Below are 57377 nucleotides of genomic sequence, written 5' to 3'. Positions count from 1 at the left end.
TGACTTTGTATCCTCGGTGCCGCTGGGATTGATGTACGGGCTCTTGTACAGATGCTCGTTGACTACTCGTGCCGAGGTAAAAGGATTGCCTCCGTGCGACAAGCCCGTGCAGCTGGTGTAGTTGATAGACCAGCAACGCTCCTGGACTTGCACCTTGGCCCTGTCATCGTCCACGACGTCCACCTTGTTGCGCGTGCGCCCGGTCGTTTCCTTCAGCGCATTATCGACCCAGCTGAGCTTGTCGGTTCCCGTGAGTTTGTACTTGTCCTGGGCGTATACCTTGGTGCAATAGGGCTCTTTGTCGCCTGTTTCCCCCGCGGCTTCAAAGCCCCGCGCGTCTTGGACGAGACACATAGTGGTGCTGTCGGAGTGAGCCTTGATCTTGTCATCCCATTCGGTAAGGTTGAGGCCCCACGTATGGCCGCTTGCACTGTTGCCGGCGAGCCTAAATCGACGCAGCAGAACGATCTTTCCGCGCACCTCGCCCAGCGTGGGGACGTGGCTCGACGTGTAGAACAGGTTGGGGTTATCGGCCATAACCTTGGCGAAGGCCGTCGTTATGCTTTCGTCGGTAGCCTCATCGTTGCCGCGCGATACGAGCATGATGAGCGCTTCTGACAGGTTTTCGTTCAAAAACGTTTTGAAGTACCCGATGACATCGGAGAGATGCGGATAGTTCCCGTCTTTTTTGAGTAGGTAGAAAATCCCGTGGTCGATACCGGGGTCGTCGCCCTTTCCGAGTCGGATATCAAAATAGCGGATTCCCTCGAGCAACTGCGTGGGAATGTAATCCTGCTGGCATTTTACTTGCGAGGATTGGGGCTCAGTGTCGTTGTCCACGCTGCAGGTGCCCGAATCGTGCGTACCCGGGATGCTCAGCTCGTCGAGGAACTTGTTGTCGTCGACGTATTTCATCCAACATGGCCCATCGACGTAGCTGCTGTACGTGATCCAGTCGAGGCTGCTAACCGTGGCATCGTTCTTTTTCATGTCGTAACCGATAAGTTCGAGCTCCCACGGAATGCTCTTACTCTTATGGCAGATCTTATTGTTGTCCTGGTCTTTGCCGTTCGATTCTATTGCCAAGTACTTAATGTCTTTTTTCTCGGTTTCTTTCTCGACCGTGCGGTCTCGGATGATATAGGTTCCGTTTGATTGACGCTCGAACGCAAAAGCGCGGCTGGGCTTGTTGTCATACTCGCCGCCCCATACGTGGATGACCTTTCCGTCTTTGTCCGAGTCGTCGTCGACCGACCAAATGCTGTAGCCCGTCTTTTTATGCTCTTCGAAATTGAGCAAGGTGCGGATAGCATACCAGTTTGTATCGTCATTCTTGGTCGTTACGTTCTCAAGGATGAGCTTGTTGGACGTACCGTCATTAAACAGGTGGCAGACGTTGCCGCGAACGTTGCCGTCTTGGTTGACGCTTGCAGTACGAAAATAGCCCGCGGGGCGAAGGCGAATGACGAAATTACCGAGGTGCTCCGCCGGTTTGGGCGTGTCGTCTGCAAATGCCGCTCGCAGGGGAATGCCCGGTGCCGCGGTTTCTGGCAGGCTTGCAAGCGGCGACAGCGCCGCAAGACCTAAGCCCAGCGTAAATGCTCGGCGGCTGATGGCATGGTGTTCGGTCATAACTCCTCCATTCGCAGCGTGCGGTTATGCGATAGTTTTGGTCACTATACTGCCCAGATGTTTAAAGATGCTGGTTTAATTGTCTGCGCGGCGCAATAAATCGGTGGGCGGACGTGTTGAGGTGTTTGTCGTTTTCGTACTGTTGCCACATTTGGGGCGGTTCCGGCGTCCGGCACCCTCGCGTTCGCCGGCTACCGGCATAAGAAAGGGAGGGCCGGTTTACCGGCCCTCCCTGGGTACGAAGCGCTGGGGCACCGCCGCTTGTTAGCGCTGCGCCCGTGTTTCCCGTTGCGCTCGCCAGTCGCTTAGCGCTTGATCTCGATATCGTCGAGCTTGACGTCCATGGCCTCAGTCTTGGCCTTGGCGATGTCATCGGCAAATTCCAGGGACTTCATCATGGCTTCGACGGCGTCCTTGTGCTCCTCGACGTTGTCGATGCGCACGTAGACGCTGCCGCCCTCAACGTCGGTGAAGTACTCAGTCGTTACGCCGCCCGAGTGCGTGAAGTAAGCACTGCGCCAGGTCTTGCCGTTGTATTTAACGGGGTCGCTTTCGGTCCATCCGGAGTTGGCCTTCCACTTTGCCTCGTAGTCGAACAGCTCGTCGGCGTTCTTGTCGGGGTCGAAGACAGGAATGAAGCGGTCGCTCGCGTGCTCGCTTTCGGTGAACTTAAACTGGGCCCTGTCGGCCGTGTCGCCGGCAACGTCGGTAATCTCGACGCCCTCGGGGACCTCGACCTTAAACCAAATGAAGTCGGTCCTCATATCCACGGCTGACTTTTCTGCTCCGCCGCCACCGCTGCTGCCGGTAGCGCCACCGCTTCCGCCACAGCCCACCAGGGCAACCGCGGCAAAGAGGCTGATGCAGAGGGTGAGAATCGCTAAGGCCTTCTTTTTCATGGTCGTGTCCTCCTCGATCTGTAACCGCCCATGGATTACCTGCCTTTACTGTACGCGCGGGCGGCTCGCTAGGGTGGGCCATGTGTCCCATTCTGAGGGCCGGATTTGCGCCGTTAAGTGGGGCGCAAAAGAGGGGAGGGCCGGCCGATCCGATCCTCCCCTGGCTGGGCGTCCGATCATTTAATGACTGCGCATGCGATGCTGCGTGCGAGCCCCTAATGCTTGATCTCGATGCTCGAAATCTCGACTTCGCGCGCCTCGGAAACTGCCTCTGCCATGTCATCGGGGAACTCGATGGAGTTGAGGAGCGCCTCGGCTTCTTTCTTGTGCTGGTCGAAGTTCGAGATGAGGACGTAGACGCTTCCTGGTTCAACGTCGGTAAAAAGGATGGTTGAGATACCGCTGTTGTCTTCGTACGTTCCGACGAGCCACGTCCTGCCGTTATATTCGACGGACCCGCCATCCTTCCACTGGAACGTATCCCCCTTCTTTTCTGCCTGGTCGGCGTGGGACTCCTCGGCCGTCAGCGCTTTTTTCCAAACGGGGATAAAGCGATCGGCCGAGGCGTTCTCGTCTTCGGGGAAGGTGAGCTGAACCCTGTCGGCATTCTTGCCGGCGGAGTCGCTTACGCCGACACCCTCGGGCATCTCGACCTTAAACCAGATAAAGTCGGTCTTCTTGGCGACGGGGGCCTTTTCCTTGCTCTCGCTCTTGGCGGTGCTGCCGCCTCCGCCCGATGCGCTCCCGCCGCAGCCGACAAGGGCAAATGCGGCAAAGAGGGCGATGCAAAGGGAAAGGATCGATAGGGTCTTTTTCTTCATGGTGGCGTCCTCCTTGTCTGCCAGGGACATCGTGTGCCGCGGATCGCTGGGGCGGCGGTTACGCATGCACATGATGTCTTTGTTTACTGTGCGGTTATTCCTCCATTCGTCGTCCGGTGCCGTGATGAGCTTGCCCCAACATAGGGCTCCTTACCTATATGTATGCTCCAGTTGCCGCTGCCCGGAAGTCTCGAAAGGTGGGTCATGTGTCCCATGTTTGTGTCGCTGCCGCCTATCGTGTGCCATAGAAATCCGCGATGGCCAGGTGCGCTGACGCCCATGTGCTTATGGGCTAGACTTAGCACCATTATGTGATCGATGCGGTCGGTCGGCGGTTGCCACCCGACCGATGTATATGACTTGAAGGTGCATGCGTATGAGCCAAGAGATGATGGACAAGACCTGCCGCGGGTTTGCCGAGGCGCTTGCCGCGCGCGAGCCGGTGCCCGGCGGCGGCAGCGCGAGCGCCTTTGTGGGTGCGCTGGGCGCCTCGCTGTGCGGGATGGTCGCGCGCTACGGCGCGACCAACCCCGCGCTTGCCGATCGCGCGGATGACCTGACGCGCGCGTTTGCCCAGGCTGATGAGCTGGCCCAGGAGCTTGTCGAGTTGGTTGCCGAGGACGTTCGTGCCTATGGGCAGGTGTCCGCGGCGTACGGTATTCCGCGTGACGATCCGGCTCGAGCGACCGCGATTCAGGATGCGCTGCATGTGGCCGCTATGCCGCCGTATCGCATTATGGATGCCTGCGGGCGTGCGCTGGCGCTGCTCGAGGACATGGCCGACAAGGGTTCGCGTCAGCTGCTGTCCGATGTGGCGTGCGGCGCCGTGTTCTGCCGTTCCGCTATGCAGGGCGCGAGCTTGACGCTCTTTGCGAACACCACGTCTATGAAGGATCGCGCTCGTGCTGAGGAGCTCGAGACGGCGTGTGATGAGTTGCTCGACATGTGGTTGCCGCGCGCCGATGCGCTGGCGCGCCGCGCCGCCGACGCCGCAAGGAAGAGGGGATAGCCATGGCTGAACTGCTGAAGGGTGCCCCCGTTGCTCGCGCTTTGACTGAGGAACTTGCTGCTCGCTGCGTGGCTTTGCGCGAGCGCGGCGTTGTGCCGACGCTGGCTATCGTGCGCGTGGGTGAACGCGAGGACGACCTATCCTACGAGCGCGGTGCGCTCAAGCGCTGCGAAAAGGTTGGCATTGAGGCTCGCCGCGTTTTGCTTCCCGCCGATGTTTCGCAGGACGAGCTGTTGGCGGCCATCGAGGACATCAATACCGATTCGTCTGTTCATGGCTGCCTGATGTTCCGCCCGCTGCCCGCCGGCCTTGACGAGGACGCGGTTGCCGCGGCACTCGATCCTGCCAAGGACGTTGACTCCATGACGCCGACTTCGCTGCTCACCACGCTTTCGGGGCGCGGCGAGGGTTTTGCCCCCTGCACAGCCGAAGCCGTGCTTGCTTTGCTGGATCATTACGGCGTTGAGCTGGATGGGGCCAAGGTCGCGGTCGTTGGTCGGTCGCTGGTGATTGGCCGTCCCGTTGCCGCCATGCTTACGGCTCGCAATGCCACAGTGACGACGTGCCATACGCATACGCACGACCTTGCTGCCGAGTGCCGTGCTGCCGACATTGTGGTTGCCGCCGTTGGACGCGCGCGTACGATTGACGTGGATGCGGTTCGAGAGGGCCAGACGATCATTGATGTTGGCATTAATTGGGACGAGGCCGCTGGCAAGTTGGTGGGTGACGTCGATTCTGATGCTGCGGAGCCGGTCGTTAACGCCATCACGCCCGTGCCGGGCGGCGTGGGCGCTGTGACGACGGCGATCCTCGCCAAACACGTGATCGAGGCGGCCGAGCGCGCATCGAAATAGGCGTTTTGGGCTGTTTGAGGGGTTAGCTCTATACCCCGTGGACAAAAAATGCCAAATATGAGTACTGTTGCCAAGATAGTCACATATTCTTTAGGTCAAATAGGCTCTCTAACGATATTTATTATCGATAAAGAGCCTATTTTATTGGACCTATGAGGAATTACATCATCTAATTTTTGAACAAATGTAGACTTTTGGCACCCATACGTAGCAAAATTGATGTTACTAAATTGGTGACAGTACTCACATTTGGCATTTTTTGACCACAGGGGTTGCCAGCGCCGCGGTTTCGCCCTTTCTGCGCCGAAGCGATACACTGTTATCGTTTGATTTCTTCGCTCAAGGAGGATGCGCATGCCGTGCACAACGATTTTGGTTGGTAAGAACGCGAGCTACGACGGGTCGACGTTGGTTGCCCGCAACGAGGACTCGTCCAACGGGGTGTTTGAGCCCAAGCGTATGCGCGTGGTGCATCCCGACGAGCAGCCGCGCGTCTACACGAGCGTCCTGAGTCACCTGACCGTTGAGCTGCCCGATAATCCCATGCGCTACACGAGCGTCCCCGATGTTATTCCCGGTCACGGCATTTGGGCCGAGGCGGGCTTCAACGAGCTCAATGTGGGCATGTCCGCAACCGAGACGCTCACCACTAACGAGCGCGTTCGCGGCGCCGACCCGCTCGTGGACTACGTGCCCGCCAAGGGCAACGAGGGCGAGGACGGATACGTTCCGGCACAGCCCGGTGGCCTGGGCGAGGAGGACATGGTGACCCTGGTGCTGCCATATGCCAAATCTGCCCGCGACGGCGTACGCATTCTGGGTGACCTGCTCGAGCGTTATGGCACCTACGAGAACAACGGCATTGCCTTTAGCGACGTGGACGAGATCTGGTGGCTCGAGACCATCGGCGGCCACCACTGGATCGCCAAGCGCGTGCCCGATGACGCCTATGTGACCATGCCCAACCAGCTGGGTATCGACAGCTTTGACCTGGATGACGCCGAGAGCGCCCAGGCCGACCACATGTGCTCCGCCGACCTGCGTGCCTGGATGGCCGAGTGGCATCTGGACCTGACGCTGGGCGTCGATGGCGACGGCCCGGCTGCGATCTTTAACCCGCGCGAGGCCTTTGGCTCGCACAGCGACAGCGACCATGTCTACAACACGCCGCGCGCGTGGTACATGCAGCGCTGCCTTAACCCCAGCGATGTGTGGGACGGCCCCGACGCCGACTACACGCCCGAGAGCGATGGCATCCCCTGGAGCCGCGTGCCCGAGCGTAAGGTGACCATCGAGGACATCAAGTACGTGCTTTCGAGCCACTACCAGGGCACGGAGTACGACTGCTACGGCAGCAAGGGCACGCCCGCCACACGCGGCGCCTATCGCCCCATCGGTATCAACCGCAACAGCCAGCTCGCTGTGCTGCAGCTGCGCCCCTATGCGCATCCGGCCTACCGCGCCGTGCAGTGGATGGCCTTTGGCTCCAACTCGTTTAACGCGCTGGTTCCGCTGTACGCCAACGTCGAGACCATGCCCGAGTACTTTGCCGACACGCAGGCTCGCGTGACGTCCGAAAACTTCTACTGGGCCAACCGCCTGATCGGCGCGCTGGCCGACGTCCGCTTCCATGAGTGCGGCCGCGCAGTCGAGGATTATCAGGAGAAGGTCGGCGGCATGGGCCACAAGCAGATTCATGACGTCGACGCTGCCGTAGCCGCGCTGCCCGAGGCCGAGGTGCCTGCCGAGCTTGCACGCGCCAACGAGGAGTTTGCCGAGCTCGTGCGCGTGGAGACCGATGCCCTGTTGGGCAAGGTGCTCTACACCACGAGCTGCGCCATGAAGAACTCTTTCGCGATGAACGACAACGTGAGATAGGGATTTCCCGTCGATCGAATAGCGCTAAAACGCTTTGTCGCTTTCACTCAATCTTGGGTACAAGAACGCCAATGCAGTTGTTTGTGATTGGAGACAACCATGGTTATGAAACTCGATCAGCTTGTTAACGGCGCCATCAACGTGGGCTTTGGCGCTGCCGCCGTTGCTGTCGAAGGCGGCAAGAAGGTCCTCGACGACCTTAACACCAAAGGCGAGCAGGTCCGCAAGGACACCGCCACCCCCGATATCGCCCGCAGCGTGTCCGACATGTTCGAGCAGGCCGGCGGTACCATCTCCGATCTGACCGAGCGCTTGGGCATGCAGGGCGAGACCGCGGCCCAACGCGTGCTCGACGAGCTCATTCTGGCTCGCGTCCGCGTTATGACCGCGCCCGAGCGTACAGCCTTCCTGGCCCATGTGCGCGACATCGTCGATTCGGTCGAGGACAACGTGACCTCGGTGCCCGTCGAGTCCGTTGAGCCCGACGATGCGAAGGATACCGAAGAGGCCGAGTAGCAGCGCAGATGGCAGATTCCACCACCGATTACAACAATCTAGATCCCTTGGGTGACGAGGCGGCGGTTGTCGATGAGGTCGGCGCCGCCGTCTCGGGCGCTCGCAAGAAGCCGCGCGCTGTCGATATGGTGCCCGAGGAGCCCGAAGCGATGGCGCCGGACGAGGAATACCAGCTCACGCCGGCGGGTCGTCGCGAACGCATTGGGCAAATTGTTCGCCTGGTCAAAAAGTACCGCGTGTGGGATAACCTCACGCCGGTTCGTTTGCGCCGCCTGCTCGAGGAACTCGGCCCCATGTTCGTCAAGATGGGGCAGATTTTGGCTAACCGGTCCGAGATTCTGCCGCAACGCTTTTGCGACGAGCTGCGTCGTCTGCGCTCCGACGTGGAGCCGGTGCCGTACGAGGTCGTACTCAGTTGTCTGGAAGAAGAATACGGCCTGCGCCTGGGGGAGATGTTCGATGCGATCGACCCCAATCCGCTTGGTAGCGCATCGCTCGCGCAGGTGCACCGCGCTCGTCTGGTGACGGGCGAGGACGTGGCCGTCAAGGTGCAGCGCCCCGGTGCGCAGCAGGTTATGGCACAGGACATCGATATCATCCGCTCGGTGGTGCGTATCGTTTCCAAGTTCGTCAACACCGATCAATTTGTTGACCTGCACGGCGTAGCCGAGGAGTTGTGGACCTCGTTTCGCGAGGAGACCAACTTTTTGGCCGAGGCCAAAAACCTCAACGACTTCTACGAGTTCCATAAGAGCGTTCATGGCGTGACGTGTCCTAAATCCTATCTGGACCTGTGCACCGAGCACGTGGTGGTTATGGACTACGTCGACGGCATTTCGATCGCCGATCCTGAACGCTTGGTGGCCGAGGGCTATGACTTGGAAAAGATCGGTGCCGCAATCGTCGAGGATTACTCGACGCAGGTGCTCGATGACGGCTTTTTCCATGCCGACCCGCATGCGGGAAACATTATTCTCAAGGACGGCATCGTTTACTTTATCGACTTGGGCATGGTCGGACGCATGTCGAGTCACGATCGCGGTATCGTCAAGGACATGATTTTCGCCGTGGCCGAGGGTGACGTGCCCAAGCTCAAGGATTCGCTCATGCGCTTCGCCGTGACGCGTGGCGACTCGGCTGAGCTCGATCATTCGGCCTTTTTGTCCGATCTTGACTTTATCGTGGCTGACTTTGCGGGCCTTGACCTGAAGGATCTGGATATCGGCGAGTTTTTGACCTCGCTGTTAAACCTGGCGCGCAAAAACGACGTTGAGCTGCCGAGCGTGGTAACGATGTTCGCCCGCGGCATGGTGACGCTCGAGGGCCTGTTGACCGAGTACATGCCCAACGTCAACATGATCCAGATCATTCAGACGCATATCAAAAACGAAAAAAGCACTTATGCGCGCGTGCGCGACATGGGACGCGATCTTGCTGCGAGCAGCTATCGCGCGGCAAAAGGCTCGCTCGAGGCGGCCGAGTATCTGGGCTTGGCTTCGCGTATGCTCACGCGCGGCCAGCTTAAGGTGAACACGCAGATCATGAGCAGCGATAAGGCGCTGCGACAGCTGGGCGGAATTATCGACCGCATGTCGATGGCAATTGTGATCGCCGGCCTGTTTATCGGTTCGTCGGTGGTGTACTACGCACGCATCGAGCCGGTTGTGTTTGGTATCCCAGTCATTGGCTTTATGGGCTACGTGAGCGCGCTGGTGCTGGCGCTTATGCTGGGCCGCAATATCTGGCTCAACAGCCACGGCGGCAAGCACTAGAGGCTGCGGCCGTCACCGCATTTTCCTATCGCAAACAATAGCTTTTACCTTGGGCTTCGCCTGCGTGCGAGGCCCTTTTGCGTGATACCATTTTGACGGTAATAATCGATGGCCTAGATGGTGGTGCGGAGACGCACGAATGCGCGGTTTTCCTGCGCGTTTGGGAGAATCGGGGTGCAAGTCCCCGGCTGTACCAGTAACCGTAATTCCTCTTGGCTCGGGATGTTCGCGTCGCAGATCGGATGGCGCGCCCGAGTCGTTAAGGTTAAGTCGGATCGCCTCCCATCTTGCGTGCGGCTGCGGCGTATGCCGCCGGTGTGCATAGGGCTCTGGAGGGAAGGAGGACCCCGATGGGGGAACTCGAGCGCAACATGCGCGATGACGTGGGGCAGCCTCAAGGCAACGCTCCAAGTACAGACAATGGGGGACAAATGGATATGTTTGAGGACGAGCGTGTGTGCGCCTCGTTGCATCGCCGTGGCGCGATTGCACGCGGTATAGCCAAGCGCGGCCTGGTGGCATTCCTGGCCTTCGCGATGGCCTTTGGCACCACGCCGGCTCAGCTGTGGGCCGAGGGCGCCGAGGGCATTGCCGAGGCTGTGGCTCAGGCTGCGACGCCGGGCGAGGGCACGGGTGCCGCGGACGGTGCTGCCGACGGTGTCGTTTCTGAAACCGGCTCTAACGCGAGCGATGCGTCGGTTAACGATGGCGCTTCGGCGAATGCCGCAGATAGCAACGGCGTAGCGTCGGACGATTCTGCCGCAGTCGAGGCTTCTACTGCTTCGCCGGATTCATCCGAACAGAACGTCAAAAGTGTTGTAGCCGCTTCCGATGAGGCTGAATCTCAGCCTACCGAAGCCGCAAGCCAAGAGGTCGCGGCCACGTGCTCCGTCGTCGGCACCGACGCCAAGGGCGCCCAGCAGACCTGGGCCGCCGCGCAGCAGATCGCTCTGAAGGAGGGCTCGACCGCGGCCGACCTCTCCGAGCAGCTCTTCAGGCAGGCCGGCCTCAAGGCCGACTACGACCCCAACGGCTCCTGGGGCTGGGCGCTCAACTCGATCACGTCGCCCTTCGACGCGGGCCGCACGCTCGCCTACGACCCGGCGACCGGCGCGCACTGGCAGCTGTTCGTCAACGGCAGCGTCTCCGCGGTCGGCGCCGGCGGCTACACGCTCAAGGACGGCGACTCCGTCGTCTGGTGCTACTCGAAGTACGGTGACCCCGCGCCCGCCAATCAGATTTCCGTTAGCTGCACCGTTGTCGGCCAGGACGCCTCGGGCGCTCAGCAGACATGGGCGCAGCCCACGACAGCTTTGGTGGAAGAGGGCACGACCGCTGCTGATCTTTCCGAGCAGGCCTTTAAAAAGGCCGGCATTGGCGCCAAAACGGGAAAAGGCACGTACGGCTGGTATCTCGAGTCGCTGACTTCACCGTTCAACAAGACCGTGACGCTTTCGAGCGAGAAAGTTAACGAAAACACTTGGAAATTCTGGCAGTTCTTCGTTAACGGTCAGGCGGCCAATGTCGGCGCGGGCAATTACACACTCAAGGCCGGGGACAAGGTTACCTGGGTCTATGGCTTTGATGGAACCATGCCCGGCCAGGTTTCCGTTTCAATGGAGATCATCGGTAAGAAGGATGAGAAGGCGCAGCGCTGGACCGATCCTTCGACGCAGGTGTTTGTCGAGGGCACGACGATCAAGGACGCTTCCGCTGCCTACTTCGATGCCATTGGCATTGAGTCCAAGATGTACGACCAATTTGGTTATTGGGGTGTTCATAGTCTTGTCTCCCCGCTTGATGGCACCGAGCTGTCGGGTGCATGGTCGTTCTTTGTCAACGGCGTTCCCGGGCCTCAGCTCGATAGCGATTACGTGCTCAAGTCGGGCGACAAAATCGTCTGGGCTTACGCCCCTGGCGACACCGTTCCTAATCCCGATGAAGTCGTAGTCGATCCGAGCGCTTCGCGCCCGACCGATTGGAAAGCCGACTGGAGTGGCAATTCCAATGCGGTGGTCAAGAACGTGTCCACGCCTACGGGCGCGCTGGCAAGCTCTTGGACGTTCGATTGGAGGGCCTACTCGGGTGCCACGTATCCCAATGCGAGTGAGCCTATTGTCGTGAACGGCAACGTTTACCTTGCCGTGAACAAGCGTTTGCTTAAGATCGACGCCGAGTCGGGCAAGGTGCTTGCCGAGTCGAACCTTCAGACTGCGATTGGCTACACCACGCGTCCGATTTATACGAAAGGCTTGGTCATCGTCCCGCTCGACGGCGGTGCGGTCCAGGCTCTGACGGCCGATACGCTGACGACGGTTTGGGTCACTGACTCTGTGAGCAAATCTGCCCAGTCAAATTCCCAGCTGACGGTCGATGGCAACTATCTCTACGTTGGCACCGTTGATGTCGACTATGGAACGAGTACGTACAATAACGGTCACCTGACGCGTATTAATATACTGACCGGCGCTGTTTCTTGGCAGCATGTTAATGCTGATGAGGGCTACTACTGGACGAGCGCTACAGTGGGCGACGGCTATATTCTGGTTCCGACGAGTGCGGGTACCGTTGAGATGCTTAGCAAGTCGACGGGTGATGTGCTCGGCAGCGTTTCGGTTGGTGCCATCGTCAACTCCGGCTGTGTACTGTCCAAAGACGGCAAGCATGCCTATGTGATCTCGCGTGACGGCAAGCTCCATGTGCTGGCACTGTCGGACGCAAACGCAAGGGCCTCTTCGCGCATTTCCGAAGAACGCGTCATCGATCTTGGTCTTACGGGTTGTGCCTGCATGCCCACGCTGTATGGCAATAAGCTAATTGTCGGTGGCGAGGTTTCTGGCGGTTCGGCGCTGGCGATTGTCGACCTTGATAATGACTTTGCTACGACGTTGGTTTCGTCTGCCGATGGCTCCGTGCTTCCTGCCGGTGGCATCAAGGGCGCACCGCTCGTGAGTGTCCAGGCGGATGACGCGTACGTTTATTTCACTGTCAACTATGGTGCGACTTCCGACTATGTGAGCTACACCTCGGGCGGTGGCGTGTATCGCTACAAGATGGGTGACGCGCAGGCGACCGATGCGTTTAGCGCAGCGGGACACAACAATTACTGTGACTCGCCGATTGCCTGCGATGCCAAGGGTAACCTCTACTACATCAACGATTCCGGCACGCTTTTCAAGCTGAGTGGTGGCGTTAAGGTCTCGTTTGAGACTGGCGAGGGTTCTAAGGTCGACTCCCAGACTACGGCCGACGGCAAGTTGGTCAAGCCGGCCGATCCGACGCGCGATGGCTACACCTTCGCTGGCTGGTATACCGATGAGGCTTGCACGCAGGCGTATGACTTTAGCACGCCGGTGACGGCCGATCTGACGCTGTATGCCAAGTGGACCAAGAATGCTGTTAACCCTGGCGGCAATGGCGGTTCTGACACTAATGGTGGCAACGGTGGCGCTGGCAACGGTTCCGGTGCTGGCACGGGCACGGGTTCCGGCTCCGGCACGAAGGGCCAGCAGGTCGGCGGCGCTATCGCCCCGGGTCATAAGCCGACGACCAAGACGACGGTGTCGACCAAGACCGAGACCAAGGACAACAAGTCCGACAAGAAGGACGCCGATAAGTCCGATAAGAAGGACGAGAAGAAGTCTGACAAGAAGTCTGACAAGAAGGACAGCAAGTCCGACAAGAAGTCCGATTCCAAGTCCGATACGGGTGCTGTTTCCACGACCACTGCTAAGAAGTCCTCTAGTGCTTCCGAGCAGGAGACTGGCATCAACCCGCTCGCCATTGTTGGCGTTGCCGCCGGCGTCATCGGTCTCGCCATCGTCGGCGTGCTCGTGTTCACCAAACGTCGGTAGGTGAGGGCTGTGTCCAATAAATCCAAGGACGCTGACCCCAAGCAACCAGATTCCTCGTTCATTCAGTTCGACGATGCAAAGCACCAGGGCGCCGCTTCGGCGGCGTCCGCCCCTCGTCGCAAGGCGCTCCTTGGTGTTCTGACTGCCGTGTGCACCATTCTGATCGTCGTCTCGCTGGGTTTCGTCCATCCTTCCACAAGCGGTGCCTGGTCCATCGACTGGATCATTCAGACCGTGACGGGGGAGAGCGTCGTCACCAAGGACACCAAGGCGTCTGGCTCGACTACGACTTCGGTCGAGGCCAGTTCCAAGGATTCCAAGTCATCGAATGACGCAAAGGATGAGTCCAAGGACGATTCCGAGTCTTCAAACAAGGAATCGGATAAAAGCTCGGATAGCAAGAAGTCCGATGGTCGGGACGGCAAGAAGTCTGGAGATAAATCCGCTGCCCAGAATACGGGAGCCGGCGATACTTCCAATGTGTCTGGCGGTGCTTCTTCGGGCGGCGGTCAGTCGTCTGATGGAGCCTCCAGCTCTAATGGCGGAAGCGCTCCCTCGGGCGGTCAGGGCGGCTCGCAGGAGTCCAACTACGTAACGGTAACGGTTTCGGTCACATCGAGCGCCGTGGGCAATCCTGTGTCCTCTGGTGGCACCTTTACCTTTGACGAAGGTGCTACCGTCTACGATGCCCTGTGCGCGCTGGGCCTTTCTGTCAACGCACATGGCTCGTCGTACGGCACGTATGTCTCCGCGATTGGTGGTTTGGCCGAGAAACAGTACGGCGGCACGAGTGGCTGGATGTACTCCGTCAACGGCACAACGCCCATGACGGCCTGCAGCAACTACGTTCTCTCCAACGGCGACAACGTGGTCTGGTATTACGTTACAGGCTAGAGGCCTCGACATATCGCACCAAACGGGCGGTTCGGATAAGCATCCGGGCCGCCCGTTTTTCATGCGTAGAGGACTGGGTCGCCGGGGACCTCGACAAATAAAAAACCGGTTGGAATGGGAATTCCAGCCGGTTATACATTCAAGCAAGTAGTGAATCGACTACGACCGTGCGCCCTCGAGGAAGAAGCGGCGGCTGAAGTAGTTGTACCAGGTGACGAGGAACGTGGCGATGGCCTTCATGGCCTGGTAGCCGATGCTCAAAAACGTGACACCCACAAACATGTACAGGTCGTTGAGGCCCAGACCGATCACCGACAGGATGGTGAAGATCGTGAACTCGCGCTTGCGGCTCATGCCCTCGCGATGGTCGAACACGTACTTCATGCTGAGCCAGTAGTTGACCACGACGGACGTGATGAACGAAACCGTGGTGCTCATCAAAAAGTCGAGGTGAAACAGCTCGACGAGCGCAATGAGCATACCCCAGTCGATGCCAAAGGAGATAAGGCCCACGACAGCGAACTTGAGGAACTGCTTAGTATGAGGTTGTGCCAGTGCCTTGCGCACGTAATCACATCCAATGCGTTGATGAATCGAGCAGAGGATACTTTAGAGCTTTTGCAAGGGAAACGTAAGGTCTTTGCCAAGAACTATACGAACTCGCCAAATTATCAAGTGCTAATCCGCAAACGTTGAAAATTTGCCCGTAAACGAGCGGCACCCACGGACGATACTGCGCTGAGCGCGCGTCGTCCATGGGCGCCGTAATGCTGCAGGGGTGTCGAGCTATTTGGTCTCGTCGCCCTCCAGGAAGATCTTTCGGGTCACAAAGTTGTAGACCATGACAAGCGCGGTGGCGCAAATCTTGGCGATATTGGCTTCGAGCCCCAGGCCGGCGTTGAGCGCCAGCACGATACCGTCGTTGAGCACCAAACCGATCACGGACAGCACGACAAAGATAATGAACTCGCGGCGGCGGCTCATGCCCTCCTTGTGCGCAAACACGTACTTCATGCTGGCGACGTAGTTAAAGATGAGAGAGATGATAAAGCCGCTGGTGTTGGCGATTAGGATGTTGAGGCCCAGTCCGTAGTGGAGCAGATTCATAATGCCAAAGTCGATAACCGTGGCAATGACACCGACGACGCCAAACTTCATGATCTGCGCGAGGAGCTTTTGCATGGTACCTGCCTTAAGGTGGCGCCGAAGCGCCGCGGGGATGACAAACTCAGCAAGTTTAGCCAATCCCCGCGGGTGGTGCTAGGCGCGCTCCTCGATAGCACCGTTTCTATATGCATCGAGCAGTTGACGCAGGTCCTGGATTTGGCTGCGGATCTTGGCGCCAGTATCGGTGTCGCTCACCATGCGGCGACGGTCTGCTTGGTCAAAGCGGTTAGTCTCGCTCTCGATGTCGACATTGCGGGTAAGCGCCTCGGCAACCGTGGTAAAGGCTTGGTGCGACTTAAGGCGGCATCCGCGCGAACTCGAGATAAGTGTGTAGCCGGCGATGCCCGTTTTGGGGTGGTAGGCGCGGCAGAAACCGCCATCGATGACCAGCAGCTTGCCGTTGGCGCGGATGGGCTGCTCGCCCTTGGTGGTCTTGACGGGCGTATGGCCGTTGATGATGTGGCCCGTCGGCGAGCAGGCCATGGCAGCGACGTTGAACTCGCGCATGATATCGTCGCAAACGGACGAGGACGTGGTGAGCGTGTAGTACGGGTCCATCGGCTCGACCCACGTGCTCTTGTCGGCGATGTAGGCGCGCTCAAAGGTGCGTACCACGCGTCCGCTGGCAGGTGAGTTAAAGCCGATCCACAGGTACCACATCCAGTCGAGGGCGTCTCGGTCGCCCACGCGCCAGGCACGGCGTGCAATGTAATCGCAAAAGTCGAAGTAATCGCGGCCAGCGTGCCAGGTGCCCAGGCAGTTCATGCTGCTAAAGGTGCCGTCCTCGTTGAGCGGCACGCAGCCGTGGAACAACAGGTTGCCGTTGGCGACCTTGTACATGGAGCCGTGGGAATAGAGGAAATCGATGTGGCGATGCAGGTGATCGGCGGTGACAAACTCGGACACGAGCTTGTCGATGATGTGCTGCTCCTCGGGCGTGAGCGTATAGGGGTCCGCCGGGTCGACGGTGGGGAAGTCGTTGGTCGTGAGCGGCCACACGCTGCCGTCGGCGAGCGTGACCGTGCCGGTGTCGTGGTCGATCTTGTCGAGTAGCAGGCGATCGGTCATATCGAATTCGGGGTGGCGCTGGATAATCTGGCCCTCGAGCTTAAAGAGCAGGACGTTGATGGCTTTGATTAGCGGGGTGATGGACTCACCGGCGGTGTAGGTGGCATCGGCAAAGGCGACAAGCTCACGCAGCGAGATGCCGTAGTCGTTCTCGAGAATCTCGTAGTTGTCGTAGCGTAGGTTGTTGCGCAGCACCGTGGCGATGCAGGCGGGCTCACCGGCCGCAGCGCCCATCCACAGCAGGTCGTGGTTGCCCCACTGGATGTCGAGTGAATGGTAGGTGAGCAGACGGTCCATAATCTTGGCAGCGCCGCCGCCGCGGTCGAAGATGTCGCCTACCAGGTGCAGGTGGTCGACGGCCAGGCGCTTGATGAGCGAGGCGAGTGACTCGATAAAGTCGTCGGCGCTGGCGGTCTCAAGAATGGACTCCACGATGCGCTCGTGATAACGCACGCGATAGTTGTTCTCGTCCGGATGCGTGTGCAGCAGCTCGTCGATGATGTAGGCGTAATCGCGTGGGATGGCCTTACGCACCTTGGAGCGCGTATAGCGGCTCGAAAGCGAGCGGGCGACCATGATGAGCTGGTCAAGCATCGTCCTGTACCAGGTGGGCGAGTCTTCGCGCCGGCTGCGGACCAGGTCGATCTTCTCGCGCGGGTAGTAGATGAGCGTGCACAGCTCGCCCTTTTCGTCAAAGGAAAGCGTGTCGCCAAAAATCTCGTCGACATGCTCGCGCACGACACCCGAGCAGTTGTTGAGGATGTGCATAAAGGCTTCGTACTCGCCATGCACGTCGCTCATAAAATGCTCGGTGCCTTTGGGCAGGTTGAGGATGGCCGAGAGATTGATGATCTCGGTAAACGCGGATTGCTCGGTGGGAAATTGTTTCGACAGCAGACGCAGATACTTGAAGTCTTGCGGATTGCGATCGAATGCGACCATGAAACACCTTCCGATGGGGTTGGTAAAACTGATAAACAGCGTCAAACGTTTATCAGTATGCGCCGCTTTTGTTTCGATTGGGGGTGGGAGGTCGAATTGTTGGCCGAACGGTTTGGTAAATCGATTTAGTTGAGGTAGATATGGCGGTTGGGTGGAGACGACAGAAGGTGTTTTCTCAGATATTTATGCGTGGGGTCGGTGGAGACGATGGTGGTAAAGATGCTCGCTATTATTGGTTCGATTTGGTAAATAGTGGACATATGTACCGTATGTAGGCTCACTGTGCGATAATTTGCGCAGCAATGAGTAAGGAGCCTCATATGAGTGATTTTGTCCTGACCTGTGAATCCGCCGCCGATCGAACTCGGGAGTTCTTTGAATCGCGCAATATCCCTGTCGTGTGTTTTCATTACGAGATCGACGATGTTGTCTATACGGACGATCTGTATCAGTCGATTACGCCGGACGAGTTTTTTGCTCAGATATCCGCGGGCGCCATGCCCAAGACGTCTCAGGTGAGCGTGGGTGAGTACGAGGAGTTTTGGGAGCCGCTTGTTGCCGAGGGTAAAGACGTGCTGCACCTGACGTTGTCGTCGGGTATTTCGGGTACGTATGGCTCGGCTTGCGTTGCGGCGCAGATGCTCGCGGATCGCTATCCCCAGGGCGGCAAGGTGCGCATCATCGATTCGCTGGCGGCGTCTTCGGGCTTTGGCCTGCTGGCGGAATGTGCCGCCGACGTGCGCGATAGCGGGGCTTCACTCGACGAGACGGCTGCCTGGATCGAGGAGCACAAGCTCAACCTGCACCACTGGTTCTTCTCGACCGATCTGTCGAGCTACCTGCGCGGCGGTCGCATTTCGGCTGCGAGCGCGATCATCGGCACGGCGCTTAAGATTTGCCCGCTTATGACGGTCGATTGCGAAGGTGGGCTGTCGCCACGTGAGAAGATTCGCACTAAGAAGCGCGCGATTTCCGAGATGGCTAAGACCATGATGGCACACGTGCAGGACGGTGCGGATTATTCGGGTAAGTGCATCATGTCGCACTCGGCGTGCCGCGAGGATGCCGAAGCAGTTGCGGCGCTGATCGAGGAACAGATTCCGCAGCTTAAAGGCAAGATTGAGATCAATAACATCGGTACTCTGATTGGCTCGCATACCGGACCTGGTACGGTGGCGCTCTTCTTTATGGGCGACAAGCGCGTGGATTAGTTTGCCCCATCACATCGCTGCATGATTGCTCAAACGAAAACGGCCCGCCTCACGTTTGTGGGGCGGGCCTTGCTGTTGGGGGTTAGCGTTTCTTTCCGCGGAAGAAGAAGCCGTGCAGTGACGGCTTGAGGCCGCGGTTGGCGCGATGCTCCTCGACGCGCTCGTGGATCGAAGCGACGCGCTCGATGACTTCGTCGGGAATCGGCACGTCGGGATTCATGTTCTCGACCTGGCTGACCTCGGCGGCGGAGACCTGGTCGATAATGGGCACATCGTCGTGCGAGATGACAGGTGTGGCGTCTTCCTTCATCTTGCGATAACGCTGCATCATGTCGGTCTGTAGCTGCTGGGCCGAAGGCGGCGTCCAGATGATGGCGTTGGCGCCGGCGGCGATGGTTTCACGGATGCTTTCTGGCGTCTTGCCGCCCGGCGCGATGAGCGGCAGGTTGGGATAGTGCTCGCGCAGTTCACGCAGGACCTGCGGCGTGTTTTTGCCAGCGGCGATGTTAAGAATCTTGGCGCCGGCGCGCACCTTTGCGTGAGCATCGTCGTCGCAACGTACGACCGTGGCGATGACGGGGATGTCGGCGATGTTGGTGATGTGCTCGACCATCTCGGCGGTGGCGGGGGAGTTGACCACACAGCCCGCCGCGCCCTGCATCTCGGAGACGGCTGCCATCTGAACGGAGCGCTTACCGGTCGTAGTTCCGCCGCCCACGCCTACAAAGACCGGGCACTCGGCGACGGTCAACAGTGCCTGCGTAATGGCCGGCTGCGGCGTGAAGGGGTAAACGGCAAAGACGGCATCGGCGTTGGAGTTGCGGATAACCGCGACATCGGTGGTGTAAATGAGCGACTTGATGCGGCGGCCGAAGAGCGTGAAGCCGCTGGCCTCCTCGATCTCGTCGGGCATGCGAAGGGCAGCCTTGCGCAGACGTCCGTCGATGGGCAGGGGCTCCATAGGGAGCAGGCCGTTGGGCGTGACGGCTACCTGGGGCTCGGTGAACTCGTCTGCGAGCTCGACCTCGGAGAAATCGACCGAGGCGACGATGTCTTCGTGAACCTCGGCGGGCACATCGATGGGAGCTTGGTCGTTTGCCGCGGCAGGCGTGTCGAAGGAGCTGGTGCCGACGAAGGCGTCGACGCGCTCGTTTAGATCGTTGAGGGTATCCATGGAGGCTCGATTCTATGTGATGACGGCCGGCAGGGTACCGGCAGCGTTGTGCTTGCTAAATCGTTTGACGAGTTGATTTTTCCCCGCCGCGTCCTCCGTTAGACCGAAGGGCGGCGAACGTGAAGGAGCTGTGGTGGCGGGGATCGAGGTGCTATCTTGAAAGTCCCGTTTAAAAGAGAGGTGACGCGGTATGGAATTGACAGCAATGTTGGGCTCGATTGGCCTGTGTGTGGGCGCAATCGTTGCCGCCGCGGTCATCTACTTTGTGGTCACGGCCATTAAGGGCAAAAGGGTCGAACGCAAGGAGCGCGCGATGCTTAAACAGCATCGCGACCAGCAGGGCAAACGCGCACAGAGATAGCTTGTTGAGTTTTGGATCCGTGCGCTAGCTGCGTTTTCGGATCAGGGCAATGTAGAAGCCCTCAAAGTCGCGGCTAGGCGGAATGGTCAGCGTGCCGGGCATACCGTTGGCGACGGACGAGACGTGGCTGGCGGCGATGGCCTCGGTGAGGGCGTTGCACTCGATGCGTGGCTCTTCGCCAACTTCCTGAGCACGGCGCGTTTCACTTTCGCTCGGCGTGCCGTCGAGGGGGATAAGCTCGCAATCCATGTGCTTGTCGAGGGCCTCTTGCAGGGCGTCCTCGTTTTCCTGCGGCAAGATCGAACAAGTCGAATAGACGAGCGTGCCGCCCGGTTTAAGGGCTCCCATGGCGCGGTCCAGAAGTGCTCGCTGCGAGCGGGCACACTTGCTCAGCAGCTGCTCGGTCAGGCCGCGCAGGCTTTTCTCGTTGCCGCTGATGACGGTGCCCGTGCCGGTGCAGGGGGCGTCGAGCAGGATGCGGTCAAAGCGGAAGAACTCGTCGAGCTCGCGTGCGTCGATGCGCATGACGGGCACGTTTTTTGCGCCTTGGCGGTGGAGGTTGGCTTCGAGCTTCTCGGCGCGGGGAATGCTCATCTCGCAGGCGGTAAGGTGCGCCTGCCCCTGCGTGAGGGCGGCGATCTGCGTCGTCTTGCCACCGGGGGCTGCGCACATGTCCAGGATGTCCTCGCCTGCCTGTGCGCCCAGGACCAGCGGCGGCATCATGGACGACAGGCTCTGCAGGTAGATTTTGCCGTCGCGGTAGATGTCGAGATCCCACAGATCGGAAACCTGGGCCTCGGGCAGGATAAAGGCGTCCGGGTACCAGGCGACAGCGTTGTGGGCGATGCCGGCGGCATCGAGCGCCGCAGCGATGTCCTCGGCGGTTGCCTTGAGCGTGTTGGCGCGCAGCGTGACCGGGCGTGTGGCCGCGGCGCCGAAGCCCTCGATCATGAGCTCGGCATCGGCGGGCGCATAGGCGCCGGCGACCGTGTCGACCATAAAGCGCGGCAGGTCGGCGGCGCAAGGAAGGGCGGCAAGCTGGTCGGAAAGCTCGGTGGCGGCAAACTGCCTGAGCTTGAGCTCGGCCTTGACCTGCTTTTTCTGCTTACGACGACGCGGCTTGGACATCCGTCTTTCCTTCCCATTCCATTACATGTCGAGTGTTTAGTACTGGCTCTCGTGCTTGCTAAAGAAGTCGAAGCGCGGGGGCAGCGGCTTTACGCGGTGCTCGCCGGGCTTCTCGCCCAAGCTCTCCACAAACTCATCCGTGGAGGCGAAGATGTTATCCCAGCTAAAGAAGGCGACCGGGTCGATGTCGAAGTACTCGCAGATGAGCTCGCAGCCGGCAGGGACGATGCCGTGCATGAGCACGGTCGCCACGCGCAGCTCGGTAAAGGCGTCGACGAGCGCCTGCGTCATTGCGGCGTTTGCCTCGTTACCCTCGAGCTTGTTGGCGGCCTTGGAAGCGTCGCTCCAGCGCTTGTTGGCGGCGCGCAGGTAGTCGTCGCACACGGCAAGCGCGCGGTGCGTCTCGAACTTGTACATAGCCTGCTCAAAGGCGAGAGCTGCCTGCTCGGCGGCTTCGACCACGGTGTCAGAAGCGGCACCGGCGGGGATGCAGCCGTTGCGGTAGGGGCTCTCGTCGCCTTCCTTGACGGCGACGCCGTAGAAGCAGCTGCGGGCCAGACGGTTGAACACGCCGGTCAGCAGCGCGCTCTCCTTAAGGGCCGGGTCGATAACGCGCTTGTCGTCGCAGGCGCGTACCTCGTTGCCGTCCTTGTCCTTGCCGGTCACACGCGTGTCGTATGCCTTGGGGCTAAAGCTCACCGGCTTTTCGGATAGGCCGAGCGACAGCCAGTGCGCGCGCATCTGCTCGCAGGTGTAGTGGTTGAGCAGGTCGTCTGCCGGCGGGGGAGGCGTCTGCGAGGACGAGCTGGCCTTTTTGCCCATGTAGAGCAGGTGGTAGCAGGCGCTGACGGTGCTCTGCGTGAGGTCCCAGCCCAGGGCCTCCCACATGGCGGTCTGCGCGATGCAGTAGAAATAGATGTTGTCCTGACCGATGAACTGGTAAATCTGAGCGTCGTCAGAGCACCACCAGTCGCGCCAGTCGAGCGAGCTGTGCTGGTAGGTGGGTGCGGGCACCTGCGTGGAGTCGGCGGCGGGCTCGCCCATGAGGGCGGCATCCTGGGCGGCGACGCCCTCGGTCACGCCGGCGGCCTTGGCATCGCGCGCGAGCACGGTACGCGTATAGCTGATGGGCGCCCACAGGCTCTCGGGCCAGCACCAGCAGGTGACGTCGGAGACGCCATCGACCTCGGGCACCGGAACGCCCCAGTCGATGTTGCCGGTGATGCGGAAGGGCACGAGTGCCTTGCCGCTGCGGAAGCGCACGCCACCGTTGGCGAGCACCGCGTGGGCGTCGTCGCGCTCCTTCCAGCTGGGGAAGGTGACGGTAAAGCTGCTCTTGTTGCCCTCGGGCTCCAGCACGGTGTGCTCGGGGAGCTGGTCCTCGACGGCATCGAAGGCCTCGCGGAACTTGTTCTGGATGTAGAGCTGAGCCGGCAGCAGCCACTCCTCCATGGTCTTGGAGACCACGGAGCGAACCTGCGGGTTCTGGGCGAGCTTGGCGGTGTAGGTCTTCATAAAGTCGAGGTAGGCCGGCAGGTCAAAGTAGAGATTGTCGACCGGGCGCAGCTCGGGCACCTCGCCGGTGAGCTGGCTCTTGGGCGCGATGAGCTCCTCGGGCTCAAACTGGTGGCCCAGATCGCACTCGTCGGCATAAGCCTTCTCGGACTTGCAGCCCTGGATGGGGCAGCGGCCGATGACCTGGCGGCCGTTGAGGAACGTGCCGGCCTTGGCATCGTAGAACTGCAGCGTGGAGCGCTTGGAGATGGTGCCCTGCTCGTGCAGGCGCTCGATAATCTCGGCAGTCACCTCGTTGTGGATCTGGGCCGCCGGCTCAAGGCCCGAGCCGCCGTAGATGTCGCAGCTGATGTTGTAGTTGTTGAGGGTCGCGGCCTGGCGGGAGTGATTGGACTCGACATACTCGCCGATGGACTTGTCGTAGCCCTCGTTCTCCTTGAGCTTGCGGTAGCTCTCCATGATGGGCGAACCGTAGCAGTCGGTGCCCGAGGTGAAGATGACGTTTTCGCGGCCCAGGCGGTCGCGCAGGAAGCGGGCGAAGAAGTCGGCCGGGACAAAGACGCCGCCGACGTGGCCAAAGTGCAGACCCTTGTTGCCGTAGGGCTCGCCGGCGGTAACGATGGCGCGGCGCGGCCAGCTGGGACGGTCGTTCATGGAGTATTTGGATGCCATGGGACTCCTTCGCATATAGGTAAGAGCGCGGCCGGGCACGGGGTTCGGCGGCGCGGTGGTCAATTCGTGCATATCGTTCGACATTATCGCACATGCGGGCGGGTGCGTGGCAGGGGCGCTATCCTAAGATGCTATGAATGAGATTTCCAACATACATGCGTTTGAGGACGAGGATTTTCTACACGCTTGCTTCGTGTGGGGGATGGCCGTGATCGCGGTGTTTGCCGTGTGCCTGGTGCCGGTGTTTATGCTGTTGGGCGGGCCTGCGGACTTGGACGCGGCTGAGGCGGGCGGCTGGATGGCTGTCGTGGGCTGGATAGTCGGCTTGGCTGCGGTCTCAATGGCATCGTTTGCCGTGCACGAGCTGGTGCATGCGGTGTTTTTTAAGCTGCTGGCGCCTGCGGGCGCGCAGGTGACCTTTGGGGCGAATCGCGAGACGGCGATGATCTATGCCTGCGCCGAGGGCGTTGTGTATTCGCGCCGGCGGTACATGGCGGTTTGCCTGGCGCCGACGGTTGTTGTGACGACAGCATTTGCCCTGGGGTTTGCGTTCTCGGACTATCCGCTGCTGTGCTACCTGGCGGCTGGTCTGCACTTGTCGGGCTGTGTGGGTGATTGGTATTACGTGCGGACCATTCTGCGCGACCGCCGTATCGTCGCCTGCGAGGATACGTCCTTTGGCGTGCGCTTTTTCGCAAAGTAGTCTTTTTGGGACGGGGCTATTTTAGCTGCCATGATGTCGGGGTGAGTTTTCTGGGACGGGGATGTCGATGAAGTCGTTGTTGCTGCATGCGTGCTGTGCACCATGCTCGCTTGAGCCGGTTCGCCTGCTGCGCGAGGAGGGGTTTGAGCCCACGATTTGCTGGACCAATCCCAATATTCAACCGCGCGATGAATGGCGGCGGCGTCTGGACGAGCTGCGCCGGTGGTGTGCCGATGGCGACATCGAGCTCATCGAGGCGGGGGAGGACCGCGAGCGCTGGGAGGCCGGCGTGGCCCCGCTGGGTGCCGATCGGCCCCGTCGCTGTCGCTCGTGCTATGCCTTGCGCTTGGCCGAGGCATGCCGCGTTGCCCAGGAGCGCAGGTTTGAATATGTGGGTACGACGCTCGCCGTCTCGCCGTATCAGCTGTTCGACACCTGCAATGACGTGCTTGAGCGTTTGGCGGCCGCCCATGGGCTCACCCCGGTGATTCGCGATTTTCGCCCGTATTATCCCGAGGCTACGCGCCGTTCGCGCGAACTGGGCATGTATCGACAGAACTACTGCGGCTGCCGCTTTTCTGCTGTCGAGGCGGCCATGGACCGCGCCCGCATCCGCGACGAGCGCAAAGCCGCCAAAAAGTAGTTCGTTTGGGACGTCAGCCTGCTAGGATGTAGAGCGGACTTTAGCTATATAAGGAGTATCCGACGTGTCTATGCGTACCGATGATTTTGACTACAACCTTCCTGAGGAACTGATTGCCCAGGCTCCTGCCGAGCCGCGCGACTCCTGCCGCCTGCTGGTGGTGGATCGCAAAGGCTCCCAGGCGGGGAAGCCGCTGGAGCACGGCGGTACCGTTGAGCACCGCATCTTCCGCGACATCATCGACTATATCGAGCCGGGCGATGTGCTCGTCATCAACAAGACGCGTGTGATGCCGGCCCGCCTGATCGGTCGTAAAGCCGGCTCGGGTGGCGTGGTCGAGACGCTGCTGCTCAAGCGCCGTGAGGATGTTGACCCGCTGGGCCACGTTTGGGAGTGCCTGGTCAAGCCGGGTAAGCGCCTGAAGCCCGGTGCTCAGATTGAGTATCGCGCCGGTGGCGCCCATGCGCCCGAGGGGGCTCCCGTGGTGCTGACGGCCGAGGTCATCGACTTTGTCTCCGATAGCCGCGGAGGCCGTCTGGTGCGCTTTGAGCCGGCCGGCTGCAATGCCGCCGGCGAGCCGCGCACGCTCGACGAGGCCATTCATGCTGCCGGTCACGTGCCGCTGCCGCCCTACATTACCGATTACGAGGACGATCCCGAGAAGTACCAGACCGTCTACGCCATGAAGGAGGAGCACTCGGCTGCCGCTCCTACGGCGGGTCTGCACTTTACCCCCGAGCTCATGGCCGCTATCGAGGCCAAGGGCGCGAAGTTTGCCGCCGTCGAGCTCGAGGTGGGTATTGATACCTTCCGTCTGGTGGAGGAGGACGACCCCACGCAGCACGTCATGCACACCGAGCGCTACCACGTGTCACAGGAGGTTGTCGACGCCGTGCATAAGGCGAAGGCCGAGGGGCACCGCGTGATCGCCGTCGGCACCACCGCAGTACGCTCGCTCGAGAGCGCCTTTGACGCTGAGGCACCGGTGTCCGATCCGGCCGTGACGGCGCGCTATTTTGAGGGCCGCGAGGATGGGGCCGATACGCTCGGCCGCGGCGACATCGTGGCGCGCGAGAACGCTACGACGCAGCTCTACCTCATGCCCGGCTCGACCTATCACGTGGTCGACGCGCTGATCACGAACTTCCACGTGCCGCGCTCCACGCTCATGATGCTCGTAAGCGCGCTTGCCACCCGCGACCAGATCATGGATGCCTACGCCGCTGCCATCGAAGAGCGCTACCGCTTCTTCAGCTTTGGCGACGCGATGCTCATTTTGTAGGTTACGGCGTTTTGCAAACGCCGTAACCGGCCGACGCTGCAAACCCCCCTAAGCGGCAATCTGACGTTCAATCGTCGGGCATGAGCAGAAGGTCAATGCCCTCCTCTTTCACGTCACCTTGCTCGCTTAGGGGCGTTTTCGCTGACTTTGCCAAAGCATCGGCAGGTACTCATTGGGGACGTACTTAAATGAGTGCCTGCAGAATGAGAGTGGATAATCTCCCGTTTTTGGCCTGCTTGGGGGCTCAAAGTGGGAGATTATCCACTCTCGTCATTGGGCTTGTCGTTGGGGACGTTCTTGTTTGACTAGTCGTTTAAGAACGTCCCCAATGACTACTTGCTTGCGAACAGCCAGACTAGGATGATCACCAGGATTGCGGCGATGATGCAGGCGATGGCTCCGGTGAATTTGACGCGTGAGTCGCGGGTGCGCTCTCGTACGTCGTCTTCGGCGGCCTCGAGCTGGTCGACTTCTTGCTCGGTCTCGGCGTGTTCGGCTTTGTCTCGGGCCAAGGATCCTGCAAGCGACTCAGTGATTTCTGGGTGGTCGTGCACCTCGGTCGCCTGTTCGATGATCGACTGTGCATGTGCGGCATCTGCTTGGGCGTTGGCGATGGTCTGCTCCTGCTCGCGGCGTGCCTTGTCCTCCGCGGCGATCTTCTCGCGCAGTTCGCGCTGACGAGTCGCGGCGGCGGTCTTTGCCGTCTGCAGCGCGTCGCGCGCGGCATCGGCTTCGGTCGTCACGGCTTGGTGCGCGCGTTTTGCGTCGGCGATAGGGGCTTGAGCCTGCTCGACGGCCTGCTCGGCTGCGGCAAGCGAGTGCTCAAGGTCGGCGGTGATGCGCGGGACATCTTCTTCGGCTTTACGCAGGGCATCTGCCGTGTCGGAAATCTGCATCGAGAGCTCGCTGGTGCGCACGGTGTAATTGGCGGGATTTGCCGAAGGGTTGCGCTGCAGCTCGGCATACTCGCGACGCAAGGTCTCGAGCTGTGCGCGCGTAGCATCGGCAGTTTGTCGTGCGGCGGCGACACCGGTATCGCGCTCAGCCTTCACTTTGTCGCGGATGCGCTTGGAATCCTCAAGGCGACGAACCAGGCGGTTGCCGGTCTCGCGCGAACTCGCCTCGCGGGCTTCCACGGCGTCGAGTGCAGCCTTCAGGCGGAGCTCGGTCGCATCGTCCTCTGCCTTCATTTGCTCGAGCTGGCCCTTGAGCTCAGTCGCTTTGGAGGCGTGGGCATCACGATCAATCTCGGCGGCCGCTGCAGTCTTTTGGGCCGTGGCAATCGCCTGGCGCTGGTCGGCGACGATCTGGTCGTAGCGGCCTGCGATATCCTGGCGCGTCTCGAGTTCCTCGGCCTGATCGGCAATGCGCTGCTCAAGTTCGGCCAGGTGGGCGCGGGCATCGGCAAGTGCCTTTTTCGCGGCGTTCATCTCGCGCATGGCCGAGGCACCCTGGGCGATAAAGGTGCCCACGGCGTTCGCGGTGTTCGAGACGGCGGTCCCCAGATCGCGGCTCGCGGCGGGGGAGTGCGGGGCGGTCGGGCGAGCGGTGTCGGCAGCGTCCGCATCGGTAGCCTGCGGCGCGGCGATATTGCCGGTGCCGCCTTCGATCACGGAAAAGCCCGCTGCGTGTGGGTCGACCGCGTCGGTGCCGATCGTGGGGTGCTCGAGTTGCAGGAACGAGGGCATGGTGCTGCCCTGGTCGGCAACCGGGGTCTCGCCGGGCACAAACGTCGAGGCGGCCTCGGCAGCTTCCTCTTCCTCGGCGTCGACATCGGCATCGGCGACAGCGTCTTTCATCGCTTTGACGGCATCCATCATGGAGTCCATGACGGCGTCGAGCTCTTCTTCCGAAGACACCTCGATGGGGCCTGCTGCTTGCGGAGCGTTCTCAGCCTTGGGCTCAGTATCGCTCGGGTCCGGCTGCTCTAGCTGCTCTTCTTTGTCTTGCTCTGCGGCGACATTTGCGTCTGCGGCCTCGTCTGCGGCGGCAGGAGCCTCCTCGACAGCGGCATCAATGCCGCCATCGCTTCTGGTGGAAGTATCGCAGTCGTCAATGGTGTCTGCGGAATTATCAATATGCTGTTGAGTCTGGGGGTCCAGCTCGTCTGTCATAGGCATGTGCTCCTCATCGTTGTTTGTCACCCTATGATAAAGTCTCGCGCCGACATCCCGCGCGCTGCAGCAAAGTTTCAAAACGTGTTCGATGGCTCGCGTCGATAGCAAAAACTCGGCCACTTTATCCAGTTTGTACTTGACATTCCCTTCGCCGAAAGACGTTGCGCCGTTCGCCTGCCATGGGCTTTATTTTTCGCTTGAACCCGCTAAAGTTGCATTTCAGCTTTTGGCGCGTGAAGTTGGATGCGCGCAGTCGACGGGCAGGCCCGTCGCGATTTGAAAGGACTTTGTATGGGACTTTTCACTGGTAAGACCGTGATCGTTACCGGCGGCGGCAAGGCCACGCTTAAGGACGGCTCCGCTGGTTCCATCGGCTACGGCATCGATATCGCTTTTGCCAAGGAGGGCGCAAACCTCGTCATCACCGGCCGCAACGTCGCCAAGCTCGAGGCCGCCAAGGAATCCCTCGAGGCCGAGTACGGTGTCAAGGTTCTGCCTGTTCAGGCCGATGTTTCTGCTGGTCAGGACAACGAGGCTGTCGTCCAGAACGTCATCGACAAGGCCATTGAGGAGTTCGGCCGCATCGACGCCGTCGTCAACAACGCTCAGGCCAGCGCCTCGGGCGTGACCATTGCCGATCACACCATGGATCAGTTTAACCTGGCCATTTACTCTGGCCTGTATGCCACCTACCTGTACATGCAGAAGGCCTATCCGCACCTGAAGGAGACCAAGGGCTCCGTGGTCAACTTTGCTTCGGGCGCCGGCCTGTTTGGCAACTACGGCCAGTGCAGCTATGCCGCCGCCAAGGAAGGCATCCGTGGTCTGACTCGCGTTGCCGCCAACGAGTGGGGCAAGGACGGCATCAACGTCAATATCGTTTGCCCGCTTGCTTGGACCGCCGCGCTCGAGAACTTCCAGGATGCCTATCCCGAGGCGTTCAAGGCCAACGTCCACATGCCGCCGGCAGGCCACTACGGCGACGTCGAGAAGGAAATCGGCCGCGTTGTCGTTCAGCTCTGCGGTCCCGACTTTAAGTATATGAACGGCGAGACCGTCACCCTCGAGGGTGGCATGGGCCAGCGTCCGTAGGGTTACGCGGTTTTACCAAACCGCGTAACGGGTCGACGCTGCGCGGTCACCAGGGCGACAACTTGTCATTCAAAGAGGGCGGCATGACCAGAAGGTCAATGCCGCCCTCTTTTCATGCCAATTTGTTCGCCCTGGTGACCGCTCGCTGACGTTGTCAAAACATCGGCGTTGCCAAAATATCGGCGTTGCCGTGGCTGGTAAATAGCTCCACTCATCGGGGACGTACTTAAATGAGTACCCGCAGAATGAAAGTGGATAATCTCCCGTTTTTGGGCTGTGCTTTGGGCAAAAGTGGGAGATTATCCACGCTCATCCGGTAAGCGTCCAAAAATCCACGCTCATTTGCCGTGTCCCTGCCGTATCCTCCTCGCACCAGTTTCTGTCGAGTCGGTGCTTCTTGCGGGTTGCCCGTATAATGGTTTGCGTATGAACCGCAACCAAGGAGTTCCAGTTTATGGACCAGAACCTTTTTAAATTCGACCTGATTGCCGAGGATCCGACGACGCACGCGCGCGCCGGCGTGCTGCACACCCCGCACGGCGACATCGAGACGCCGATCTTTATGCCCGTGGGCACCAAGGCAAACGTCAAGGGCATTCCTACCGAGACTGTCAAGAAGCTCGGCGCCCAGATCGTGCTCGCCAATACCTATCATCTGTCCATGCGTCCCGGCGAGGATACCATCGCCGAGCTGGGCGGCCTGCACAAGTTCATGAACTGGCACGGCCCCATCCTCACCGACTCGGGCGGTTTCCAGGTCTTCAGCCACAACGATGCCGTCAAGCTCACCGATGAGGGCGTGCGCTTTATCGTCAACGATTACGACGGCCGCCACGTGTTTTGGACGCCCGAGGACAACATGGAAATCGCCATGAAACTCGGCTCCGATATCTGCATGCAGCTCGACCAGTGCCCGGGCTATCCCGCCACGCGCGCCTACGTTGAGCGCGCCGTTGAGCTGTCGAGCATGTGGGCCGAGCGCTGCTATAAGGCGCATACCCGCGATGACCAGGCGCTCTTTGGCATCGTTCAGGGCGGCATGCACCTGGATCTGCGCCTGCGTTCGCTGCGCCATCTGGAGGAGTGCGGCGACTTCCCGGGCTATGGTATCGGTGGCTATTCGGTGGGCGAGGATCACGAGACCATGTTCGAGACCCTGGCGCCGCTCGTGAGCGAGTACATGCCCAAGCATAAGCCGCGCTACCTGATGGGTGTCGGCAACCCGACCACGCTCGTGCGCGGCGTTGGCGTGGGCATCGACATGTTTGACTGCGTGCTGCCGACGCGCACCGGCCGTATGGGCACGGCATTCTCCAGCGAGGGTCGCCTCAACTTCCGCAACGCTCGCTTTGCGCACGACGACGGTCCCATCGATCCCACCTGCACCTGCCCGGTGTGCACGGGCGGTTACAGCCGTGCGCTCATCCGTCACATGGTCACGCAGAAGGAGATGCTCGGCGGCATTCTGCTTTCGATGCACAACATCTACTACCTGCTCAACCTTATGCAGCGGGCCCGCCAGGCCATTATCGAGGGCCGCTACGGCGCGTTCGTGAGCGACTGGATGAACAGCCCTGCGGCGGTGGATTACTAAGAGCAGCACGGGCGCTTGCAGAGCGCGGGCAACGGCAAGGGGCGAGCGCCGGCCGGTCATCACGTTTGCTAACACCGCTTGCGCGACCGATGACCGATAGCTTGCAAGCACTTGATGCATCGTGGGTACCATACCGAATAGTTGATGTTCGGGCGGGTGTTTGACGCATGGCGTCGACCCCGCCCGCTTTTCTTTTTCTCGATAGGAGTACCCATGATTAAGAATGAGAACGTCGAGGGCGAGCCTGCCTACGACGAGACGTACCGCCGCGGCCCCGTGGTCATGCGCGGCCCCATGATTCCCAAGGACAACACCTACGCCAACCTGCTGGCGCCCGAGGACTCGACCGACTGGTTGCACACCGACCCCTGGCGCGTGCTGCGCATTCAGGCAGAGTTCGTTGATGGTTTTGGCGCACTTGCCGAGCTTGGTCCTGCGGTGACCATCTTCGGCAGTGCCCGCACGCCCAAGACCGATCCGCTCTACAAGGCGGCACGCGCCGTTGGCCGCAAGATCGCCCAGCGCGGCGTGGCGGTTATCACCGGCGGTGGTCCCGGCGTCATGGAGGCGGCCAACAGGGGAGCGGCGAGCGCCAACGGCAAGTCGGTCGGCTTGGGTATCGAGCTTCCGCACGAGCAGGGGCTCAATAAATACGTGAACCTCGGCATGGACTTCCGCTACTTCTTTGTGCGCAAAACCATGTTCGTTAAGTACAGCTCGGGCGCCATCGTATTTCCCGGCGGCTTTGGCACGCTCGACGAGATGTTCGAGGTTCTCACGCTGGTGCAGACGCACAAGGTCAAGCGCATGCCGCTCGTGCTGGTGGGCACCGAGTACTGGCAGGGCCTATTCGACTGGCTCAACGGCCCGGTGATGAGCACCGGTATGATTAGCCCGCTCGATCCGGATCTGGTACACATTACCGACGACCTCAACGAGGCCGTTGACATTGCGCTCAGCGGGCTGATGTAGATCAATCGTGCCCACGCGACATGAATACGCATGGCAATATGATGTTATCTAACATCAGATTGCCATTTATATTGGGTATACTGGTGTAAAAGACGAGGGCGAGGAGGTCGCAAATGTCTACAGCAACAGTTAAGCCTACGACGGTTCGAATCGAAGAGGGGCTCAAGGAGCAGGCGACTGAGTTCTTGGATTCGGTCGGCCTCAGCCTCAATTCCTATCTCAATCTTGCCGTTCGGCAGCTGGTAAATCAGCGAAAGATTCCTTTTGAGATTGTAGGAAGGGCGGAGGTGCCCAACGAGGTGACGAGGCGCGCCATGGTGATCGCCGAGGCTCATGAGCTGGGGATTTTGCCGGACGATAGCCTGTCATTCAATAACGCTGATGAGCTTATGTCATTCCTCGATGAGGAATAGCGATGTTCGAGATTAAAGTCGAGGCTCAATTTAAGGTGGACTACAAACGAACGATGCGCATGCATCCGCAGCTAAAAAGTGAGTTTAAAGCGGCGGTTGCAGAGCTTGTGGCTCATGGGTCACTTCCGGCGGAGTATGGCGCCCACGAGCTCTCAAACCCGGGCGGAAACTACAACGGCCACATCGATTTCCACCTATCCGATGGCTTGGTCGATGTGGTCGTTCTTTATCTTCCCCATAAGACTAACCCAGTGATTAGGCTGGTGAGAATGGGCACTCATCAGGAACTGTTTCAGGGTCCGCTGGGCTGATCGCCGATTTCTAAGTTGCGGTGGAATAGGGATTGATTTGCGGCTGATAAGCCAAAAACAGTTCCTATTCCACCGCAAGTGGTAAAGGTGCCCCTAGTGGATGGGCTGGTAGCGGGGGCAGTAGCTGATGGCGATGGCGTCGACGCCTACATGGGTGGCGATGGTGCAGCCGATGGGGCCGGTGCCGGCGTCTACGTAATCCTGGCCCGCGAGTGCCTCGTTGACAAGTTCCTGCTCCTCGGCGGCGCCGGTCGTGAGCACACGCACGCTTGAGCCCGGGTGCTCGTCCAAAAACGCGAGGCAATCTGCCATGGTGTTGGCGACGATGCGCTTGGCGCCGCGGCCCTTTTTGATGGCCTTGATCTCGCCCGATTTCCACTCCGGCGAAACGGCCAGGCGAATGTTGAGCATCTGCGTGAGCTGGCCGGCAAGCTTGGGCGCGCGGCCGTTCTTAACGAGGTTCTCGAGCGTGCGGGGAATCAGCAGCAGGTGGGCGTCGGGCAGGGCCGCGCGGATCTGCGCCTCGGTCTCGTCCAGGCTGCGGCCGTCCTCGCGCATAGCCAGCGCGTACTCCACCAGCAGGCCCTCGGCGCCCGAGCCGGTGCGCGAATCGATGCAGCGCACGTCGAGCTCGTGGGTCTCGGCGACCAGGCATGCGTTGGAATAGCAGGCGGACCACTCGCTGCACAGCGAGATAAAGATCGCGCTGTCGTGGCCATCGGCGCGTACGCGGTCAAACAGCGCCTTGAACTCGCCGGCGCTCGGCTGCGAGGTGTGCGGCAGCTGCTCGGAGCCGGCCATGCGGGCGACGTATTCCTCGGCGGTAATCTGCACCTGGTCGAGCAGGTCCTCGCCCTCGATAATCACATGCAGCGGAATCACGTAAATGCCGAGCTCTTGGGCACGGGCGGGGGAGATGTCCGACGTGGAGTCGGTTATGATGGCAAAAGACATAATTGCACCTTTCGTTGGGGCGCGGCAGCGCCGCCTTCTGAAAGCAAAGTGCGACAAGTATAGTGGAGTTGCTCTACATTGCTAGGTTCAATTGTTGAATAGTCAACAGTTTGAAGCGGTGGTGTGGAAATCATCAACTGGGGAAGAAGGGTGCCGATGGCGGCATTGCAACTTTGCGAGCGGCCGGTTGTGCTGTTCGATTTTGACGGCACGGTGGCCGATACGGGTCGGGCAGTGATGACCTCGACGCGCAAGACGCTGGCTGCGCGCGGGTTTTCGGAGACGCAGATGGGTGATCTGCGCCGCATGATCGGGCCGCCCCTGTGGAAGAGCTTTCACGACTTTTACGGCTTTTCCCGCGAGGAGTCGCTTGTGGTGGCCGATGAGTACCGCGCCTTTTTTGATGAACTGGGACCGGAGGAGTATCCCGTGTTCAATGGGGTCCCCGAGCTGCTGGATGGGTTGGTCGCCCGGGGCAAGCGTATGGCCGTGGCGACGTCACGCATGGAGGCCAAGTGCATCGACATGGTGCATGAGCTCGGGCTCTCTCAGTTTGAGGCGGTGATTGGCATGAATCCGCCGCAGGGACGCGAGACCAAGGCCGATTCGGTCCGCGATGCCCTGGCGGCGCTCGGCGCGACGGCCGACGATGCCGTGATGATCGGCGATCGCTTTAACGATGTGGAGGGCGCGCACGCAATGGGCGTGCCGTGCATCGGCATCTATTCGGGCGCGGCGGCGCCGGGCGAGCACGAGGCGGCGGGTGCCGATGCGGTGGTGCACTCGGTGGCCGAGCTTGCTAAACTTTTCGCTATCTAATGACGTAATGTGAGGGGCGAGCGCGCTCGCCGCTCATTGGTAAGGAGGTCGTCCATGAATCAGGTGGAGCAGAGCGTCGCCGAGTATGTCGACGAGGTCTGGGAAGATGTCGTCGCCGATATCGAGCAGCTGGTGAGCTATCCGTCCGTGGCAGTTTCTGCCGATGCAGAGCCCGGCGCGCCGTTTGGCCGCCCGGTCCGTGACGCGCTCGACTGTGCGCTCGGCATCGCGCAGAAGCTCGGCTACCAGACAAGCGATGACGAAGGCTACGTGGGCATCGCCGACATTCCCGGCCGCGGCGACAAGCAGCTCGCGACTATTTGCCATGTGGACGTGGTGCCCGCCGGTCCCGGCTGGAACACCGATCCGTTTGCGATGGAGCGCCGCGAGGGCTGGCTGCTCGGCCGCGGCGTGATCGACGACAAGGGTCCGGCCGTGCTGTCGCTCTACGCCGGCGCCTACCTGCTCAAGCATGGCATTGTGCCGCGCTACACCTTCCGCGCGCTGCTGGGCTGCGATGAGGAAGTGGGCATGTCCGACGTTCACCATTATCTGGAGAACCACGCGAACCCCGACTTTCTGTTTACGCCCGATGCCGAGTTCCCGGTCTGTAATGCCGAGAAGGGCCAGTTTGGGGCGACATTTGTGAGCTCCAAGATCGACGGCGGGCGCATTGTGTCCTGGAGTGGTGCCGAGGCGAGCAACGCCATTCCGTCGCAGTCTATCTGCGAGCTTGCGATTGCCGCCGATGAGCTGCCGGCGCCGGTCGAGAACGGCGACCGCCTGGAGATCACGGCGCTCGATAACGGGCATGCGCAGATTTTCGCCCACGGCATTGGCGGTCATGCCTCGATGCCAGAGGGAACGATCAACGCCGTCGGGCTGATCGTGGCGTATCTGCGCGAGGCCGAGGACGCGTTTGGTGCACGCGACGAGCGCCTGCTGACGCCTGCCGAGCACGAGTTCGTCAAGTTCCTGGCCTTTGTGCATGCGGACGCCTATGGTCGCGGCCTGGGTATCGATGCAACGAGTCCGGCGTTTGGCCCGCTTACCTGCAACGCTGGCGTCATCCGCGTGGCGGATGGCCATATTGAGCAGGTCATCGACGTGCGCTTCCCCGACAGCACGAGTGCCGATACCATCCGCGAGCAGCTCGATCCGCTCGTGGGCCGTTTTGGCGTGACGTGCCGTGTGGGTCGTGCGAAGGTGCCGTTCTCGGTCTCTGCCGACGATCCGGCCGTGAAGGCGCTTATTGATACCTATAACGAGTTTACGGGCAAGCATGCTGAGCCCTTTGCCATGGGCGGCGGCACGTACGCGCGCAACTTTGCCCGCGCCGTCTCGTTTGGCCCCGAGGAGACCGGTCTGGAGCTGCCCGAGTGGGGCGGCCAGATGCACGGTCCCAACGAGTGCGCCAACGAGGAACAGCTCAAGCAGGCGCTCAAGATTTATATCGTGGCGATCTTACGTTTGAACGAGCTTGAGCTTTAAGGCTGCGGCGTTTTAACAACTTAGCACCCCTTTCGTCCGGGCTTTTTAAGTTGCGGTGGAATAGTTCCTAGAATGGGCCATTTGATGGCCAAGCAGGAACTATTTCACCGCAACTTTGTTTTTATTGGTGTAAAAGGCGGGTCATGCTTGGTGGCGGGTTTGTTATTCGTTTGTAAAGCCGAGCCGCGCTTGCGGTAAGGGTCTATCAGATGCCCGTAATAAAGCGCAGCTGACGCGGGCGCTGCCCGATCGAGACCGTATCTTTCCAAACAGCAAAGCGGGCAGGGTGCCCGCGAGTCGCTTGTATGAAAGGAAGATCATGCTCGATCAGGCTTATTCTCGTCGTCAGTTCCTCGGCCTCGCTGGTGGTCTTGCCAGCATCGTCGGTCTCGGTCTCGTTGGTTGCGGCGGCTCCGGCGAATCCGACGCCGCCGACAAGGGTAGCGCCGCTGCTGCCGAGTCCGTCTCGGGCGAGGTGACCTACGACGGCGCCTCCTCGTTCCAGGCTCTCGTCGAGGCCGCTGCCGAGAAGTTCATGGATGCCAACCCCGACGTCTCCGTCTCCGGCTCGGGCAACGGTTCGGGCAAGGGTCTGACCGCTGTTGCCGCCGGCACCGTTACCATCGGTAATTCCGACGTCTTCGCCGAGACCAAGCTCGAGGCCGATCAGGTCAAGAACCTTGTCGACCACGAGGTCGCCGTCGTGGGCATGGGCCCCGTCGTCTCCAAGAACGTCAAGGTCGACGACCTGTCCCTCGAGCAGCTCAAGGGCATCTTCTCCGGCCAGATCACCAACTGGAAGGAGGTCGGCGGCGACGACGCCAAGATTGTCGTCCTCAACCGCAAGGCCGGCTCCGGTACCCGCGCCACCTTCGAGGCCGCCGTCTTTGGCGACGAGGCGGTCGACTTTAAGGGCGACGCCGAGCTCGACAAGTCCGGCGACGTCCAGACTCAGATGGCCAGCACCGACAACGCCATCTCCTACCTCGATTTCTCGCACTTCGACGACTCAAAGTTCAACGCCATCAAGGTTGAGGGCGTCGAGCCCAAGAGCGCAAACGTCATCGACGACTCCTTCAAGATCTGGGCGACCGAGCACATGTACTGCTCCACGGACGCCGACGAGGCCACCAAGGCCTTCCTGGAGTTCATGCTTTCCGACGACGTCCAGGGCAAGCTCGTCGAGGAGCAGGGCTTTATCCCCGTCTCTGCCATGAAGGTCGTCAAGGACGCCAGCGGCAAGGTATCCGCTAAATAAGTAATCGCCCCGGAAAGGTTTGCAATGGCAAAACAGCTGCCAAAGCGCGACCTTGAGAACGTGGGCCTGGGCGTCACAGGCGCGTGCGTAGCGCTCGTGACGCTTGTCGTTGCCGCGCTCATCTTTATGGTCGCCCAAAAGGGCCTCTCGGCTTTTCTCAAGGACGGCGTCTCGGTCGTAGAGTTCTTCGCCGGCACCAAGTGGGACCTGGCCAACACAGCCGAAAACGGCCTGCCCTACACCGGCGCCCTGCCCCTGATCGTCACCTCGTTTGCGGTCATGGTGCTCTCCACGCTCATCGCGCTGCCCATCGCCATCGGCTCTGCCATCTTTGCGGTCGAGATCCAGCCTAAGTTTGGCTCCAAGGTCTTTCAGCCGCTTATTGAGCTTTTGACCGGCATTCCCTCGGTCGTCTTTGGCCTGATTGGCTTTCACGTGGTCGTTGGCCTTATGAAGAGCGTTTTCCACGTGAGCACGGGTCTGGGAATCTTGCCCGGCGCCATCGTGCTGGCAGTCATGATTCTGCCGACGATGACCACGCTTTCGGTCGATGGCCTGCGCGCCGTGCCCGACAGCTACCGTCAGGGCTCGCTCGCACTGGGCTACACCCGCTGGCAGACCATCTGGCACGTGGTGCTCAAGTCCGCCATGCCCTCGCTCATGACCGCGGTCATCCTTGGCATGACCCGCGCCTTTGGCGAGACGCTTGCCGTGCGCATGGTTATTGGCGGCATCGAGGCCATGCCGACGTCGCTGCTGTCGCCGGCCTCGACCATTACCACCACGCTCACCACATCCATGGCGGTCTATGCCGAGGGTTCGGCCCAGGACGACGTCCTGTGGGCGCTCGGTCTGCTGCTGATGGGCATGAGCCTCATCTTCATCCTGATCATCCATCTCATCGGCCGCAAGGGGGCGAAGGCTCGTGGCTAGCACGCGCATCCATATCGACGAGACGAGACTCGGGCGCGTCCAAAAGCAGGACCGCATCGCCACGGGCGTGCTGACGGCGATCGCCGCCATCGTCATGCTCATCGTCGTCTCCATGGTGGCCTATATCCTGTTCGAGGGAATCTCGACGCTGTTCCAGCCGGGCTTTCTCACGCAGCCCGCGCGCGCCAACGGAACCCAGGGCGGCGTGCTCTACCAGCTGTTCGACTCGTTCTATCTGCTGCTGATTACCCTGATCATCTCGGTGCCCATCAGCCTGGGCGGCGCGGTCTTCCTAGTTGAATACGCGCCCGATGGGCCCATCCGCGACATCGCCTCCACCGCCATCGAGACGCTGTCTTCGCTGCCTTCCATCGTCGTGGGCATGTTCGGCTTTCTGGTGTTTTCGGTGCAGCTGGGCTGGAAGTACTCCATCATCTCCGGCGCCGTCGCGCTCACCATGTTCAACATCCCCATCCTGGTGCGCGTGATTCAGCAGGCGCTCGAGGACGTGCCGCAGGCCCAGCGCGATGCGTGCCTGGCTATGGGCCTCACCCGCTGGGAGGCCACGCTGCACATCCTGATTCCCGAGGCCATGCCCGCCATCGTGACCGGCATCGTGCTTTCGGCCGGCCGTGTGTTTGGCGAGGCCGCGGCGTTGCTCTTTACCTCGGGCATGAGCTCGCCGATTCGCCTGAACTTCTTGAGCTTTAACCTGTCGAGCCCCACCTGCGCCTGGAACGTGTTCCGTCCCGGTGAGTCGCTTGCCGTGCACATCTACAAGATCTATGGCGAGGGCAGCCCTGAGGCCCAGCAGATCGTCTGGGGCACCGCGGCACTGCTGATGATTTGCGTGCTGCTGTTTAACGTGGTCGCCCGTATCGTGGGCAAGCAACTGGCAAGGAAGATGACGGCCGAATGAGCGAGATGAATGCGACGCCCGTAACCGAAGCGGTATCGTCCGAGACCCAGGACTTTTTGTCGAGTGTGGGGGAGAGCGAAAAGCGCGTTCGTGTGAGCGGCAAGGCCGTGAGCGACGAGGTCGTGCTCTCCACCAAGGACGTCAACGTGTACTATGGCGACCACCATGCGCTGCACGATACGTCGCTCGACTTTCACAAGGGCGAGATCACGGCGCTCATCGGGCCTTCGGGCTGCGGTAAGTCGACCTTTTTGCGCAGCCTCAACCTGATGAATCGCGAGATTCGCGGCTGCCGCGTGGAGGGCGAGATCAACTACCGCGGGCGCAACGTGAACACCAAGACCGAGAACACGTACGAGCTGCGTCGCTCCATCGGCATGGTGTTCCAGCAGCCAAACCCCTTCCGCAAGTCCATTCGCGACAACATCACCTTTGCGCCCAAGCGCCACGGCATCACCGACCGTGACGAGCTCGACCGCATGGTCGAGGAAAGTCTGCGCGGTGCCGCGCTGTGGGACGAGGTCAAAGACAAGCTCGACAAGAGCGCCTACGCGCTTTCGGGCGGTCAGCAGCAGCGTCTGTGCATTGCGCGCACGCTGGCGCTCAACCCCGACGTAATCCTGTTTGACGAGCCCTGCTCGGCGCTCGACCCCATCTCGACGTTGGCGATCGAGGACCTGATGTCGTCGATCGTTGCCGACCGTGCCATCGTCATCGTGACGCACAACATGGAGCAGGCGTCGCGCGTGTCCAACCGCACGGCGTTCTTCTACATGGGCGATATGGTCGAGTACGACGAGACCGACGAGATTTTCCAACGGCCCAAGGATAAGCGGCTGAATGATTACCTCACCGGCATGTTCTCCTAGTCCGGGACATGCTTGAGGCCCGCGGCGGCCACGGTTGCCGCGGGACTGATTGGAGAGGTGGGTCATCTCTTTTGCGAGATGGCCCGCCTTTTTGCTCTGCGACCGAAACGACCACCGCAAAGGCGACAGGCGCCTTCGTGGTGGTTTGGGGTGGGGCTCGCTGCTATCATGGACAACGTTGAATTTCTACGAAGGAGCAGGGCATATGGCGATTCTTTTGGGATGCGATTCCGTCAGCCTAGAGTTTCCCACCAAGCATATTTTCGATAGCGTGACGCTCGGCGTGGACGAGGGCGACCGTATTGGTATTGTCGGCAAAAACGGCGACGGCAAGTCGACGCTGCTGAGCGTGCTCGCCGGCACGCTGGAGCCCGATGACGGACGCGTGACGCACCGCCGCGGCACGACGATCGGTCTGCTCGGCCAAAAGGACAACCTGGTCGATACCGACACCGTGCATCATGCCGTCGTGGGCGACGCGCCCGAGTATGAGTGGGCGTCGAGTCCGCGTACGCGCCAGATTCTGGCCGGCCTCATCAGCGATGTGCCCTGGGAAGGCACAGTGGGCGAGCTTTCGGGCGGCCAGCGCCGTCGCGTGGACCTCGCGCGCCTGCTGATCGGCGACTACGACGTGCTCATGCTCGACGAGCCCACCAACCACCTGGACATGCGTACCATCAACTGGCTTGCGCGTCACTTAAAGGCCCGCTGGCAGCGCGGTCAGGGCGCCATGCTCGTGGTCACGCACGATCGCTGGTTCTTGGACGAGGTCTGCACCAGCATGTGGGAGGTCCACGACGGCCAGGTCGATCCCTTCGAGGGCGGCTACTCGGCATACATCCTGCAGCGCGTGGAGCGCGACCGCATGGCCGCCGTCACCGAGGAGCGCCGCCGCAACATGGCGCGCAAGGAGCTCGCGTGGCTGAGCCGCGGTGCCCAGGCCCGTTCCACCAAGCCCAAGTTTCGCGTGGATGCCGCTCGCGAGCTGATCGCCGACGTGCCGCCCGTGCGTGACGAGCTGGAGCTCAAGCGCCTGGCCGTGAGCCGCCTGGGCAAGCAGGTTATCGATGTGGTCGACGTGGACGCCGGCTATGCGGATGCCGATGGCACGTCCAAACAGGTGCTCACCGATGTGACCTGGCTCATCGGCGCGGGCGACCGCTATGGTCTTTTGGGCGAGAACGGCGCCGGCAAGTCGACGCTGCTCGACGTGATCCAGGGCAAGATCGCGCCCCTGCGCGGCCGCGTGAAGATCGGCCAGACGGTGCGCTTTGGCGTGCTGTCGCAGCAGCTCGAGGAGCTCGAGCCCTACATGGGCGACACGATCCGCGAGGTGCTCAGCCACTATAAGAAGTACTACGTCATTGACGGCAAGGAGACTTCACCCGAGAAGCTCTGCGAGCGTCTGGGCTTTACGACGCAGCAGCTCTGGAGCCGCATCGGCGATCTTTCGGGCGGCCAGCGCCGTCGTCTGTCGCTGCTGCTGACGATCCTGGACGAGCCCAACGTGCTCATCCTGGACGAGCCCGGCAACGACCTGGATACCGACATGCTGGCGATTGTCGAGGACTTGCTGGACGGCTGGCCCGGCACGCTGATTCTGGTGACGCACGACCGCTTTTTGATGGAGCGCGTGACCGACCAGCAGTGGGCGCTGCTCGACGGCCACCTGACGCATATGCCCGGCGGCGTCGACCAGTACCTGCGCCTGTGCAACGCCACCGCCGAGGGCGAGCCCGTGGGTGCACCAAGCGCCAAGACCGGTACGTTCGACACCGGTGCCGCGGCAGCTGCGGCCGAAAAGCCCAAGTCGAGCGGTCAGCCCAACGGCCTTTCCAATGCCGAGCGCCAAAAGCTCCGTCGTGAGGTGAGCTCGCTCGAGCGCAAAATGGAGACGCAGCGCGCCCGCGTGGAGGAGGCCGAGGTCGCGATGGCTCAGGTCGACCCCACCAACTACACGGCGCTGGGCGAGCAGCAGGCAAAGATCGACGAGGCCCACGCTGCCATGGACGAGTTGGAGATGGCGTGGCTCGAGGCGAGCGAGAAGCTCGAGGGCGAGGAGTAGGCGAGGATGATCAAGGCCGCGTTTTTCGATATCGACGGCACGCTGCTGAGCTTTAAGACCCATCGGATTCCGGCGTCGGCGCAGCAGGTGCTCGACAGCTTTCACGAGCAGGGGATCGCATGCGTGATTGCTACGGGTCGCCCGACCTACCAGATGCCCGATTGGCTGTTCGACCTGGGTTGGGATGCGTACATTACGCTCTCGGGCCAGCACTGCTTTGATGCCGAGGGGGTTTACCGCAGCTGTCCGATTGATCCGGACGACGTTGCGGTAATCGTGGACCAGGTGGCGCAGGGGCGCTATGACTCGCTGTGTATGCAGGGCGAGAACTCGTTTGTGAACCGTCTGTCCGAGCGCGTGGTGACGGCCGGCAGCAACGCGGGAATCGTCTACCACGAGGAACCGTTTGAGCATGCCTTCGATGCGCCGGTCTACCAGTTTTGCGCCTTTGTGGACCCCGCCGACGAACATATCGTGACCGACGCGGTGTCGCATTCTCTCACTACGCGCTGGTGTGATTTGTTCTGCGACATTATCCCTGCCAACGGCGGTAAGGACCTGGGTGTCGCGGCGACGCTGGAACGCCTGGGTGTCGACGCGAGCGAGGCGATTGCCTTTGGCGACGGCGAGAACGACCTGTCGATGTTCTCGGCCGTGGGCACAAGTGTGGCAATGGGCAACGCGCAGGCGACCGTGAAGGCCGCAGCGACCTACGTAACGACCGCCGTGGATGACGACGGCATCTACAACGCCGCGAAGCACTTTGGCCTCGTGTAGCTGCGACCCGGCACTTGGGGACGCTCCTTATCTGCCGGCAGCTGGGGACACTCCTTGCGGGGCGTTCCCATTTTGTTTTCGTCCCGCACGTTTTGTGAAACGCGGCTAACTTTTTGGTCAATGCAGTAAGACATGGTCAACTTTTGCGGTAAAGTAAGCCAAGGAAAGTATCCAAAGGCTAACTAGCAATCATCGCGAAAGGCGGCCCATGGCCCTACGTGAATCCGGAGAAGACTATCTCGAATCGATCTACGTTCTGTCGCAGCGCCAAGGCACGGTGCGCTCAATCGACGTCGCCGAATACCTGGGCGTGACCAAGGCGAGCGTTTCCAAGGCCATGGCGACGCTGGAAAGCAACGGCTATGTCGAAATGGGCAAGCGCGACGTTCATCTGACGGAGCGTGGTCTGGAGGTCGCTCGCCAAATGTGGGAGCGTCACTGCTTTTTCGTGGGGCTGCTGGAGGATGCGGGTGTTTCGGCTGAGGTCGCGTCGCAAGAGGGCTGCCACATGGAGCACTGCCTGAGCGAGGAAAGCTTTGAGAAGCTGAGGGCGATGCTGGGACGGGACAGCGACCGGGACCAGTAGCCCCGCCAACCAAGTCCAACTCAGACAAGGAACCCCGCCACCAATCGATGCCCAAGAACCGCCAGCAACGTTACCGCAGGCGCTACAGGTTCTTGACACCCATCGCGCGCATGGCGTTCAGGATAGCGATGATCGCCACGCCTACGTCGCCAAAGACGGCAAGCCACATATTGGCGATACCCAGCGCTGCCAGCACAAGGATCAGCAGCTTAATGCCCAGCGCAAAGATTATGTTCTGCCAAACAATCGACATGGTCTTGCGCGCCACGCGGATCGCGCGGGAAATGTTGGACGGCTTGTCGTCCATCAGCACCACGTCGGCGGCCTCGATCGCGGCGTCGGAGCCCATGGCGCCCATGGCAATGCCCACATCGGCGCGCGTAAGCACAGGAGCGTCGTTGATACCGTCGCCGACAAAGGCGAGCTTGCCCTTGCCACTTTCGGCCGCGAGTAGCGCCTCAACGCGCTCGACCTTGTCGCCCGGCAGGAGCTGCGCGTGGAACTCGTCGAGACCGAGTTGCTTGGCCACAGACGCTGCAACCTCCTCGCGGTCGCCCGTGAGCATGACGGTGCGGTTGATACCGGCGGCATGCAGGTCGCGAATCGTTTGCTCCGCATCGGCCTTAACGGTGTCTGCAATCACGATGTGGCCGGCGTACACGCCGTCAACGAGCACGTGGAGGATCGTGCCGACAACCTCACAGTCCGGTGCTTCAACGCCGGCCGCGGCGAGCATCTTGGCGTTGCCAACGACGACGTGCTTGCCGTCGATGGTTGCCGTCACGCCGTGGCCCGCGTCGTTGGCGGAGTCGCTCACGCGCTTGGGGTCGACCTCGCCCTGGTAGGCGTCGCGCACGGACTGCGCGATGGGGTGATCGGAGAACGACTCAGCAAGGGCTGCGACTTCGAGCAGCGACTGCTCGGTATAGCCAGCCTCGGGGTGCACCGCGACGACTGAGAACGTGCCGTTGGTGAGGGTGCCCGTTTTGTCGAAGACGATGGTGTCCACGTCGGCGAGCGTCTCGAGGTAGTTGGAGCCCTTGATGAGAACGCCCAGCTTGGACGCGCCGCCGATGCCGCCAAAGAAACTCAACGGTACGCTGATCACGAGGGCGCACGGGCAGCTGACGACCAGGAAGGTCAGGCCGCGCAGGATCCAATCGGACCAAGCGCCAGTCACCAGGCCGCCGCCAAGCGCGAGCACCGCGGCAGCGCCAGTGACGGCGGGGGTGTAGACGCGGGCAAAGCGCGTGATGAAGTTCTCGGTGCGCGCCTTCTTTTCGCTGGCATTCTCCACGAGCTCCAGAACACGCGCGACGGTTGACTCGCCAAAGGGCTTGGTGGTGCGCACGTGGATGAGGCCCGTCATGTTGATGCAACCGCTGATGATATCGTCGCCGGTCTTGGCCGGGCGGGGGACCGACTCGCCCGTGAGTGCGGCGGTGTCGAGCTGGGTTTCGCCCTCGACGATGACGCCGTCGATAGGCACGCGCTCGCCGGGCTTGACCACGATCACGGTGCCGACGGCGATGTCATCGGGAAAGACCTGTTCGAGTGTGCCGTCGGCTTGCTCGACGTTAGCGTAGTCGGGCGCGATGTCCATCATGGCACTGATCGACTTGCGGCTCTTGCCCACGGCGTATGCCTGGAACAACTCGCCGACCTGGTAGAACAGCATGACAGCGGCGCCTTCGGCCATGTGCGGGTCGGTGTCGGGGAAGAGCACCATGGCAAACGCGCCGATGGTCGCGACGGCCATGAGGAAGCTCTCGTCGAAGGCCTTGCCGCGGCGGATGTTATTGAATGCCTTTTGCAGTACGTCGTAGCCGGCAATCAAAAACGGCACGAGGAACAGCACAAAGCTGGCGTAGATGTTGCCGGGCTCCCCAAATGCGATAGTGAGGGCGCCGAGCTCGTCGAGGGCATAAACAACGGCAAAAATGCCCAGTGCTACCAGGATGCGGTTGCGCTTATGCTCAAGGGACTCTTTCTTCTTGCGCTTCTTCTTTTTCTTTTTGGGATCGGCGGCTGTCATGATTCAAACCTCTCATTTGAGTTTATGAACACTCGCTCATATAATTTCGCGAGCAAAGGCCGCGGCAAGCGCGGCCTCGCAGGTCAACGTATGCGCGGGTTAGAGAATGATCTCGCAGTCCGGCTCGGCGTCGGCGGTGAACTCAACGACGCGGTCCAGGACCTCGTCGAACTTGGCGTCGTCGGCCTCGAGCGTCAGCTTCTGGGTCATAAAGTTGACCGAAACGGACTTGACGCCCTCGAGCTTGGCAAGTTCGTCCTGAAGCTCGCGCGCGCAGTTGGCGCAATCGATCTCGTCGAGCTTAAACTGCTTTTTCATGGTGGGTTCCTTTCCCTGTGTTAGCGGTCTGGGTGCCGGCCGCGCTGATACCGTGGGTGATTGCTATTCGCAGATATGGCTCATGCCCTGGTTAAGCATGGTGTAGACGTGATCGTCGGCGAGCGAGTAGAGAATGTTGCGGCCGTCGCGGCGGAACTTGACCAGGTGCGACTGCTTAAGCGTGCGCAGCTGGTGCGATACTGCCGACTGCGAGGTTGCGGTCGCCTCGGCGATGTCGGCCACGCAGAGCTCGCGGCCCATGAGGGCATAGAGGATCTTGATGCGTGTGGTGTCGCTGAAGACCTTGAACAGGTCGGCCAGGTCGTACAACAGCTCCTCGTCGGGAAGGTCCTCGGGCGAGCAGGTGGTGGGGACGATCGGCTCGGTGGCCTCGATGCCAGTCTTTGTTTCATCAGCGTGGCTGCTCATTGCAACATCCTTTCATATGAACATGCGCTCATATAAATTACTTCCGATTATATGAGCGCATGTTCATATGTCAATACAATTTACGTTAACTTCGATGACTGCTTGCCGCCTCTGCGATTTTCTGCGGGTTGGGAGACATCGACGCAATGCTCGCCAACATATTTTGAGATGTTCGGCCAGCATGCTAAGAAAGCCACCTTGAGAAGCATTAGGACTGTTCATATTTGTACTTTATCGTGTTAAATACAGCGAGAATCAGTTCTTCCTCTACGGGAGTTCCTGCAGAATCAGTTTTATCTAAAGTTATATTGAGCATTGCTGCAGCCAATCTGGCACATCGGTGGCCGAATAAGTCGAAAAATGTAGGTGGACATCCGCAGAGATCGCCTTTAGAAGAGCGAATTCTCAATTAGATCAATAATCGTGTCGTCTTCCGTGCGGTTTTCATCGATTTTTGCGAACATGTCGCATTCCCAAGGCCCATTGATTTCCTCAGCAAGGGCCCCGACGTGTTGCATGTCGTCGGGTTCTGGCACATCGTTGATGCTCGGGTCATCAGCTTGCGGATATTGGCTTGCAATTTCGCGCTTGGCGGCCTCTTCTTCTTTGAGTGTCTCCAGGACGCGGCGACCGTATTCGAAGTAGCGCCGCAAGACAAATTGACGAAGAGTTTCTTGCAGGATGGCGAAGTTATCCGGGAGTCGACCGGGCCATATCTTCTCGCGAATGCGAATCGCTTCCATGACCCGCCTAAAAGCGGACTGCTTGAAAAACGAATGACGACTAACTGTGATAACGGCATATCCCATGTTTCGCAGCGTGTTTCGGCGTTCCTCGTCAATTGATTGCTGTTCGGGCTCGTCGTGGTAAAAGCCGTTGTATTCGATATCGGTCATCGAATTTTCGAGCAGCGCGTCGAGGTAGAAAACCGTCCGTCGCGTTAGGGCGGCGTATCTTTTGGGGACTGGGATCGGATAGTCCGTTTTGATAGCGCGTATGGCTAAGCCACCCATTGACTTGGGCATTGTCAGCATCATGACAAACGCCGTTTCGAGTGGGGAGCGACAGCCTTCGCGTACATAAGAAAGTGCCTTAAGTGCTTTATTAGATCCACGATACCCCGATGCCTCTGAAAAGAAGGCTCTGAGCTCTTCAACGCTGGTTAGGGCTGGGCGCTCGCGATATTGAGTTTCGTCGGACGTTCCAAGCGCGTAGGAGCCGCAGATTTCAAAGTAATACTCAACGAGCTCCGAAAGGTTGAGGTCGGCTGCTGCTTCTAACGCGCACAGCTTGATATCGACGATGTAGACGTTCGGCTCGAGTTCTAGGTAGCTTTCTGCATCAAACGTATAGCGCGTGCAGTGGCAGATGCAGCCCTTGCGGTGCCTTTTGGCATTATTGGAAAACGTCAGCACATGGATGCTTTCAGAATCGACATTCTTTCTGTTGAGCCATGCTCGCGCCGCTTCCAGGTTGGACGTGGTCGGCGCAGACACCTTGATCTTTTCCATAGGTATGGGATCGGTCGCGTGGCTTGCGAGCGAGTTGACTGTTTGGTATACAGCGCGTGCCGTGGTATGTGACAGAACGATTCCCATACGCGCATGATGGCATAGCGGACGCCATATACGCTCGAAACTTCGGGCAACGGTATTGGGGCGCGGCTTATCTTCTGCGAACGGTGGGTTTTTGAGCTGTCGTATTGAGGGGGGCAGCTTCGGCTGGGGAGGTTTCTGTCGGCTGCCCCATTTTGGTGAACTTTAGTTGCGGATTCGTAGCTTCTAAGCGTTTTTGCCGACCGCTCAGATGCCTCACCAACATAATTTGAGTTATTCGGCCTTATCCTATACGAATGGTGCGATCGCAACGTCCTATTCGAATTGATTCAGGTAGATTTATAGGGCTTGGTTGCGAAATTGGGGCGACTATAGCGCTCGATTGCGGTTCAAGGGGCCTCGACTAGTGGTTCAGCTGGCCGAACAACTCGAAAAAAGTAGGTGGGCCAACCTGCCGACTATGTGAAGCATGCGTATTTGCTCGTTTTGATTAAAACTAGGGTGCAGCCATAAGACTGCGCCCTAGTTTACTGCGTGCCGGTGTGCCCAGACGGATTGCACTGTGCCTGGCAGGCGCTCCCGCAGATGGATCGGTTATTTCGCAAACAGGTTCTTGAGGTTGAACTCGGCCTGTACCGTGCGGAGCATGAGGTCGGTGTCATCCAGACCCAGATGCTGCTCGTTGGCGTCGGCGGCGAGGGTTCCACGGCGGCGCGCCCAGTTCTCGAGCGCGGCTGGGGCGGACTCGCGGGGGAGCGAGCGCACGTCGGCGTCCAGGCTGCGGCAGATCTGGCGCGAGTCGATGACGATGATCTTGCCGGCGCGGCGTGCCTCGGCGTAGCCGTCCAGGTGGATCTTGAACCAGCTGTCCTCAAAGGCGGCGTTGTGTGCCATGTACGGGTACTTCTTCATAAGCTTGAGCAGCTGCTTTTGCAGCTCCTTGTTCTCGCGGAAGGGCGTTTTGCCGTCGATGTCGTCCCAGGTAATGTGGTGGATATTCGACAGCGGCACATCCTCGCCGCGGTAGATGTCGGGCAGGCCACAGTAGTGCGCCTCGGCGTCGTGCGGGATGGCGTCGCTGGTGAGTTCCATGATCTCCCAGCCGACGTTGATGATATAGCCGCGCTCGGGCGCGCGACCGGTGGTCTCGATGTCGATACCGAGCACGGTGCCCTGGATGGGCTTGCGGGCATAGGCCACGCCGAGTGCGTCGCGGTCGCCGCGGATCTCGCGCATAACGGACGCGGCGGTGCGCTTTTGCATCTTGCCGATGGCGGCGCAGGTGTCGGCGTCGGACAGGCCGCGCGAGAGCGTCGCGGGCGTCACGTTGCGCAGGCGTGCCTCGCCAATCTGGTCGCACAGGTCGCGGTTGCGGTCGGCCAGGTCGCGCACGGTGGCAAAGTCGAAGCCGGGGTCGCCCTCGGCAGTAAAGTACTCGGTCTCGAGCACCTTGAGGGCCTCCTCGCCCTTCTGGCGCTCGGACTCCATGGCGCCGTGGTCGCCGTAGATAAACATGGGGATAAACGGCTGGCGCTCGTATTCGAGTGCTTGCGATACGTTCATATGCTACTCCTTGGACGGGCCGCGTTGTGCGGCTCGAGGTTACTGAGTTATGGCGAGATGATAGTTTACCATAGGCAACTATTGGCACCGCGCCCGGGACAACTACAATACCCTAGTTGACCGCTAGGACTTTTACAATGCTGCCGAAAGACACGAAAGGTTCCATCCGTCATGGATTTACTGATTGATATTCTGCTCGACGCCGGCAAGGACACGCTGTCGCTGGTGCCGTTTTTGTTGGTGACGTATCTTGCTCTCGAGACACTTGAGCACGTTGCGGGCGACCGCGTCAACGGCGCTATCAAGCGCGCCGGCGCTGCGGGTCCCGTGGTTGGCTCGCTGCTGGGCATGGTGCCGCAGTGCGGCTTTTCGGCCATGGCGGCCACGCTGTACGCCGGCCGTGTCGTGACCTTGGGCACGTTGGTGGCGGTGTTCCTTTCGACCTCCGACGAGATGCTGCCGCTGTTGCTTGCCGAGCAGGTTCCCGTGCAGACTATGGCGATGCTTTTGGCTTCGAAAGCGCTGATCGCACTGGTCACGGGTTTTATCGTGGACGCTGCCATTCGCGGCCTGCGCCGTAACGCCCGCGCGCACGCGGCGATTCGCCGTACCGTGCTGGGAACCGCGGCCAATCCGGCCCACGTGAACTGCGCGCACGACGACCACAGCGGCGGTGACATCATCGACGAGGTGGCCGAGGCGGGCGTGAGCGCCGACCACATCCACGAGCTGTGCGAGCGCGACCATTGCGGATGTGATGAAGACGAAGACGAGCACGAACACGGACATGGCCACGATCACGGTCATGAGGGCGAACATGAACACCATGATGGTCACGGTCACTCTCACTCCCACGAAGGGACGCCTGTCCTGTCGATCATCCGCAGTGCGATCTCGCACACCGTGCAGGTCTCGGTATTCATTTTTCTGGTGACGCTGATTCTGGTCGCCGTGCTCGAGACGTTCGGCGAGTCCGCGATCGAGCGGTTCCTGCGCGGCAACGAGACACTCGCTGTCCTGGGTTCGGCGCTTGTCGGGCTGATTCCCAATTGCTCGGCGAGCGTGGTCATTACACAGCTGTATCTGGAAGGCGCGCTGCAACTGGCGCCGATGCTCGCCGGCACGCTCATTTCCGCCGGCGTGGGTTATCTGGTGCTGTTCCGCACCAACCGCAGCGCCCGCGAAAATGCCGTGTTCCTGATCATGATGTACGTCATCGGCGCTGGCTGGGGCCTCATCCTCTCCGCCGTTGGCCTCTAAGTAGGCCTAAAAAATGGGCTTCAAATAGCCATGCTCAGCGCCTGCGCAATGCGGCGACGCATGGCATTTTGAAGCCCGTTTTTTGTTGAGCCATGGATTCCGAGCGCTCACACCGCTCAAAACAAAAAGGTAGATTTTAGGCATGTCTCAAAAATCTACCTTGGTTAGTGCAGCAACTCGGTGAGGTTGCGTTTAAAGCGGGCGCGGTCTTCGCTGGTAAATGCCGCCGGCCCGCGAGTGCGTCCGCCGGCGCGGCGCACCTTCTTTTCCTCGTGGCGAATAAACAGCTGCATGTCGATGGTTGCTTTGTCGTAGACGCGCCCGCGCACACCGATAGCGGCGGCATCGCGCCCGAGCACCATGCTCGCCAAGCCAATGTCCTGCGTCACGACCACGTCGCCCGCCTGCAGGCGTTCGACAATGGCAAAGTCGGCGCTGTCGGCGCCCACGCTCACGTCGAGCGTCGTGACCCAAAAGCCGCGTCGCGCGTGCTCGGCATCGCACGGGTCGTCGCGGCGAATGTGCCGTTCCAGGTTTTGCGTGCTGTTGCCGGCGATAACAACGGCGACGCCCGCCCGCCGCGCGCAGTCAATCGACTCGCGCGTGACCGGGCAGGCGTCGGCATCAATAAAGAGCGTTCGCGGCATCTAGTGCACCAGTTTGCCAAATTGAATAGCGCGAACAATCAGCATTACGCCAAACACCAGCAGCGCGGCGCCGCTAAAGATGACGAGCATCTTGGCCGACCACAGCGGATAGATAAACACGAACATGCCGGCGATGATGGAAAGTGCGCCGCTCAGGATGGCGAGGGCGCGGTTGGACGAAAGCTCGGACTCCAGAATGGACATGACACCTTCGACAATCCAGCCAAAGCCGGCCACGATAACCACCATCGTGGTGAGCGTCGCGGTCGAGAAGGCCTGGTTGCGCAGGATTATGACGCCGCCCAAGATAATGAGTAGGTTGGAGATGATGCTCGTCACGCGCCAGCCGGTGGGCAGCAGCGGCTCAAAAATGGCAGTGAACAGTCTGATGGCAGCAGTGATTACAAAGTAAAAACCCAGGACGGTCGTCAAAAAGACGAGGGACTTGGCGGGTGCAAAAAGCAGCGCGATACCAGCGATGAGTGCTAAGACGCCCGTGATGGCGTAGATCCAGCGTACGGCCTTGACGGCTTTGCCCGCCATGCTTTTCTCGTCAAATCCAAACTGGCTCGATTTTTGGTCATCGTTCTTAAAGATGCCCATAATGTCTCCTTTCCGTGCGGCGTAAGCCTTGATCGTTACAACCAGTATCCCCTAAGGGCGCTGACGTATGGGTCGGGGAGGGCGAAACGTAACCCAAAGGCCCCGAATTGTTTCCGTTGTTCCCCACGTCGCGATTTTCTATTCAACAGGTGTAGAACATTGCAGCCCTGTTCGTTATTGCCTACGTTTTAGGTTAGATTTTCCTAAGGACAATTGGCTTGTATTGGGGGTCCCTATGAACGAAACAGTTCCCGCGGCGCCGGTAAGCGCAGAATCGATGGCAAAGCAGGGCCGCGAAAAGCTCGGCTTGGACGCGTTTGATGCGTTGGTTCGTCGCGCCCGCACGTGCCGTCGCTTTGACGAGTCCATGCGCGTGCCGCGCGAGTTTTTGCTCGAGCTGGCGGAACTGGCGCACCTGACCCCGTGTGGTGCCAATGCTCAGCGTCTGCGTTTTCACGTGGTGAGCGGTGCCGAGGATTGCGCGCGTGTATTTGACGAGCTCGCATGGGCCGGCGCACTTAAGGACTGGCCGGGTCCTGCCGAGGGTGAGCGCCCGACCGGCTACATCGCGATTCTGGCCGAGCGCGCCGTTCCGGGCAAGCCTGTCGCTCCCATTACTGAGGTCGACACGGGCATTGCCGCACAGACGATGATGCTCGCCGCCCGCAGCGCCACGCCCGAGGTGGCAGCCTGCATGTTCAAGGCCTTTACGCCCCGCGCGATCGATGCCATGGGGCTCAATAACGACAAGTATGAGCTCAAGCTGATCATGGCGTTTGGCGTTCCGGCCGAGACACAGGTGATCGATGCGATCGATTCCAACCCCGACGGCTCCATCAATTATTGGCGCGACGAGGCGCAGGTGCACCACGTACCCAAGCGTCCGCTTGCCGACGTGCTGCTGTAGTTGTGCGTCGTTGCGGTGCAATCCGGCGGCAAAATCACCACAAAGGCTCCTGTCCCCTTTGTGGTGGTACGAGGGGAGGGTGTGTGGCAGATCTGTATTTGGTGCGGCATGGGCAGACTGAGCTCAATGTGCAGAGCATTTTGCAGGGTTGGCACGATTCGCCGCTTACGGCGCGCGGGCGCGAGCAGGCGCTGACGGCGCGTACGGCGTTTGCGGCGCGTGGCGTGGCCTTTGATCATGTGTATTCCTCGCCGTTGGGCCGGGCGCGGCATACGGCCGAGCTTATCGTTGGCGAGGGCCGTTCCATTGAGCTGGTCGATGACCTGCGTGAGTGGCATTTTGGCTCGCTGGAGGGCACATCAAATCGCGAGATGCCGCCGCAGCCCTGGGGCGATTATCCGGTGGCCTTTGGCGGCGAGTCGGAAGTGCAGCTTCAGTCGCGCATGGTCGCGGCGCTGTCCCGCATCATGGCCAGGCCGCAGCACGACTGCGTGCTGGCGGTTTCCCACGGCTCAGCCTGCCAGGAGTTTCTTGAGTATGTGACTGGCGGGGGAGAGCTACCCGACAACGGTGCCGTGCTTCATTTTGGCTATTGCGACGGGGCGTTTTCGCTCTTGGGTTGGTAACGAACGAAAGGACCCCTATGAATAAAGATCTGTATCTGGTCCGTCATGGACAGACGATATTCAACCTTAAGCGCATTATTCAGGGCTGGAGTGACTCGCCGCTCACACAGCTGGGCTGCGATCAGGCGGCGCGTGCCGGCATGTTTTTACGTGCGCGCGGCATTGAGCCCGATCATGCCTACACCTCCACGCTTCATCGCACCGAGCAGACTATCGCCAACTTGTGGCCGGGCTTGGCGTACGAGCGCCTGGACGGCCTGCGTGAGTGGTTCTTTGGCGACTTTGAGGCCGAGCGCGTGATGCTCATGCCCGAGCGCCCGTGGCGCGATTTCTATCGCCAGTTTGGCGGCGAGGGTCAGATGCAGGTGCGTGAGCGCATGGTGACGACGCTGACCGAGCTCATGCGACGCCCGGACCACGAGTGCGTCCTTGCGGTGAGCCACGGATCGGCCATCAAGGAGTTTTTGGACCACGTGAGGGGAGCGGCGGCCGACGAGCGCGAGCGCGTGCCGGGCAACTGCTCGGTGCTGCATTTCGTGTTTGACGATACGACCGATACGTTTGAACTGGTTGAGATTTTTACGCAGGAAGACTACGCGCGCGAGCTGGGGCTTGAGCCGCTCGTGGCTGCCGCGGGTCCGCAGCGCGGGTAGTTTGGGCGTGGCGGTGCGGGTCGCCGACTTACTTGCTCGATGCGAAAGGGGGCGGAGATGCATGCGCTGGCGTTGCATCTCCGCCCTCTTTTTTTGTTGAGCTGCCGAGTCTTTGTGCTGGGCGTTTAGGCTCTGTTAGAACCGTGAGATCTGGTGAGTGAGCAGGCCCGTCGGAACCTGCGCCGCGCCGCCGCTGACCTGCGCGGCGGGGAAGAGCACAGCTACGGCAAAGTTGAACGGCTCTTTGCCAGAGTAGGCGCCGGCAGTGCGGGCCTCGTCGGCCAGAATCTGCGATGCCCCAGCCAGCGCGGCAGCGTAGGTGGGGTCGTCTGCCGGCGTCGGCTTCGGTGCCTGGTCGAGCATGGCTCGGATGGCGGCAACAGCGTCCTCGCGCTTGACCTCCCACACGCGATGTGTGACGCCCGCGGGATCGGTGACGGCGTAGAGCGATGCGCCCTCTTTGGCAGCGCTCAAAATGATATCCATGACGGGCGACGCCTCGTAGGCGAGCGACACGGGGCGCGGCTGCACCTTGAGCTCGGCGATCGCGCGCGCGGTGGCGAGTGCGTCGATGCTCTCGGCGGCAGCCTCGTCGCCGCCCGTCAGCACGTTAACCGGGCAAATCGCCACGACACCCGTCACGCGTCCCGGCTCACCCGAGCATTCGTACACGTAATACGCCGCGCCTGGATCCTTGAGCATCAGACCATCGGCAATGGCTCCGCGCAGAGCATCGTTGCCGCTCAGGATGCTGCCCATTGCAGGCAGTGCCTCGAGCACGCGGTCCTGAGCCGGGCGGATGCAGGGAAACGGAAGTGCTTTCATGGGGCGGTCCTAACGCACGAGTCGGTTTGTTCGCGGCTTATTATGCCCCAACTTGGCCGCTCGCGTCCCAGAGCACGTTATCGGCGAGCGCGATTAGCACCTGCTGACAACGAACGATGTCGGCGTGGGGCACATATTCGTTGGGCTTGTGGGCGAGCGCGAGCGAGCCTGGGCCATAGCTCATGCAGTTACGGTTACCCGTCTTGCCGGCAATGACGGCAGTGTCGGTGTAGCCGGTAAAGAAGCCGACGGTCGTATCCGTGCCCGTTACATCGTCTGCTGCGCACTTGAGTGCAGCTAGAAGGGGAGAGACCGGATCGCGCTCGATGGCGGGGCGGTCGCCCGTCACGGTGTAGCTGCCATGGCAACCGGGAACGGTGGCTTCGGCGACGGCGATGGCATGCTCGACCATATTGATTGCGGCGGCCGTATCGGTCGGCGGGGTCAGGCGCATGTCGACCCAAACTTTGGCGCGGTCGGGTACGACGTAGGGGCGATATCCGCCCTCGATTTGGCCAAACGTGATGGTCGATGGTCCCAGCTCATCATGCACGGGCAGTGCCGCGAACGCACGGCGCAGCGCGCAGACGGCCTCGGCCATGGCGGCGACGGCGTCTGCGCCCTTCCAAGGCTGGCTCGCATGCGCCGTGACGCCGGTCATCTCGATCTCGAACCACGTGCGACCCTTGTGCGCCACCTGAATCTGTCCGTCGGTGGGCTCGGTGTCCAGCACCCATTCGCGCGAGCCGACCCAGCCGGCATCGATCGCGGCCTCTGAGCCGCGCATAAAGTCTTCCTCGTCGACTGAGCAGATGAGTGAAAAGCCGCGGCGGGGCAGCGCGCCATCCGCCGCCACGCGCTCGAGCGTATGGACCAGTGCGGCAATGGCGCAGGCCAGGCCACTCTTCATATCGCAGGAGCCGCGACCATAGAGTTTATCGTCGCGCACGATCGCTCCGAGCGGCGGCGTGTCTGCCTCCCAGCCATCGCCCAGGGTGACGGTATCCATGTGACAGATGTAGACGAGTCGGGCCTCGTCGCTTACGGCCGGCACGGTAATCATAAGGTTGCGGCGCCCGGGGAGTACTTCGAGCTCCTCAATCTGCACGGCATCGAGCGCAGGACTATCAAGCTGCGCCAGCTGCTGCTCAATGAGCCTCTTAATGAAGTGCTCGATCTCGTCCTCATACGCGCCCGGGTCTGAGCTGTCGATCCGCACGAGCTCCTGCGTAAGCCGCCAGGCAAAGTCCTCATCAACCATATGCAACCTCACAATCAGTCTGCTTTCCAAACCGATTGTAAGTCTCCTGAGAGATCTGCGACATGCGCGTGGCGATATTTGCCGTTCGCAGGCCGAGCCATCGCGCTCGCCGTCTGAGCGGGTTCACAAACGAAGCAGTGGGTACGTACCCTTCATGGACGACATACTGTGCGACATATCTGCCTTTCGGTATCACCGGATACCTCCACAGGTCTTGGCAATAATGCCGGACCTGCCAAATTCTGCGGACGATCCGCGCAGGGAGCACCTATGTGAGCATCCGCTCGTCAAGCATTTCCTGGGCACCCCGTTACACGTGTTGGCGCAGGGCGTCTGCGGGCGCAAGGGCGATCGCATTGTCAGGCATGTTTGGAACGGGGAGAGGCCGTTTGATTCCATGCGGCAGACGGAGTTTGGCCTCGATGTTGCGTCCCCGCTCTTTACCCTGCTGACCCTGGCTTCCTCGGTCTCAAACGAGCGTTTAATCATGTGCATGTATGAGATGTGCGGCACCTTTGCCGTGTGCAAGATTGCGCCTCAGGTAAAGTCGGCACTTGTGCAGGCATATGGGGACCGGTGGGGTGACGCACGGTTGGGTTGGGAAAATGTAAAGGATGTCTCGGGGAATCCAACGGACCTGTGGAAACGACCGCCCTTGATCGAGTTCTCTGAACTTACAGAGTACGTCGATAAGATCCCGGGGCTCCGCGGTGCTAAATCGTTCACACGTGCCGCGAAATGCATTACGGGGGTGGCGGCATCGCCGCTTGAGGTCCAGGCTTCGATGCTGTTTGGCCTTACGAGGTTGCGCGGCGGCGAAGGGCTGCGCCTTACCAATAACGTTGAGATTCGTATGACGCGCAGCGCCCGCCTGATTTCGGGGCTTGATAGGCGCTATGCCGATATCCTGCTGGCAAATAAGGACGGCAGTCGAGAGTGTCTGGTTGAATGCCAAGGTAAAGCCATTCACGGATCCATTGAATCCAAGATCTCGGACTCCGATCGAACGACGGCCTTGCAAGCCATGGGATATCCCGTCGTTCTGATGACCTATGGTCAGCTGGCCGATTCCGATGCCTTCCGCGTGGTGATGGAGCTCATCATTTCCTATCTCGATGTGCCGCTGAAAGACAAGACGCCGCGGCAGCAGGAGCTCGAACGGCGGCTTCGTGAGGAGATTTTTATCGATTGGGCGGGAATGTAGCCGCGCGGGCGGAAAATGGTCGCGCGGACTAGAGTTTTGGTCGCAAAATACTTATATTTTGCCTTGGAAGGGCCTTAAAAATGCTACCTAGAATAAGTTGTTTCGGAAAATGGACAGTCAACTTACATTCGGCACATAGAGACCGATTTTTACCTACTAAAGTCCCTGATAAAGCTGTTTATCAAAGCGGGTGTGCTTAGCGACTGGAGCCTCACTATCGATTATCTGAAAAAACTTGTTCTGGGTATCATTTTAAAGTCGTCCGGAGCAACAAAATCGCCCCCCGTTTCGTGATGAACTGCCTCCCATTTCTTGGACACAA

At 60.4% G+C, this 57377-nt stretch carries 51 protein-coding genes (1 of these 51 running past the window's edge); 31 read left to right on the top strand and 20 right to left on the bottom strand.

The window, feature by feature from the left end:
- The 3 genes from DW850_RS05080 to DW850_RS05070 form a co-directional block, all read right to left on the bottom strand.
- On the bottom strand, positions 1 to 1632 hold the 5' portion of the coding sequence (locus DW850_RS05080) for a phosphatidylinositol-specific phospholipase C (protein ID WP_117786429.1). 852 nt of this gene lie to the left of the window's left edge; only the first 1632 of its 2484 coding nucleotides appear in the window; the start codon lies at positions 1630 to 1632; the stop codon falls past the left edge of the window.
- A 305-nt stretch (positions 1633 to 1937) separates the two neighbouring features.
- Positions 1938 to 2531, bottom strand: coding sequence for a hypothetical protein (locus DW850_RS05075; RefSeq protein ID WP_117786428.1), 594 nt, complete (start codon positions 2529 to 2531; stop codon positions 1938 to 1940).
- 215 nt (positions 2532 to 2746) lie between these two features.
- Entirely contained in the window at positions 2747 to 3352 is a 606-nt protein-coding gene (locus tag DW850_RS05070; protein WP_147349591.1) for a hypothetical protein, read from the bottom strand.
- 376 nt (positions 3353 to 3728) lie between these two features.
- On the opposite strand from DW850_RS05070, the gene DW850_RS05065 reads away from it, so the two are divergent.
- The 7 genes from DW850_RS05065 to DW850_RS05035 all read left to right on the top strand — a co-directional run bounded on the left by DW850_RS05065 (position 3729) and on the right by DW850_RS05035 (position 14132).
- Entirely contained in the window at positions 3729 to 4361 is a 633-nt protein-coding gene (locus DW850_RS05065; RefSeq protein WP_158565224.1) for a cyclodeaminase/cyclohydrolase family protein, read from the top strand.
- 2 nt (positions 4362 to 4363) lie between these two features.
- Complete coding sequence (locus DW850_RS05060) at positions 4364 to 5218, top strand: bifunctional 5,10-methylenetetrahydrofolate dehydrogenase/5,10-methenyltetrahydrofolate cyclohydrolase (protein WP_117786425.1); 855 nt, start codon at positions 4364 to 4366, stop codon at positions 5216 to 5218.
- Between the two features lie 354 nt (positions 5219 to 5572).
- Positions 5573 to 7096 (top strand): C69 family dipeptidase, encoded by a 1524-nt coding sequence (locus DW850_RS05055; protein WP_117786424.1) that lies wholly within the window; start codon positions 5573 to 5575, stop codon positions 7094 to 7096.
- Between the two features lie 99 nt (positions 7097 to 7195).
- Positions 7196 to 7612 carry a hypothetical protein gene (locus DW850_RS05050; RefSeq protein WP_117583986.1) on the top strand — a complete coding sequence of 139 codons (417 nt, stop codon included), beginning with the start codon at positions 7196 to 7198 and terminating at the stop codon, positions 7610 to 7612.
- 8 nt (positions 7613 to 7620) lie between these two features.
- On the top strand, positions 7621 to 9384 hold the full coding sequence (locus tag DW850_RS05045; protein ID WP_117786423.1) for an AarF/ABC1/UbiB kinase family protein: 1764 nt from the start codon (positions 7621 to 7623) through the stop codon (positions 9382 to 9384).
- A gap of 431 nt (positions 9385 to 9815) precedes the next feature.
- Positions 9816 to 13238 (top strand): DUF4430 domain-containing protein, encoded by a 3423-nt coding sequence (locus DW850_RS05040; RefSeq protein ID WP_158565223.1) that lies wholly within the window; start codon positions 9816 to 9818, stop codon positions 13236 to 13238.
- Between the two features lie 9 nt (positions 13239 to 13247).
- Positions 13248 to 14132, top strand: coding sequence for a DUF4430 domain-containing protein (locus DW850_RS05035; protein ID WP_233540620.1), 885 nt, complete (start codon positions 13248 to 13250; stop codon positions 14130 to 14132).
- A 159-nt stretch (positions 14133 to 14291) separates the two neighbouring features.
- Here the strand turns inward: DW850_RS05035 and DW850_RS05030 are convergent, their stop codons facing one another.
- The 3 genes from DW850_RS05030 to DW850_RS05020 all read right to left on the bottom strand — a co-directional run bounded on the left by DW850_RS05030 (position 14292) and on the right by DW850_RS05020 (position 17309).
- Positions 14292 to 14699 carry a GtrA family protein gene (locus DW850_RS05030; protein ID WP_022095123.1) on the bottom strand — a complete coding sequence of 136 codons (408 nt, stop codon included), beginning with the start codon at positions 14697 to 14699 and terminating at the stop codon, positions 14292 to 14294.
- A gap of 219 nt (positions 14700 to 14918) precedes the next feature.
- Positions 14919 to 15314, bottom strand: a complete 396-nt coding sequence (locus DW850_RS05025) for a GtrA family protein (protein WP_117786421.1) — start codon at positions 15312 to 15314, stop codon at positions 14919 to 14921.
- A 78-nt stretch (positions 15315 to 15392) separates the two neighbouring features.
- Positions 15393 to 17309 (bottom strand): fructose-1,6-bisphosphatase, encoded by a 1917-nt coding sequence (locus DW850_RS05020; RefSeq protein ID WP_117786420.1) that lies wholly within the window; start codon positions 17307 to 17309, stop codon positions 15393 to 15395.
- 320 nt (positions 17310 to 17629) lie between these two features.
- On the opposite strand from DW850_RS05020, the gene DW850_RS05015 reads away from it, so the two are divergent.
- Positions 17630 to 18520, top strand: a complete 891-nt coding sequence (locus DW850_RS05015) for a DegV family protein (protein ID WP_117786419.1) — start codon at positions 17630 to 17632, stop codon at positions 18518 to 18520.
- Between the two features lie 82 nt (positions 18521 to 18602).
- Here DW850_RS05015 and DW850_RS05010 read toward each other — a convergent pair whose 3' ends face one another.
- On the bottom strand, positions 18603 to 19694 hold the full coding sequence (locus DW850_RS05010) for a hypothetical protein (protein WP_117786418.1): 1092 nt from the start codon (positions 19692 to 19694) through the stop codon (positions 18603 to 18605).
- A 190-nt stretch (positions 19695 to 19884) separates the two neighbouring features.
- Here DW850_RS05010 and DW850_RS10160 point away from each other — a divergent pair, with 190 nt between their 5' ends.
- Positions 19885 to 20055, top strand: a complete 171-nt coding sequence (locus DW850_RS10160; RefSeq protein ID WP_158549278.1) for a hypothetical protein — start codon at positions 19885 to 19887, stop codon at positions 20053 to 20055.
- A 24-nt stretch (positions 20056 to 20079) separates the two neighbouring features.
- Here DW850_RS10160 and DW850_RS05005 read toward each other — a convergent pair whose 3' ends face one another.
- Positions 20080 to 21183, bottom strand: coding sequence for an RsmB/NOP family class I SAM-dependent RNA methyltransferase (locus DW850_RS05005; protein ID WP_117629594.1), 1104 nt, complete (start codon positions 21181 to 21183; stop codon positions 20080 to 20082).
- Positions 21184 to 21219: 36 nt separating this feature from the next.
- A complete protein-coding gene (locus tag DW850_RS05000) occupies positions 21220 to 23370 on the bottom strand; it encodes a methionine--tRNA ligase (protein ID WP_117786417.1) in 2151 nt (716 codons plus the stop codon).
- A gap of 133 nt (positions 23371 to 23503) precedes the next feature.
- Here DW850_RS05000 and DW850_RS04995 point away from each other — a divergent pair, with 133 nt between their 5' ends.
- The 3 genes from DW850_RS04995 (at position 23504) to queA (ending at position 25998) form a co-directional block, all read left to right on the top strand.
- Positions 23504 to 24073: a DUF3267 domain-containing protein gene (locus tag DW850_RS04995; protein WP_117564474.1), complete on the top strand. Its 570-nt coding sequence runs from the start codon at positions 23504 to 23506 to the stop codon at positions 24071 to 24073.
- Between the two features lie 67 nt (positions 24074 to 24140).
- Entirely contained in the window at positions 24141 to 24716 is a 576-nt protein-coding gene (locus DW850_RS04990) for an epoxyqueuosine reductase QueH (protein ID WP_117564473.1), read from the top strand.
- 70 nt (positions 24717 to 24786) lie between these two features.
- Positions 24787 to 25998, top strand: coding sequence for a tRNA preQ1(34) S-adenosylmethionine ribosyltransferase-isomerase QueA (gene queA, locus DW850_RS04985; protein WP_117786416.1), 1212 nt, complete (start codon positions 24787 to 24789; stop codon positions 25996 to 25998).
- 332 nt (positions 25999 to 26330) lie between these two features.
- Here queA and DW850_RS04980 read toward each other — a convergent pair whose 3' ends face one another.
- Complete coding sequence (locus DW850_RS04980) at positions 26331 to 28112, bottom strand: hypothetical protein (RefSeq protein ID WP_117786415.1); 1782 nt, start codon at positions 28110 to 28112, stop codon at positions 26331 to 26333.
- 294 nt (positions 28113 to 28406) lie between these two features.
- Here DW850_RS04980 and DW850_RS04975 point away from each other — a divergent pair, with 294 nt between their 5' ends.
- The 5 genes from DW850_RS04975 (at position 28407) to DW850_RS04955 (ending at position 32497) form a co-directional block, all read left to right on the top strand.
- Complete coding sequence (locus DW850_RS04975) at positions 28407 to 29207, top strand: SDR family NAD(P)-dependent oxidoreductase (RefSeq protein ID WP_006235414.1); 801 nt, start codon at positions 28407 to 28409, stop codon at positions 29205 to 29207.
- 454 nt (positions 29208 to 29661) lie between these two features.
- On the top strand, positions 29662 to 30801 hold the full coding sequence (tgt, locus tag DW850_RS04970) for a tRNA guanosine(34) transglycosylase Tgt (RefSeq protein WP_055250876.1): 1140 nt from the start codon (positions 29662 to 29664) through the stop codon (positions 30799 to 30801).
- Positions 30802 to 31014: 213 nt separating this feature from the next.
- Positions 31015 to 31773, top strand: a complete 759-nt coding sequence (locus DW850_RS04965) for a TIGR00730 family Rossman fold protein (protein ID WP_117564470.1) — start codon at positions 31015 to 31017, stop codon at positions 31771 to 31773.
- A gap of 113 nt (positions 31774 to 31886) precedes the next feature.
- Complete coding sequence (locus DW850_RS04960; RefSeq protein WP_055250873.1) at positions 31887 to 32186, top strand: type II toxin-antitoxin system RelB/DinJ family antitoxin; 300 nt, start codon at positions 31887 to 31889, stop codon at positions 32184 to 32186.
- A gap of 2 nt (positions 32187 to 32188) precedes the next feature.
- Entirely contained in the window at positions 32189 to 32497 is a 309-nt protein-coding gene (locus DW850_RS04955) for a type II toxin-antitoxin system YafQ family toxin (protein WP_055250871.1), read from the top strand.
- Between the two features lie 93 nt (positions 32498 to 32590).
- On the opposite strand, the gene DW850_RS04950 is transcribed toward DW850_RS04955, so the two are convergent.
- Complete coding sequence (locus tag DW850_RS04950; protein ID WP_117735923.1) at positions 32591 to 33451, bottom strand: DegV family protein; 861 nt, start codon at positions 33449 to 33451, stop codon at positions 32591 to 32593.
- Positions 33452 to 33607: 156 nt separating this feature from the next.
- Here DW850_RS04950 and DW850_RS04945 point away from each other — a divergent pair, with 156 nt between their 5' ends.
- The 9 genes from DW850_RS04945 to DW850_RS04905 all read left to right on the top strand — a co-directional run bounded on the left by DW850_RS04945 (position 33608) and on the right by DW850_RS04905 (position 43168).
- Positions 33608 to 34270, top strand: a complete 663-nt coding sequence (locus tag DW850_RS04945; protein WP_117786414.1) for an HAD hydrolase-like protein — start codon at positions 33608 to 33610, stop codon at positions 34268 to 34270.
- Between the two features lie 54 nt (positions 34271 to 34324).
- On the top strand, positions 34325 to 35761 hold the full coding sequence (locus tag DW850_RS04940; RefSeq protein WP_089572097.1) for a M20 family metallopeptidase: 1437 nt from the start codon (positions 34325 to 34327) through the stop codon (positions 35759 to 35761).
- 319 nt (positions 35762 to 36080) lie between these two features.
- Positions 36081 to 37019 carry a phosphate ABC transporter substrate-binding protein gene (locus DW850_RS04935; protein ID WP_117786413.1) on the top strand — a complete coding sequence of 313 codons (939 nt, stop codon included), beginning with the start codon at positions 36081 to 36083 and terminating at the stop codon, positions 37017 to 37019.
- A gap of 24 nt (positions 37020 to 37043) precedes the next feature.
- Positions 37044 to 37952, top strand: coding sequence for a phosphate ABC transporter permease subunit PstC (gene pstC / locus DW850_RS04930; RefSeq protein WP_117786412.1), 909 nt, complete (start codon positions 37044 to 37046; stop codon positions 37950 to 37952).
- Positions 37945 to 38871, top strand: a complete 927-nt coding sequence (gene pstA, locus DW850_RS04925) for a phosphate ABC transporter permease PstA (protein ID WP_117786411.1) — start codon at positions 37945 to 37947, stop codon at positions 38869 to 38871. The genes pstC and pstA overlap by 8 nt, the downstream gene beginning before the upstream one ends.
- Positions 38868 to 39740: a phosphate ABC transporter ATP-binding protein PstB gene (gene pstB, locus DW850_RS04920; RefSeq protein ID WP_117786410.1), complete on the top strand. Its 873-nt coding sequence runs from the start codon at positions 38868 to 38870 to the stop codon at positions 39738 to 39740. The genes pstA and pstB overlap by 4 nt, the downstream gene beginning before the upstream one ends.
- Before the next feature lie 205 nt (positions 39741 to 39945).
- The gene (locus DW850_RS04915; protein WP_117629069.1) at positions 39946 to 41805 is read left to right on the top strand and encodes an ABC-F family ATP-binding cassette domain-containing protein; all 1860 of its coding nucleotides are present in this window, start codon (positions 39946 to 39948) and stop codon (positions 41803 to 41805) included.
- 6 nt (positions 41806 to 41811) lie between these two features.
- Entirely contained in the window at positions 41812 to 42582 is a 771-nt protein-coding gene (locus tag DW850_RS04910) for a Cof-type HAD-IIB family hydrolase (RefSeq protein ID WP_117629070.1), read from the top strand.
- A 208-nt stretch (positions 42583 to 42790) separates the two neighbouring features.
- Positions 42791 to 43168: a metal-dependent transcriptional regulator gene (locus tag DW850_RS04905; protein ID WP_117629071.1), complete on the top strand. Its 378-nt coding sequence runs from the start codon at positions 42791 to 42793 to the stop codon at positions 43166 to 43168.
- An 82-nt stretch (positions 43169 to 43250) separates the two neighbouring features.
- Here DW850_RS04905 and DW850_RS04900 read toward each other — a convergent pair whose 3' ends face one another.
- From DW850_RS04900 to DW850_RS04880, 5 genes are all read right to left on the bottom strand, one after another.
- Positions 43251 to 45203 (bottom strand): heavy metal translocating P-type ATPase, encoded by a 1953-nt coding sequence (locus DW850_RS04900; RefSeq protein WP_187361843.1) that lies wholly within the window; start codon positions 45201 to 45203, stop codon positions 43251 to 43253.
- 99 nt (positions 45204 to 45302) lie between these two features.
- Entirely contained in the window at positions 45303 to 45521 is a 219-nt protein-coding gene (locus DW850_RS04895; protein WP_089572082.1) for a cation transporter, read from the bottom strand.
- A 63-nt stretch (positions 45522 to 45584) separates the two neighbouring features.
- Positions 45585 to 45950: a helix-turn-helix transcriptional regulator gene (locus DW850_RS04890; protein ID WP_055252065.1), complete on the bottom strand. Its 366-nt coding sequence runs from the start codon at positions 45948 to 45950 to the stop codon at positions 45585 to 45587.
- 389 nt (positions 45951 to 46339) lie between these two features.
- Entirely contained in the window at positions 46340 to 47461 is a 1122-nt protein-coding gene (locus tag DW850_RS04885) for a hypothetical protein (protein ID WP_117817598.1), read from the bottom strand.
- Positions 47462 to 48100: 639 nt separating this feature from the next.
- Positions 48101 to 49069, bottom strand: a complete 969-nt coding sequence (locus tag DW850_RS04880; protein WP_117786408.1) for a 3'-5' exonuclease — start codon at positions 49067 to 49069, stop codon at positions 48101 to 48103.
- A 171-nt stretch (positions 49070 to 49240) separates the two neighbouring features.
- Here DW850_RS04880 and DW850_RS04875 point away from each other — a divergent pair, with 171 nt between their 5' ends.
- On the top strand, positions 49241 to 50329 hold the full coding sequence (locus DW850_RS04875) for a putative manganese transporter (protein ID WP_117786407.1): 1089 nt from the start codon (positions 49241 to 49243) through the stop codon (positions 50327 to 50329).
- A gap of 164 nt (positions 50330 to 50493) precedes the next feature.
- Here DW850_RS04875 and DW850_RS04870 read toward each other — a convergent pair whose 3' ends face one another.
- Together DW850_RS04870 and DW850_RS04865 are read right to left on the bottom strand one after the other, a co-directional pair.
- Positions 50494 to 50976, bottom strand: a complete 483-nt coding sequence (locus tag DW850_RS04870) for a DUF188 domain-containing protein (RefSeq protein ID WP_117786406.1) — start codon at positions 50974 to 50976, stop codon at positions 50494 to 50496.
- Positions 50977 to 51579: an HdeD family acid-resistance protein gene (locus tag DW850_RS04865; protein WP_117786405.1), complete on the bottom strand. Its 603-nt coding sequence runs from the start codon at positions 51577 to 51579 to the stop codon at positions 50977 to 50979. It abuts the gene before it with no gap.
- A 235-nt stretch (positions 51580 to 51814) separates the two neighbouring features.
- Here DW850_RS04865 and DW850_RS04860 point away from each other — a divergent pair, with 235 nt between their 5' ends.
- The 3 genes from DW850_RS04860 to DW850_RS04850 all read left to right on the top strand — a co-directional run bounded on the left by DW850_RS04860 (position 51815) and on the right by DW850_RS04850 (position 53765).
- Complete coding sequence (locus tag DW850_RS04860; RefSeq protein WP_199575559.1) at positions 51815 to 52486, top strand: nitroreductase family protein; 672 nt, start codon at positions 51815 to 51817, stop codon at positions 52484 to 52486.
- Between the two features lie 83 nt (positions 52487 to 52569).
- Positions 52570 to 53112, top strand: coding sequence for a histidine phosphatase family protein (locus tag DW850_RS04855; protein WP_055252053.1), 543 nt, complete (start codon positions 52570 to 52572; stop codon positions 53110 to 53112).
- 17 nt (positions 53113 to 53129) lie between these two features.
- On the top strand, positions 53130 to 53765 hold the full coding sequence (locus tag DW850_RS04850; protein ID WP_117639700.1) for a histidine phosphatase family protein: 636 nt from the start codon (positions 53130 to 53132) through the stop codon (positions 53763 to 53765).
- Between the two features lie 135 nt (positions 53766 to 53900).
- Here the strand turns inward: DW850_RS04850 and DW850_RS04845 are convergent, their stop codons facing one another.
- Both DW850_RS04845 and DW850_RS04840 read right to left on the bottom strand, forming a co-directional pair.
- A complete protein-coding gene (locus DW850_RS04845; RefSeq protein WP_117786404.1) occupies positions 53901 to 54590 on the bottom strand; it encodes a DUF1015 family protein in 690 nt (229 codons plus the stop codon).
- A 40-nt stretch (positions 54591 to 54630) separates the two neighbouring features.
- A complete protein-coding gene (locus DW850_RS04840) occupies positions 54631 to 55863 on the bottom strand; it encodes a M20 family metallopeptidase (RefSeq protein ID WP_233540619.1) in 1233 nt (410 codons plus the stop codon).
- 142 nt (positions 55864 to 56005) lie between these two features.
- Between DW850_RS04840 and DW850_RS04835 the strand changes: the two genes are divergently transcribed.
- Complete coding sequence (locus DW850_RS04835; protein ID WP_117786402.1) at positions 56006 to 57055, top strand: hypothetical protein; 1050 nt, start codon at positions 56006 to 56008, stop codon at positions 57053 to 57055.
- The last annotated feature ends 322 nt before the right edge of the window (positions 57056 to 57377 follow it).

Origin of the sequence: Collinsella sp. AM36-4AA, from assembly GCF_003467795.1 — a bacterium.
Taxonomy (GTDB): Bacteria; Actinomycetota; Coriobacteriia; order Coriobacteriales; family Coriobacteriaceae; genus Collinsella.
This window is presented reverse-complemented; position numbering and strand designations above follow the sequence as displayed.

Bases quoted from the DNA above. Each gene is read 5' to 3' on its own strand.
- DW850_RS05070 (WP_147349591.1), bottom strand. From the start codon at position 3,352: ATGAAGAAAAAGACCCTATCGATCCTTTCCCTTTGCATCGCCCTCTTT.
- DW850_RS04940 (WP_089572097.1), top strand. From the start codon at position 34,325: ATGAATCAGGTGGAGCAGAGCGTCGCCGAGTATGTCGACGAGGTCTGG.
- DW850_RS04845 (WP_117786404.1), bottom strand. From the start codon at position 54,590: ATGAAAGCACTTCCGTTTCCCTGCATCCGCCCGGCTCAGGACCGCGTG.
- DW850_RS04980 (WP_117786415.1), bottom strand. From the start codon at position 28,112: ATGACAGACGAGCTGGACCCCCAGACTCAACAGCATATTGATAATTCC.
- DW850_RS05020 (WP_117786420.1), bottom strand. From the start codon at position 17,309: ATGGTCGCATTCGATCGCAATCCGCAAGACTTCAAGTATCTGCGTCTG.
- pstC (WP_117786412.1), top strand. From the start codon at position 37,044: ATGGCAAAACAGCTGCCAAAGCGCGACCTTGAGAACGTGGGCCTGGGC.
- tgt (WP_055250876.1), top strand. From the start codon at position 29,662: ATGGACCAGAACCTTTTTAAATTCGACCTGATTGCCGAGGATCCGACG.
- DW850_RS05075 (WP_117786428.1), bottom strand. From the start codon at position 2,531: ATGAAAAAGAAGGCCTTAGCGATTCTCACCCTCTGCATCAGCCTCTTT.
- DW850_RS04885 (WP_117817598.1), bottom strand. From the start codon at position 47,461: ATGGAAAAGATCAAGGTGTCTGCGCCGACCACGTCCAACCTGGAAGCG.
- DW850_RS04995 (WP_117564474.1), top strand. From the start codon at position 23,504: ATGAATGAGATTTCCAACATACATGCGTTTGAGGACGAGGATTTTCTA.
- DW850_RS05005 (WP_117629594.1), bottom strand. From the start codon at position 21,183: ATGTCCAAGCCGCGTCGTCGTAAGCAGAAAAAGCAGGTCAAGGCCGAG.
- pstB (WP_117786410.1), top strand. From the start codon at position 38,868: ATGAGCGAGATGAATGCGACGCCCGTAACCGAAGCGGTATCGTCCGAG.
- DW850_RS05045 (WP_117786423.1), top strand. From the start codon at position 7,621: ATGGCAGATTCCACCACCGATTACAACAATCTAGATCCCTTGGGTGAC.
- DW850_RS04865 (WP_117786405.1), bottom strand. From the start codon at position 51,579: ATGGGCATCTTTAAGAACGATGACCAAAAATCGAGCCAGTTTGGATTT.
- DW850_RS04895 (WP_089572082.1), bottom strand. From the start codon at position 45,521: ATGAAAAAGCAGTTTAAGCTCGACGAGATCGATTGCGCCAACTGCGCG.
- DW850_RS04945 (WP_117786414.1), top strand. From the start codon at position 33,608: ATGGCGGCATTGCAACTTTGCGAGCGGCCGGTTGTGCTGTTCGATTTT.
- DW850_RS04880 (WP_117786408.1), bottom strand. From the start codon at position 49,069: ATGAACGTATCGCAAGCACTCGAATACGAGCGCCAGCCGTTTATCCCC.
- DW850_RS04990 (WP_117564473.1), top strand. From the start codon at position 24,141: ATGAAGTCGTTGTTGCTGCATGCGTGCTGTGCACCATGCTCGCTTGAG.
- DW850_RS04860 (WP_199575559.1), top strand. From the start codon at position 51,815: ATGAACGAAACAGTTCCCGCGGCGCCGGTAAGCGCAGAATCGATGGCA.
- DW850_RS05060 (WP_117786425.1), top strand. From the start codon at position 4,364: ATGGCTGAACTGCTGAAGGGTGCCCCCGTTGCTCGCGCTTTGACTGAG.
- DW850_RS04965 (WP_117564470.1), top strand. From the start codon at position 31,015: ATGATTAAGAATGAGAACGTCGAGGGCGAGCCTGCCTACGACGAGACG.
- DW850_RS04960 (WP_055250873.1), top strand. From the start codon at position 31,887: ATGTCTACAGCAACAGTTAAGCCTACGACGGTTCGAATCGAAGAGGGG.
- DW850_RS10160 (WP_158549278.1), top strand. From the start codon at position 19,885: ATGGAATTGACAGCAATGTTGGGCTCGATTGGCCTGTGTGTGGGCGCA.
- DW850_RS04890 (WP_055252065.1), bottom strand. From the start codon at position 45,950: ATGAGCAGCCACGCTGATGAAACAAAGACTGGCATCGAGGCCACCGAG.
- DW850_RS04915 (WP_117629069.1), top strand. From the start codon at position 39,946: ATGGCGATTCTTTTGGGATGCGATTCCGTCAGCCTAGAGTTTCCCACC.
- DW850_RS05015 (WP_117786419.1), top strand. From the start codon at position 17,630: ATGAGTGATTTTGTCCTGACCTGTGAATCCGCCGCCGATCGAACTCGG.
- DW850_RS05050 (WP_117583986.1), top strand. From the start codon at position 7,196: ATGGTTATGAAACTCGATCAGCTTGTTAACGGCGCCATCAACGTGGGC.
- DW850_RS04955 (WP_055250871.1), top strand. From the start codon at position 32,189: ATGTTCGAGATTAAAGTCGAGGCTCAATTTAAGGTGGACTACAAACGA.
- DW850_RS04910 (WP_117629070.1), top strand. From the start codon at position 41,812: ATGATCAAGGCCGCGTTTTTCGATATCGACGGCACGCTGCTGAGCTTT.
- DW850_RS05065 (WP_158565224.1), top strand. From the start codon at position 3,729: ATGAGCCAAGAGATGATGGACAAGACCTGCCGCGGGTTTGCCGAGGCG.
- DW850_RS04870 (WP_117786406.1), bottom strand. From the start codon at position 50,976: ATGCCGCGAACGCTCTTTATTGATGCCGACGCCTGCCCGGTCACGCGC.
- DW850_RS04950 (WP_117735923.1), bottom strand. From the start codon at position 33,451: ATGTCTTTTGCCATCATAACCGACTCCACGTCGGACATCTCCCCCGCC.
- queA (WP_117786416.1), top strand. From the start codon at position 24,787: ATGCGTACCGATGATTTTGACTACAACCTTCCTGAGGAACTGATTGCC.
- DW850_RS05040 (WP_158565223.1), top strand. From the start codon at position 9,816: ATGGATATGTTTGAGGACGAGCGTGTGTGCGCCTCGTTGCATCGCCGT.
- DW850_RS05025 (WP_117786421.1), bottom strand. From the start codon at position 15,314: ATGCAAAAGCTCCTCGCGCAGATCATGAAGTTTGGCGTCGTCGGTGTC.
- DW850_RS04835 (WP_117786402.1), top strand. From the start codon at position 56,006: ATGGACGACATACTGTGCGACATATCTGCCTTTCGGTATCACCGGATA.
- DW850_RS05055 (WP_117786424.1), top strand. From the start codon at position 5,573: ATGCCGTGCACAACGATTTTGGTTGGTAAGAACGCGAGCTACGACGGG.
- DW850_RS05010 (WP_117786418.1), bottom strand. From the start codon at position 19,694: ATGGATACCCTCAACGATCTAAACGAGCGCGTCGACGCCTTCGTCGGC.
- DW850_RS04905 (WP_117629071.1), top strand. From the start codon at position 42,791: ATGGCCCTACGTGAATCCGGAGAAGACTATCTCGAATCGATCTACGTT.
- DW850_RS05000 (WP_117786417.1), bottom strand. From the start codon at position 23,370: ATGGCATCCAAATACTCCATGAACGACCGTCCCAGCTGGCCGCGCCGC.
- DW850_RS04975 (WP_006235414.1), top strand. From the start codon at position 28,407: ATGGGACTTTTCACTGGTAAGACCGTGATCGTTACCGGCGGCGGCAAG.
- DW850_RS04900 (WP_187361843.1), bottom strand. From the start codon at position 45,203: ATGACAGCCGCCGATCCCAAAAAGAAAAAGAAGAAGCGCAAGAAGAAA.
- DW850_RS04935 (WP_117786413.1), top strand. From the start codon at position 36,081: ATGCTCGATCAGGCTTATTCTCGTCGTCAGTTCCTCGGCCTCGCTGGT.
- DW850_RS04850 (WP_117639700.1), top strand. From the start codon at position 53,130: ATGAATAAAGATCTGTATCTGGTCCGTCATGGACAGACGATATTCAAC.
- DW850_RS04875 (WP_117786407.1), top strand. From the start codon at position 49,241: ATGGATTTACTGATTGATATTCTGCTCGACGCCGGCAAGGACACGCTG.